53 protein-coding genes, 1 tRNA gene and 1 pseudogene (1 of these 55 only partly in view) are annotated in these 56,814 nt (G+C 69.8%); 28 read left to right on the forward strand and 27 right to left on the reverse strand.

Annotation, left to right across the window (positions count from 1 at the left end; all coding sequences use genetic code 11):
- The 4 genes from ASC99_RS33450 to ASC99_RS33465 form a co-directional block, all read right to left on the reverse strand.
- Positions 1-504 (reverse strand): RICIN domain-containing protein (locus ASC99_RS33450; protein ID WP_200948499.1); only part of this gene is annotated, 504 nt, incomplete at its 3' end.
- A gap of 1,633 nt (positions 505-2,137) precedes the next feature.
- Entirely contained in the window at positions 2,138-2,518 is a 381-nt protein-coding gene (locus ASC99_RS33455; RefSeq protein WP_200948500.1) for a spore-associated protein A, read from the reverse strand.
- A 175-nt stretch (positions 2,519-2,693) separates the two neighbouring features.
- The gene (locus ASC99_RS33460) at positions 2,694-3,086 is read right to left on the reverse strand and encodes a peptidase inhibitor family I36 protein (protein ID WP_057239243.1); all 393 of its coding nucleotides are present in this window, start codon (positions 3,084-3,086) and stop codon (positions 2,694-2,696) included.
- 106 nt (positions 3,087-3,192) lie between these two features.
- Positions 3,193-4,137, reverse strand: coding sequence for a hypothetical protein (locus ASC99_RS33465; protein WP_063857271.1), 945 nt, complete (start codon positions 4,135-4,137; stop codon positions 3,193-3,195).
- A gap of 562 nt (positions 4,138-4,699) precedes the next feature.
- Between ASC99_RS33465 and ASC99_RS33475 the strand changes: the two genes are divergently transcribed.
- The 4 genes from ASC99_RS33475 to ASC99_RS33490 all read left to right on the forward strand — a co-directional run bounded on the left by ASC99_RS33475 (position 4,700) and on the right by ASC99_RS33490 (position 7,380).
- Positions 4,700-4,885, forward strand: coding sequence for a hypothetical protein (locus ASC99_RS33475; protein ID WP_057239250.1), 186 nt, complete (start codon positions 4,700-4,702; stop codon positions 4,883-4,885).
- A gap of 219 nt (positions 4,886-5,104) precedes the next feature.
- Entirely contained in the window at positions 5,105-5,515 is a 411-nt protein-coding gene (locus tag ASC99_RS33480; protein WP_057239251.1) for a hypothetical protein, read from the forward strand.
- Between the two features lie 427 nt (positions 5,516-5,942).
- Entirely contained in the window at positions 5,943-6,386 is a 444-nt protein-coding gene (locus ASC99_RS33485; RefSeq protein ID WP_057239253.1) for a hypothetical protein, read from the forward strand.
- Between the two features lie 241 nt (positions 6,387-6,627).
- Entirely contained in the window at positions 6,628-7,380 is a 753-nt protein-coding gene (locus ASC99_RS33490; protein ID WP_157531918.1) for a hypothetical protein, read from the forward strand.
- A gap of 547 nt (positions 7,381-7,927) precedes the next feature.
- Here the strand turns inward: ASC99_RS33490 and ASC99_RS33495 are convergent.
- Entirely contained in the window at positions 7,928-9,013 is a 1,086-nt protein-coding gene (locus tag ASC99_RS33495) for a polyprenyl synthetase family protein (RefSeq protein WP_057239961.1), read from the reverse strand.
- Between the two features lie 325 nt (positions 9,014-9,338).
- On the opposite strand from ASC99_RS33495, the gene ASC99_RS33500 reads away from it, so the two are divergent.
- The 6 genes from ASC99_RS33500 (at position 9,339) to ASC99_RS33525 (ending at position 16,062) form a co-directional block, all read left to right on the forward strand.
- Positions 9,339-9,845 carry a hypothetical protein gene (locus ASC99_RS33500; protein ID WP_157531919.1) on the forward strand — a complete coding sequence of 169 codons (507 nt, stop codon included), beginning with the start codon at positions 9,339-9,341 and terminating at the stop codon, positions 9,843-9,845.
- Positions 9,846-10,121: 276 nt separating this feature from the next.
- A complete protein-coding gene (locus ASC99_RS33505) occupies positions 10,122-11,378 on the forward strand; it encodes a hypothetical protein (RefSeq protein WP_157531920.1) in 1,257 nt (418 codons plus the stop codon).
- Positions 11,379-11,690: 312 nt separating this feature from the next.
- Positions 11,691-12,149: a hypothetical protein gene (locus ASC99_RS33510; RefSeq protein ID WP_057239261.1), complete on the forward strand. Its 459-nt coding sequence runs from the start codon at positions 11,691-11,693 to the stop codon at positions 12,147-12,149.
- A 156-nt stretch (positions 12,150-12,305) separates the two neighbouring features.
- Entirely contained in the window at positions 12,306-12,722 is a 417-nt protein-coding gene (locus ASC99_RS33515; protein WP_057239263.1) for a hypothetical protein, read from the forward strand.
- 258 nt (positions 12,723-12,980) lie between these two features.
- The gene (locus ASC99_RS38105) at positions 12,981-13,913 is read left to right on the forward strand and encodes a CHAP domain-containing protein (RefSeq protein WP_162267702.1); all 933 of its coding nucleotides are present in this window, start codon (positions 12,981-12,983) and stop codon (positions 13,911-13,913) included.
- Between the two features lie 169 nt (positions 13,914-14,082).
- The gene (locus ASC99_RS33525; protein WP_057239265.1) at positions 14,083-16,062 is read left to right on the forward strand and encodes an AfsR/SARP family transcriptional regulator; all 1,980 of its coding nucleotides are present in this window, start codon (positions 14,083-14,085) and stop codon (positions 16,060-16,062) included.
- Positions 16,063-16,138: 76 nt separating this feature from the next.
- Here ASC99_RS33525 and ASC99_RS33530 read toward each other — a convergent pair whose 3' ends face one another.
- The 3 genes and pseudogenes from ASC99_RS33530 to ASC99_RS41545 form a co-directional block, all read right to left on the reverse strand.
- Complete coding sequence (locus tag ASC99_RS33530) at positions 16,139-16,507, reverse strand: hypothetical protein (RefSeq protein ID WP_157531921.1); 369 nt, start codon at positions 16,505-16,507, stop codon at positions 16,139-16,141.
- Positions 16,508-17,342: 835 nt separating this feature from the next.
- Positions 17,343-18,317, reverse strand: a complete 975-nt coding sequence (locus ASC99_RS33540; RefSeq protein WP_057239270.1) for a helix-turn-helix transcriptional regulator — start codon at positions 18,315-18,317, stop codon at positions 17,343-17,345.
- An 83-nt stretch (positions 18,318-18,400) separates the two neighbouring features.
- Positions 18,401-18,605, reverse strand: a pseudogene (locus tag ASC99_RS41545) (transposase); the annotation flags it as partial.
- A 603-nt stretch (positions 18,606-19,208) separates the two neighbouring features.
- Here ASC99_RS41545 and ASC99_RS39200 point away from each other — a divergent pair.
- The 5 genes from ASC99_RS39200 (at position 19,209) to ASC99_RS39580 (ending at position 22,609) form a co-directional block, all read left to right on the forward strand.
- Complete coding sequence (locus ASC99_RS39200) at positions 19,209-19,355, forward strand: hypothetical protein (protein WP_157531922.1); 147 nt, start codon at positions 19,209-19,211, stop codon at positions 19,353-19,355.
- Between the two features lie 24 nt (positions 19,356-19,379).
- Positions 19,380-19,634, forward strand: a complete 255-nt coding sequence (locus tag ASC99_RS33545) for a hypothetical protein (protein WP_157531923.1) — start codon at positions 19,380-19,382, stop codon at positions 19,632-19,634.
- Positions 19,635-20,048: 414 nt separating this feature from the next.
- The gene (locus ASC99_RS33550; RefSeq protein ID WP_057239274.1) at positions 20,049-20,480 is read left to right on the forward strand and encodes a hypothetical protein; all 432 of its coding nucleotides are present in this window, start codon (positions 20,049-20,051) and stop codon (positions 20,478-20,480) included.
- 348 nt (positions 20,481-20,828) lie between these two features.
- Positions 20,829-21,719, forward strand: a complete 891-nt coding sequence (locus ASC99_RS33555; RefSeq protein ID WP_057239276.1) for a peptidoglycan-binding protein — start codon at positions 20,829-20,831, stop codon at positions 21,717-21,719.
- Positions 21,720-21,787: 68 nt separating this feature from the next.
- Entirely contained in the window at positions 21,788-22,609 is an 822-nt protein-coding gene (locus tag ASC99_RS39580) for a CHAP domain-containing protein (protein ID WP_157543763.1), read from the forward strand.
- Between the two features lie 1,101 nt (positions 22,610-23,710).
- Here the strand turns inward: ASC99_RS39580 and ASC99_RS33565 are convergent.
- From ASC99_RS33565 to ASC99_RS33600, 8 genes are all read right to left on the reverse strand, one after another.
- Entirely contained in the window at positions 23,711-24,760 is a 1,050-nt protein-coding gene (locus ASC99_RS33565; RefSeq protein ID WP_057239278.1) for a hypothetical protein, read from the reverse strand.
- Positions 24,761-25,043: 283 nt separating this feature from the next.
- Positions 25,044-26,687: a hypothetical protein gene (locus ASC99_RS33570; RefSeq protein ID WP_157531924.1), complete on the reverse strand. Its 1,644-nt coding sequence runs from the start codon at positions 26,685-26,687 to the stop codon at positions 25,044-25,046.
- A gap of 209 nt (positions 26,688-26,896) precedes the next feature.
- A complete protein-coding gene (locus ASC99_RS33575) occupies positions 26,897-29,731 on the reverse strand; it encodes an AAA family ATPase (RefSeq protein WP_057239282.1) in 2,835 nt (944 codons plus the stop codon).
- Entirely contained in the window at positions 29,731-30,768 is a 1,038-nt protein-coding gene (locus ASC99_RS33580) for an effector-associated domain EAD1-containing protein (protein ID WP_057239285.1), read from the reverse strand. The genes ASC99_RS33575 and ASC99_RS33580 overlap by 1 nt, the downstream gene beginning before the upstream one ends.
- Positions 30,765-31,874, reverse strand: coding sequence for an effector-associated domain EAD1-containing protein (locus ASC99_RS33585; RefSeq protein WP_057239287.1), 1,110 nt, complete (start codon positions 31,872-31,874; stop codon positions 30,765-30,767). The genes ASC99_RS33580 and ASC99_RS33585 overlap by 4 nt, the downstream gene beginning before the upstream one ends.
- 27 nt (positions 31,875-31,901) lie before the next feature.
- On the reverse strand, positions 31,902-32,813 hold the full coding sequence (locus ASC99_RS33590; protein WP_157531925.1) for a hypothetical protein: 912 nt from the start codon (positions 32,811-32,813) through the stop codon (positions 31,902-31,904).
- 1,082 nt (positions 32,814-33,895) lie between these two features.
- Positions 33,896-34,639, reverse strand: a complete 744-nt coding sequence (locus ASC99_RS33595) for a hypothetical protein (RefSeq protein WP_057239291.1) — start codon at positions 34,637-34,639, stop codon at positions 33,896-33,898.
- 117 nt (positions 34,640-34,756) lie between these two features.
- On the reverse strand, positions 34,757-35,893 hold the full coding sequence (locus ASC99_RS33600; protein ID WP_057239294.1) for a hypothetical protein: 1,137 nt from the start codon (positions 35,891-35,893) through the stop codon (positions 34,757-34,759).
- A gap of 186 nt (positions 35,894-36,079) precedes the next feature.
- Between ASC99_RS33600 and ASC99_RS33605 the strand changes: the two genes are divergently transcribed.
- Complete coding sequence (locus ASC99_RS33605; protein WP_063978462.1) at positions 36,080-37,378, forward strand: tyrosine-type recombinase/integrase; 1,299 nt, start codon at positions 36,080-36,082, stop codon at positions 37,376-37,378.
- A gap of 117 nt (positions 37,379-37,495) precedes the next feature.
- Here ASC99_RS33605 and ASC99_RS33610 read toward each other — a convergent pair.
- From ASC99_RS33610 to ASC99_RS33635, 6 genes are all read right to left on the reverse strand, one after another.
- Positions 37,496-37,572 (reverse strand) — tRNA-Pro (locus ASC99_RS33610).
- 136 nt (positions 37,573-37,708) lie between these two features.
- Positions 37,709-38,941, reverse strand: coding sequence for an MFS transporter (locus ASC99_RS33615; protein ID WP_057239965.1), 1,233 nt, complete (start codon positions 38,939-38,941; stop codon positions 37,709-37,711).
- A 224-nt stretch (positions 38,942-39,165) separates the two neighbouring features.
- Entirely contained in the window at positions 39,166-39,951 is a 786-nt protein-coding gene (locus ASC99_RS33620; protein WP_057239966.1) for a DUF1684 domain-containing protein, read from the reverse strand.
- A 41-nt stretch (positions 39,952-39,992) separates the two neighbouring features.
- Positions 39,993-40,793: an acyl-CoA thioesterase II gene (locus ASC99_RS33625; protein ID WP_057239296.1), complete on the reverse strand. Its 801-nt coding sequence runs from the start codon at positions 40,791-40,793 to the stop codon at positions 39,993-39,995.
- A 243-nt stretch (positions 40,794-41,036) separates the two neighbouring features.
- Complete coding sequence (locus ASC99_RS33630; protein ID WP_057239299.1) at positions 41,037-41,657, reverse strand: alpha-ketoglutarate-dependent dioxygenase AlkB; 621 nt, start codon at positions 41,655-41,657, stop codon at positions 41,037-41,039.
- Positions 41,658-41,858: 201 nt separating this feature from the next.
- Positions 41,859-42,242: a hypothetical protein gene (locus ASC99_RS33635; RefSeq protein ID WP_057239300.1), complete on the reverse strand. Its 384-nt coding sequence runs from the start codon at positions 42,240-42,242 to the stop codon at positions 41,859-41,861.
- 147 nt (positions 42,243-42,389) lie between these two features.
- Between ASC99_RS33635 and ASC99_RS33640 the strand changes: the two genes are divergently transcribed.
- Together ASC99_RS33640 and ASC99_RS33645 are read left to right on the forward strand one after the other, a co-directional pair.
- Positions 42,390-42,980 (forward strand): DinB family protein, encoded by a 591-nt coding sequence (locus tag ASC99_RS33640; protein WP_057239302.1) that lies wholly within the window; start codon positions 42,390-42,392, stop codon positions 42,978-42,980.
- A 33-nt stretch (positions 42,981-43,013) separates the two neighbouring features.
- On the forward strand, positions 43,014-43,484 hold the full coding sequence (locus ASC99_RS33645) for a hypothetical protein (RefSeq protein WP_157531926.1): 471 nt from the start codon (positions 43,014-43,016) through the stop codon (positions 43,482-43,484).
- Between the two features lie 16 nt (positions 43,485-43,500).
- On the opposite strand, the gene ASC99_RS33650 is transcribed toward ASC99_RS33645, so the two are convergent.
- On the reverse strand, positions 43,501-45,018 hold the full coding sequence (locus ASC99_RS33650; RefSeq protein ID WP_057239306.1) for a hypothetical protein: 1,518 nt from the start codon (positions 45,016-45,018) through the stop codon (positions 43,501-43,503).
- A gap of 79 nt (positions 45,019-45,097) precedes the next feature.
- On the opposite strand from ASC99_RS33650, the gene ASC99_RS33655 reads away from it, so the two are divergent.
- Positions 45,098-45,661, forward strand: a complete 564-nt coding sequence (locus tag ASC99_RS33655; RefSeq protein ID WP_057239308.1) for a YbaK/EbsC family protein — start codon at positions 45,098-45,100, stop codon at positions 45,659-45,661.
- A 17-nt stretch (positions 45,662-45,678) separates the two neighbouring features.
- Entirely contained in the window at positions 45,679-46,212 is a 534-nt protein-coding gene (locus ASC99_RS33660) for a GNAT family N-acetyltransferase (protein WP_057239310.1), read from the forward strand.
- A 10-nt stretch (positions 46,213-46,222) separates the two neighbouring features.
- Here ASC99_RS33660 and merB read toward each other — a convergent pair whose 3' ends face one another.
- On the reverse strand, positions 46,223-46,843 hold the full coding sequence (merB, locus tag ASC99_RS33665; RefSeq protein WP_057239312.1) for an organomercurial lyase: 621 nt from the start codon (positions 46,841-46,843) through the stop codon (positions 46,223-46,225).
- A 180-nt stretch (positions 46,844-47,023) separates the two neighbouring features.
- Between merB and ASC99_RS33670 the strand changes: the two genes are divergently transcribed.
- From ASC99_RS33670 to ASC99_RS33680, 3 genes are read left to right on the forward strand one after another with little or no spacing between them, the layout of a single operon-like run.
- Complete coding sequence (locus ASC99_RS33670) at positions 47,024-47,581, forward strand: hypothetical protein (protein ID WP_057239314.1); 558 nt, start codon at positions 47,024-47,026, stop codon at positions 47,579-47,581.
- A 41-nt stretch (positions 47,582-47,622) separates the two neighbouring features.
- A complete protein-coding gene (locus tag ASC99_RS33675) occupies positions 47,623-48,186 on the forward strand; it encodes a sigma-70 family RNA polymerase sigma factor (protein ID WP_057239316.1) in 564 nt (187 codons plus the stop codon).
- Entirely contained in the window at positions 48,183-48,926 is a 744-nt protein-coding gene (locus ASC99_RS33680) for an anti-sigma factor (RefSeq protein ID WP_057239318.1), read from the forward strand. The genes ASC99_RS33675 and ASC99_RS33680 overlap by 4 nt, the downstream gene beginning before the upstream one ends.
- Before the next feature lie 26 nt (positions 48,927-48,952).
- On the opposite strand, the gene ASC99_RS33685 is transcribed toward ASC99_RS33680, so the two are convergent.
- The 3 genes from ASC99_RS33685 to ASC99_RS33695 form a co-directional block, all read right to left on the reverse strand.
- Complete coding sequence (locus tag ASC99_RS33685) at positions 48,953-49,750, reverse strand: TIGR03943 family protein (RefSeq protein ID WP_057239320.1); 798 nt, start codon at positions 49,748-49,750, stop codon at positions 48,953-48,955.
- A complete protein-coding gene (locus tag ASC99_RS33690) occupies positions 49,747-50,769 on the reverse strand; it encodes a permease (protein ID WP_082598853.1) in 1,023 nt (340 codons plus the stop codon). Before ASC99_RS33690 ends, ASC99_RS33685 begins: the two co-directional genes overlap by 4 nt.
- Before the next feature lie 109 nt (positions 50,770-50,878).
- The gene (locus tag ASC99_RS33695) at positions 50,879-51,430 is read right to left on the reverse strand and encodes a GNAT family N-acetyltransferase (protein ID WP_057239322.1); all 552 of its coding nucleotides are present in this window, start codon (positions 51,428-51,430) and stop codon (positions 50,879-50,881) included.
- A 146-nt stretch (positions 51,431-51,576) separates the two neighbouring features.
- Between ASC99_RS33695 and ASC99_RS33700 the strand changes: the two genes are divergently transcribed.
- The 5 genes in view from ASC99_RS33700 to ASC99_RS33720 are tightly spaced (each overlapping or abutting the next) and all read left to right on the forward strand, a layout consistent with a single transcriptional unit that may run on beyond the window.
- Positions 51,577-52,845, forward strand: a complete 1,269-nt coding sequence (locus ASC99_RS33700) for an ATP-grasp domain-containing protein (protein WP_057239324.1) — start codon at positions 51,577-51,579, stop codon at positions 52,843-52,845.
- Entirely contained in the window at positions 52,842-53,651 is an 810-nt protein-coding gene (locus ASC99_RS33705) for a Rossmann-like domain-containing protein (protein WP_057239326.1), read from the forward strand. The genes ASC99_RS33700 and ASC99_RS33705 overlap by 4 nt, the downstream gene beginning before the upstream one ends.
- The gene (locus ASC99_RS33710) at positions 53,648-54,727 is read left to right on the forward strand and encodes a PLP-dependent cysteine synthase family protein (protein WP_057239328.1); all 1,080 of its coding nucleotides are present in this window, start codon (positions 53,648-53,650) and stop codon (positions 54,725-54,727) included. Before ASC99_RS33705 ends, ASC99_RS33710 begins: the two co-directional genes overlap by 4 nt.
- The gene (locus ASC99_RS33715) at positions 54,724-55,776 is read left to right on the forward strand and encodes a mandelate racemase/muconate lactonizing enzyme family protein (protein ID WP_057239330.1); all 1,053 of its coding nucleotides are present in this window, start codon (positions 54,724-54,726) and stop codon (positions 55,774-55,776) included. Before ASC99_RS33710 ends, ASC99_RS33715 begins: the two co-directional genes overlap by 4 nt.
- On the forward strand, positions 55,773-56,814 hold the 5' portion of the coding sequence (locus tag ASC99_RS33720) for an MFS transporter (RefSeq protein WP_057239332.1). The gene runs 161 nt beyond the window's last position; only the first 1,042 of its 1,203 coding nucleotides appear in the window; it begins with the start codon at positions 55,773-55,775; its stop codon lies off the right edge, out of view. Before ASC99_RS33715 ends, ASC99_RS33720 begins: the two co-directional genes overlap by 4 nt.

A 56,814-nucleotide genomic window follows, 5' to 3' on the forward strand; every position in this document is an offset into this window, starting at 1 on the left:
GGTGCCGGTGCCCCCGTCCACCTTGACGAGTTGCCATTGCTGGTTGGTGCCGCCCCAGTCGCTGTACTGCACGACGTTGGCGCCGTCGTTGGTGGCCGCGTTCTGGACCTCGACGGCCTTGTTGCTGTTGCGGTTGATCAGTCGGACGTAGCCGCTGTCGGAGTCGGCCAACCGGAACTGCTGGTTGGCGCCGCCGTGGTCGGCCCACTGGTGGATGGCGGCACCGTCGGCTTTCGACCAGCTGGACACGTCGATCATCTTGCCCGAGTGCCGTGCCTTGATCCGGTAGTAGCCGTCGCCGGAGTTGACGAACTGGAACTGCTGGTTGTTGGCGTTGGTGCGGGTCCACTGGACGACGTTGGCGCCGTCGGCGGTGGAGGAGTTGTAGACGTCGAGGGCCTTGCCGCTGTTGTGGTTCACCAGTACGTACCAGGCGGTGGTGTCCACCGTGGCGGCCGCCGCCGGCGTCGTGGCCACCGTGAGCAACCCGCCCACAATCGCCATGGCTGCAGCGGCGGCCGCCCCGGACCGCCACCGACGACGCCACCTCGCGGCGCGCGCTGACCAAACCGACATAGCGTCTTCCTTCCATCCTTGGGATCGCCGACATGAGACGGGCCGCATCGGCGCGGACGCCGACGACACCCGCGCACGGACAACTGCCCGGGAGGTGTCCTGTTAGCGCTAACATTTCCGANATCGCCGACATGAGACGGGCCGCATCGGCGCGGACGCCGACGACACCCGCGCACGGACAACTGCCCGGGAGGTGTCCTGTTAGCGCTAACATTTCCGARGGCGAGCCGTGTCGAGTAGCCAACCGGCGGTGCGGCTGAACGCACCACGTGCGACCTGAGTGTCCCTCAGCACCTGCAGGAGCAGCCAGAGTTCTGTCTGGAAGAGGCCATCAAGGGGAAGCGGGTGCTCCGCATCGGGGTCAGTGGCGGCGACTGACAGGCAGAGGCAGCCTGCTCCGCCCCTCGGGCCCTGGTTGCTGCTCGGTCAGTGTTCGGTTGCCTGGGGTGCTCGCAAGCTTGGGGACATGGATCAGTGGTTGTGGTAGTGCGGTCAGCCGGGTGAACGCGTTGACCAGGTCGCCGGCCCAGGGCCGGCCCTCGGCAATGCGCAGCCGGGTGCGTCCGGCGGTGCGGGTGTGCGGGCCGCGACGTGCCTGTCGACCAGCGCGAACATCTACGCCGACCTCACCCGCTCGCCGCCCGCGCGGCCGTCGACGCCGTAGCCTGGACCCTCGACAACGCCGACCGCGCGATCCTCGGCGGACCCGTCTGCCACGCCCAGCGCCCCTGGCGCCAACATCCACGCCCGCACCGGCAACTGCCCGCATGCCAGCGCCCCGGAGTGGAAGAAACATCAACGCCATGGCCGATGCGGCCCGGTGGCCACAATGCGACCACCAGGCTGACGCAGCAACAGAAAGAGCCGGCACCTGATTTCCCAAGTACCGGCTCTCACAACCGACTTCACAGTCGGGACGACGGGATTTGAACCTGCGACCCCCTTGGCCCCAGAGTGCGCTACCAAGCAGCGCCGCTGGAGGGACCTCTTTTCCACGAGGCCGGAGAGGCCAAGTCGGCGTGATTGCACGAGAGTTGTCGCCGATTCAGGTCATGGGGGAGTGGCTCGGCGTAACGGAGGGTCAGGCGTTTACGATGTCCAGGATTGTCCACATCCGCCCACTGGCGCCCATCCGCGCTGGTGGCGGCTGATCCCAGAGCGGTCCCAGAGGATGCCCCGAAGGCATCGTTGCGCCAGGGCGGTGCGGGCCGACGACGACAAGCCGACCTATGGCGCACCGGACGACGGCCAGATGATCGAGGCCGCTCCGGCCCGTGGCACCCAGTACGAAAGCCACAGCTACGCCGTCCGCGTCCTCGGCTGGGCACTCGTCGGCCGACGCCTCGTCACTGCCGCGGGGCACGGGACACTCCCGTGCCCTGCGGCAGTCGACGGTCGTCCCACCCGCATGACCTCACCCGCCGTCCGCTCGTCCGAGCCGAAACCGCGGACGCCTGTGTCACCTGGCAGGACAGCTTTGACTCCGTTCAGCAGCAGGCAAGTTGGCCGACAGGCGCGGTCGCACCGTCAGAACGACCTATGCCGACGAACCTCCACGACCTCAGCCGCAGTGAGAATCGAGCTGCTGTGCCGAGTCGTCGTCGATCTGGGCAACCCAGTCGATGCACTGGCCCGGCGCGTACACGTAGACCGGTCCGGCGTAGGTGCTGTAGTAGTCGCCGTCCTTGTGCCAGGGGCTTCCCCCGGTGGCGACCCTGATGGACGCGAGCATGTACACCGGACTGCCGGGGCTGTTGCGAACAGTCACGGCACAGTTCTGCCCGGTCGAGCTGTTGTACGTCAGGAACGCGGTGCCACCGGCGAGCGACATCGAGTCGACGACGTGGTAGCCCGAACCGCAAACCCCGTTGTAGGAGGCGGCCTGCGCCACCGAGGGGACGGCGACCACGGCACCGGCGGTGGCGACCGCGGCGACGCTCACGCGGGCGAGAGTCTGCGTGATGCTTCGCTTCATGAGTGGTGGTGCTCCAAATCTGATGGTGAATCAGGCATGCGGCGGCCAGGCGCGATTTCGCGCTCTTGCCGCAGTCTTCGCCAGAGCCGGGCCCCAATACGCGAGAGCGCGTATTGGGGCCCGGTTGCCAGGTGGGTGAGGCTCAGCAGTCCTTGGCGAATATCACCGAGGCGTTCTCGTTGTACGTGTTGACCAGGTTGCTCGCGTTGCGGTAGTTGAACGCGTCGCGCGGGCCGCCGTAGTTGGAGTTGTAGAACACCGTGACCGTCATGCACACGTTGGACACAGCCGATGCGGCGTTGTTCTTGAGCCGCTGCCCCTGGCCGTTGCCGGGGCTGGTGAAGGTGTACCCGGCAAGGTCGGGCACGTCCCGCACTCGCAGTGCGGTGTGGGAGCCCTGCTCGTTCGAGTTGTAGAAGAAACAGAAGTAGCCTTCCTCGCAGTCGCTCGCGTCGGCGTGCGCGGCGGTGGCGAGGGTGGGGACGAGCAGGGCAGCGCCCAGGGCTGCTGCGGCGAGCTTGAGGGTACGCTTCATTTCTTTCGGTCCTCTCTTGATGGGCGTTCCAGGCGTAGGCAATCCCCCTGTTCTGCCTGGGGATTGGTGGGCGCGCCCGGACGTGAAAAGGTGTCGGCCCACTACTTCACTGATCGCGCAGCACGGTGTCGGCCTTGGCGAGTTGCTCGTTCTTCGCTGCGAGTGCCGCCGTGAAGTCGGCTTGTTGCCGTGCGATCAATTCCTTCTGCAAGGAAGTCTCGACTGCGAACCAGGTGTCGATCAGATTCACTTGCTGCTTGCAGGTCACATCGGCCGTCGCGACCTGGAGCTCCAGCGGCGTGGGCAGGTCCTCCAGGAAGCGGCGGTCGCTGATGGCATCCATCGGATTGGGGTAGGAGTAGCCCTTCTCCTTCATGCAGCCGGACCACGCTTCGAATGCCTGCGTGACCTGCGGCATTGACAGACTGGCCTTGAAGGTCTGGAAGTTGGCCTGCTGGGCCACGCCGCTCGGGCCGAGCTCCCCCGAGCCGGCCAGGCCCCGCTTCGCCTCCTCGTAACAGCCGCCGGGTGGTATCGGTACGCCGTTGATCTGGAGCTTCGTGTCGTCCGTGGCGGTCTTCTCCGGGAGGTGTCCGGTGAGCACCTGCTGCTGTTCGGCGGAGAGCTGCGGCGGGTGGACCGGGTGGGTGCGCGGGTCGCGGTCGCCGAGGTGGTAGCCGTTGGTCGCCGCCTCGGCCTGGTCCGTCACGCCGTACCGGCGGTCCATGAAGGTGCGCGGTCCGGTCGGCGGGTTGGCGGGGTTGATGGCGTAGTCGAGGCCGAACCGCTGCAGGCACGCCTTGCGGAGCACGGCTCCCGCCCTGGCCAGCTTCTCGGTTTCCGTCTCGGAGAAGAGATACGTCTCTATCGGAAGATGCGGTTCAGCACTCGCCGGGAGCGCGGACGGAGACTGCGCGGTCGGCACCGCCTCGGCGGCTGGATGCCCGGATGACGAACAACCTGCCAGGGCAAGGCACATGAGCCCGGCCAGGCCGGCCAGCCGTACTCCCACACCGCTGCCGGTCAATCGCTGATGCACGGCGAGACTCATATGCCGACGGCCTCGATCGCGGTCACCGTTGCGCTCATGGCCAGGTGCTTGCACATCTTCCGCATCTCGTCCTGCGTCCTCTTCCGGTCCGTTGGTAGTGGGCCGCGGGGTGAGCCCCCGCCCTGGGACGCCATCGTGGTGCGCGGAAGTATCGCGGTGGTCTCATCCCCGTGATACCCGGCGGCGCCGGCCGGGAGCCTCGGCACCCGAGTCAGTTGTCGGGACGACAGGATCTGAACCTGCGCGGCACATTCCGGAGCCGGGCACCCCTGTCCAAGTTGGCCGGCAGCCCTACCTGGTGTCGACGGTCAGTCAATTCCCCACCCTGAATGCCATGTGATGGGCCAGGGGGACGGCGGTGCCGCGACCGTTGTGGACATGGGGACGGTGGCCGCGCGTCGAGATTCCCATGACGCCAGAGGTCGCCGGCCGCCCGATTGCCAGGCCGCCGTTCATGCTGGTCAGGGCTGTCCGCCGCAGACATCCCCGACCACGCGACGTTCAGCGTTTGATTGGGGGTCGAGTCGGGCGTGCGACGGAAGGTAGGTGGGGAGGGCGCAAGATGCCGGTTCCGTGGTGGACCGGGACGGCTGAAGGCGGAGTCTTCCTGCTCCGAGCCCGGCGCTCCACCGTCTCCACGGCACTGATCGCCGCGGTGTTCGGGTTCCTGCTCGCCTCCACCGGCGTGGCCCCTGTGGTGGACAGCGTGCTGCGCGGGGTCGACCAGGCTGCACATACCCTCAAGTGACTTGGCGTCAGCCCGGGCGGCACGGTGTTCGGACCGGGTCGCGGTCCGGTGCTGAGTCAGGCTCAGGCCCGGGCCCGGGGCGGCCGGATTTCCGGTGCGTGTACGCGATACTCCCGCGATACCTGCACGCGACCATGGTCAACTAGCGTCGCGCTGCAGGTCGCGCCACCGCCCGAGCTCGGGCGCCGCACGGACGCGGCCCCGTGCGAGGGAGTTCTCATGCGCCAGCTCGTCCACCGTGCCACCACCGCCGTCGCGGTCGCGACCGCCGCCTTGGCCGGAGTGGTCCTCGTGCCCGGCTCGGCCGAGGCCGCCGTCTACAACGGCGCCTGCGGGAGCGGCTACACCGTCGTCGACGCCCTGGAGGTCGGCGACCACGGGACCGTCTACCTCACCTACAGCCGGACCACTGGCAAGAACTGCGTCGTGAACGTGCGCGACAACCCGGGCGCCCGGCTGTACATGAACGCACTGGTCCGGGTGTCCGGCTCGCCGGACTGGATCGGCGACTACGGCCAGTTCACCACCTACGCGGGCCCGGTGTACGTCTCCGCGGCCGGCACCTGCATCGACTGGGGCGGCGAGATAGAGACCGTTTACGTCTACCGCCTGAACGTCCACTGCGGCTGACCGCCGCGGCGCTGGGACTGCCCGACCGGTCGGCTGCAGATCAACGTTGATCAGATTGCAGCGCAGGAGACCGAGCTGTCCGACATCGCGGCGGTCACCGTGACCAGGTACCGCTTGCGAGGAACGCGGATCCCAGTCCGTGGACCGAGATCCAAAACCCCACGGCAGTTCCCGTGGAGAGCCGGATGCGGTGAGAGCCGCACGTCCGGTTCGGCAAGACGTCCGGGGAAACGGAGTGGGAGCAATCCCGGCACCGCCCCGGGCCTACTCGGAGAAGTTCTGTTCCGAACTGCGCCCAACGGCTGTGGCCGCCCCGGTGGGTGGCACACGTCGCCATTGGGTACGCTTCGGCCACCCAAAAATGATCAAGAACATGGGGGAGTCAATGCTTTTTTCTCGTAAGGCACTTGTCACTGCGTCAATAGCGATGTCAGCCGTTGTCGGCGCCCTTGCCGCAGCCTCTCCGGCGAGCGCAGAAATCTCGACCGGCTCGTACAGCGTCGGCGACTGTGACGCCCAGTGCCTGGTCCTCTACTTCAACACCGGCTACGGCGGCTCGCACACGGTGATTCACTCCAGCACCCCCAACGGCGGCGAGGGCATCTACGACCTGTCGGGGTACACCTTCCAGAGCGCCGGTGCCGGGCAGGGGCAGAGTCTGAAGAACAACGCAGCCTCGGCGAAGGCCCGGATCTGGGGTATCGACACCAGCGTGACGGTCTACTTCAACAGCGGCTACGCCGGCCCCTGCGACAAGTTCCACAAGACCGAGTACCCGGTCGCTTGGCAGCTCTCGAACACGTACAACGAGAACGCGTCGGTGTACTTCCGGAACGTTCCGGTCAACCAGGGCTGCGTCAACTTCGGTTGATCGGAGTCATGAATTCGTGGCGGCCGCGTACCCACGCGGCCGCCATATTCCTTGTGGAGAGAAGTGGATGACTGTGCGGAGACAGGGCTTGCCGACCGGGGCATCACGCGCTCTTGTGTTTGTCGCGGCCGCGCTCATGGCGACGGCCGCCTGTTCGGCAACCAAGGACCGAACCGGCGGTGAGCCCGGCGGTCGGAGCGTGGACGTTCGTCCCTCGGCCGTGCCCTCGGGCAGCGTTTCCATGCCTATCGAGAGGTTCGCTCTCACTGTCGAGGAGTCCAGCGCGGTCGACCGGGCCAAGGTCCTCCTGACCAACGAGTGCCTGGGAGGCTTCGGTCTGGACTACCGGATACCGGAGCACCCGCCGCTGGTTGCCGAATCCTCCAGGCGCTACGGGATAACGGACCGCGAGGTCGCCCACGACCACGGGTACCACATCCCTCCACCGGCCGGCGGGACAGGCGTCACCAAGCGGCCCACCGAAGCGCAGGGAGCGATCCTGTTCGGAGCGACTCGTGCGGGAGAGCCGCAGTCGACAAGTCCCGACGGCCGCCCGATTCCACCCGGCGGCTGCTACGGGGATGCCGAGGCCCGGCTGGACGGCGGACCGCGTCCTGAACCCGACATCGCCGCCGCGACGGCCATCGACAAGGAGAGCTTCAAGCAGTCCCGGGAGGACGCGACGGTCGTACCCGCCTTCCGGGCGTGGTCGACCTGCATGGAACGCCACGGCTACCGGTACCAGGACCCCATGGCATCCGTGGGGGACCGGGCGTTCGACACTGCGGAGCCGACGCAGCGGGAGAAGGACGTGGCTCTGGCGGACATGGACTGCAAGACCGAGACAGATCTGCTGAGGAGATGGAGTGCCGTCGAGGCGGAGATCCAGACGCGCATGATCGAGGAGAACTCCTCGGCCCTGAACAGGCTGAGCTCCTTTCAGAAGCGCAAGGTCGGCACTGCACGCGAGGTGATCGAACGCCTCGGCAACTGAGCAATGCCCCCGACACGGCGAAGCCTGGGTGTGGACTCCGGTCAGGGCACCTGCGACAGCGAGGGCCGAGGCCATGGACAGGCAGCAACGGGCCGCACCGAGGCGCCCACGCCGGGCTCTGGCGGGAGACGCTCGGTCGGTGTCCGCGGGGCGCCCGGGCCCTCGCCTGGTCAGTACCCGCGTCGCCGCGCCCAGCTGGGCCTTGATGCTCGCTCTGGCCTTCGCCATGGCCGCTGCGAGCGCCGCCAGCGACGACCATCTCCGGTGAGGTCGGCCGGCCGCAGGTGCACGGAGCCCACCCTCCGTAACGGCTGTCCGTCCGGGTAGTGGGGGCGGAGCCGTACAAGCAGTGGCGCACCGAGAGAGTGACGCTCCGTCAGCGCACTCCACCGCCTCAGGAACAGTGGGAGTTGTTCTCCTGCGCCCAGCCCGCACCGACCCTCCAAGGCGCGAGACCGGTCGTCGCCGGCCGACATCGCACCTGAAGTCCGCCTACCGGGGTTGGCCTGAGGGATGGTCAGGGGAATCGGAAGGGGTCCGGCGGGAGTCAGTGGTCGCGGTCTGCGGTCCAGGTCGGCATGTGCTCGAAGAAGGTCACGGCGTCCGCGCGCCAGCGGGTGCGCCAGGAGCCTGCGAGGGTGGATGCCTCACGCGCATAGCGGTAGGCGTCGGCCTGCACCGCGCGGTCGATGCCGTGCCGCCGTGCGATGGAGCGCACGCGGTCGAGCGTGTCGTCGTCGCCCTGCGGGTCGCCCAGGGCGGTGTCCACGATCTTGCGCTCGGACTCGTCGGTGTCGGCGGCCAGCAGGGCGCGGACGACGTAGCTGCGGCGGCCTGAGCGGAGGTCGGAACCGAGGGACTTGCCGACCACGGCAGGGTCGCCGAACAGGTCGAGCCAGTCGTCGCGAAGCATGTTGGCGATCCCCAACGCGGTGGCGTAGCAGCGCAGTTCGCGGTCGTACGGTGCCGGGTCGACACCGGCGGCGAGCAGCCCGAGGCGCAGCGGGGCCAGGATGGAGTAGCGGGCGGTCTTGAACTCGGTGACCGCGTGCAGGAAGTCGAGGTCGGGGACGGGGCCGAAGTCGCGTTCCAGATCGAGGAACTGGCCGATGACGGTGGTGGCGCCGACGTCGGCCAGCTCGGCGGCCATGGCTGCGGCGAGGTCGGGTGGCAGGTCGGAGGCGACCAGGACACGCAGCGACAGGAAGGCGGCCAGGTCGCCCGCGAGGACGGCCAGGCCCAGGGCGGTGTCGGGCCGGTCCGGGTACTCGTCGCGGTAGGCGTGCGGGACTGACGGTGCGCCACGGCGCACGGCCGAGCCGTCGATGATGTCGTCGTGGATCAAGCCGTGGGTCTGGAGCAGCTCGATGCTGATGGCGGCTTCCTCCAGGCCCGGCACCGGTTGGTCGGTGATCAGCGCGGCGGCCTCGTGGAGGACCGTTACGCGGAGGCGTTTGCCGCCGCGCAGTGACATGTCGCGCAGCAGGTCGAGTGCGCGCGCGGGAAACCTTCCGTGCTGTGGCCCGTCGAGGGCTCCGCCCGCGGGGTCGGTCAGGGTGTCGAAGTACGTCGCGAAGCGGGCGTCGAACCGGCGCTGGTGCTCGGCCGCGCGCCGCAGGGCGGCAGTGATCATGTGGTCCACCGGCCCAGACTTCCACCCACCCCGCCAGGAGCGCCAACTCGTGGGCCGCCGCCGGGGGACGAAGTCCAGCGTCCCGGTCGGGTTCGCCACCGGGCCCGTGGTGGTGTGACAGCGGGGTTATCCGGCTGATACGCGCCCTTCCTAGGTTGGTTCCGAAGTGGACCGGTGCCGCCGATTCCGGGCCGGAGCTCTGCCAACGCGAGGCTGACGTGCCAGCCCGACGGCAACCTGACCGACCCGAAGCATCGCGACATCGCGACACCCACAACCTCCGCCGCGCCACGCCGTTGCGCGGCGGCCTTTCGGAAGGACCCTCGTGACACCCAGCAAGTCCGGTCGCTCCACGGCCCGCAGGCGCATTGTGCGCGCCGCCTTCGTAGGCACGGCGATCGCCAGCGCGATCGGTCTGACCGCGACCACCGCGTCGGCCAACGCCTTCATCGCGAACTTCACCCTCTCCCAGTACGACTGGACCGCCGGTGCCAGCGTGGGGGCGGACAACGGCATGTCGCAGTTGGTCTTCCAGTCCGACGGCAACCTGGTGCTCTACAAGTTCACCGGAGCCGAGAGCTACCCGGTCTGGGCTTCGGGGACCAGGGGCGACGGCGTCGTGCGGGTCGACTGGTCGCGGTCCGGATACGTCAAGCTCCTCAACTCCTCCGGTGGCATCGTCTGCACCCTGGGCGCGCTCAACCCGGCGCCCGGCGGCCACGCCGAGCTCCGGAACGACGGCAACCTCGTCTTCCTCAACACCAGCGGCAATGCCACCTGGTCCACCGGTACCTCCCAGGGGACCGGCAACCTCAACTACTGCTGGACCTGATCGGCCGTATCCGCCGGACACCTCCGCGACACACAGGGCGCTGCCCCGGGACACCTCTGGTCCCGGGGCAGCGCCCCATGCGTTCCCGGTCTCGATCACATCCGCCCCCTGTGCAACAATCTGATGATCAGTCACCTGGTGCGCGTTACACATTGCTGCAGGTCAGCAGTGGGGCCGACGGGTTCGTGGCAGCGAGACCGGTTACGGCTGACGGCAACAGAGCTGAGGGGGTTCCGGGGGTGTCCGTACCGACGATGGGCGGCGAAGGGGAGTCCGATGCCCCCTAGGCCACGACCGCTCGACCCCGATGACGGGCCACTGCAGGCGTTCGCCTACGAGTTGAGGTGTCTGCGGCAAGCGGCCGGGAACCCGAGCTACCGGGCACTCGCAGGAACCGCGGGCTTCAGCGCCACGACGCTGAGCGACGCCGCCGGCGGCGTGCGCAGGCCCACACTGGACGTGACGCTGGCGTACGTCGGCGCCTGCAGTGGCGACGTCAAGCTCTGGGAGAAGCGCTGGTACGCACTCGACCGGCGGCTCGCCGGCAGCACCGGAGCCGACGCGCGGGTCCGGCAGTCGAGTGTCCAGGCCGCACTGACCGTCTCGGAGGTGATCGAGCCGACAGAGGCGGACGCCGAGAACCGCGCCCCGGTGGTGGACGCGTTCCAGAAACAGGACTTCGAGCCCGAGCCGGTCGACGGCGAGGAGCCGGGAGTACCGCATCGGCGCCTGTGGCGGTCGCGGGCGTGGCTGCCCGCCATGGCTGTCGCCCTGGTGCTGGTGCTGACCGGCCTGCTCGTGGGTCTCAAGCGCGGGTCCGGCGACACACAGACAGTCTCCGGAGCCGGCTGTCCGGTCGGCCCGGCCGGCGGAACGACGTTCCAGGGCCTGACCTACAGCGGGAGCACCCGGGTCCGCAGCAGCGCCAGCCGCAGCGCACCGGTGATCGACCAGATCCCGCCCGGGTGCACGGTCCAGTTCGTCGGCTTCTGCATCGGTGACGCCGAGCAGGACGTGACGGCCGGGACTCCCGATGTGCGCTGGTTCAAACTGGCCAGCGGCGGGATGGTCTCGTCGGCGGTGGTGCACGGCAATCCGCCGTGGGAGTTGAGGCCGGACCGCTGCCCGGGTGAGTTCCCGGCTCCCTCGTCGATCTCCCTGGTGGTCGCGCCACGGCCCTCCGATCCCGAGGCCGTGGAACTGCGCGCCAGCGGTTCCTACCTCGGCGTCGTGGGGTTCGCCGGGTACTTCTCCGACAGCGGCCAAGCCGTGCCCGTGCCGCGCTGGCACCAGCTCGGCCTGATCGGCGTCGGCGTCGACGGATTCGTGCTCCCCTGGCGGATCGCGAAGCCGACGGCCGATCAGGGCCCGATCCAGCTGGTCGCCGTCGCCTGCCTGGGCGGGGACGGCCCCACCGATGTGCTGGACGCGCTGACCGTCCCCCCTGCGACTCCCACCCAGGCGCGGCCGCTGTCGCTGGGCGAGGGCGACCGGAGCACGGCCGCACGGACCGCCTGCCGCTACCCCGCCTAGGCGGTGCGTCAAAGGGTCAGGCCCACATGAGGAGTGAGGCGAGCGTGGCTGCGGCTTGGTAGGACCGTATCCCGTGCCACGGCGATCACGTCCTCCTCACCGCGCGGGCGGGTGCCTCGGGCTCCGTCCGAGCCCTGCGCGGCCGCCCCCGTCGGGCAGGCCCACAGCAGACGGTCCCCGGGGACCGCGGCGAGGCCCCCCGGGTCGGCTGACGGTGCGGGGCCCTCGTGCGATACGGCGACGTTACGCGGCTGCGCCAGCATGGTCGACGTTCGATCGATCATCGATGATCCGCCTCAGACAGGGTTCCGTATGCACGTCCTCCGCCGAGTCCTCGCGGTGTTCGCCAGTGTGGCGCTGCTCGCCGGCGTCAGCCTGTCCGCGTCCTCCACCGCGCAGGCCGCCACCTCCTGCTCCGGCACCGTCACGTACGACCAGAGCGTCTCGCACAACGGCAGTGCCATCGGCGAGTTGGTCATCTACTACAACAGCAGCAACGGCGGCACCAACAGCGCCTGCTTCTACCACCGCGGGGCGTCCTACGGCGTCTCGGCGACGACCAGCGTCGAGATCTACCGGTGCCTGCAGACGTCCGGTACGGGCGGCGGCTGCACCGTCGACGCCTCGTCGCGCATCGACAAGGGATCGTACGCGTACAACGCCGGACCGGTCGGCGTGACCGGCACGGCGAACTACTGCGTCTACGCCTACGGCTACGTCAACTGGGCCGGCCACGAGTACTCCGTGTCGAGCGGAACCCGGGGCTGCTGAGCCCCGCGTCCCGCCCCCGACGGGCCGCGGGAACGTCCCCGAGGTCCCGTTCCCGGCTCCGGTGGGCCCGCCTCCCGGCGGACCGACCAGAGCCCGGCAGATCCGCATTTCCGACCGTGTCGAACCACTGGATGTTCGGCGCAAGAGAGGTTTTCCGTGCGCAAGAAGCTCGTCTCCGTCCTCGGTGCCCTCGCGATGGCCGGAGCCGCCACCGTGATGACCGCGCCTGAGGCCTCGGCTCTCGCCGCCTCGCCGGCGGAGGTCTGCGGCCCCGGCTACAAGGTCGTCGACTCCGAACAGCTCATCAACCGCGACGTGTGGGTCTACCTGACCTACAACAGCTCCAACGGCTACAACTGCGTGGTCACCGTCCGCGGGAACGCGGGCACCCCGGTGCACATGGCGGCCCGCCTCACCGTCGAGGGCAGCCCCGAGAAGAACGACACCGGCTACTACGGGTCCTACGCCGGCCCGGTCTACGGCTACGCCGCAGGCAAGTGCGTCCAGTGGGGCGGCTGGTTCAGCGACAACGACCAGAGCTCGTATATGAGCCCCTGGAGCCACTGCGGCTGACCCGCCGACGTTGGCCCCGCCACCGGACCCGGAGCCCGCCCCACAGCGGTCCGGCCCGGTGGCGGGGCTTCGGCGTTCCACTCCGCCCGATGCCGCTGCGGCCCGATGCCAGGGCCGAACGCAGCGGGCCTGATCCGGACGGCACCGTCGGCCGCGCCGCGCCGCGCCATGTCCTGTCCTTCCCTCACGAGGAGAATGGTGAATCACCGTCACCTTCCGGGCCTGGTCCGGCGGATAGCCGGCGCCACGGTCGCAACCGTGGTGTTCGCTCTGCTGAACCTCGCCAACGTCACCACTGCCTCCGCCGCCACGGGCACGGGCGCCGCTTCGCTCGCCGCCGCCAACATCGACAAGACGGCCGGCACCTGCGCGAACAGCCCGACCCACAACAGCCTCGGTGGCTCGCAGTTCGAAACCAGCTGCTCCGGCGGGGGGTCGGGAGGTCCCGAGTACTGGTGCGCCGACTTCGTGCAGTGGGTCTGGCGGAACTCCGGCTTCTCCACCGGTGGGTTGGATGCCGATGCTGCCAGCTTCTACGGCTATGGCCGGGACAACGGCACCCTGCACACCTCGGCCTCCTACCAGCCGCAGCCGGGTGACGCGGTCGTCTACGGCAGTGTGAACGACACCGAAATCCATCACGTCGCCATCGTGACCTCCGTCAACGCCGACGGTTCGATCACCACCGCCAACGGCGACTGGGGAGGCACCCCGGGCACCGGCTCGATGGCCGACTTCGCCGTCAGCTCCCGGGTGGCCGCCATCACCATCTCCGCCGGCCAGAAGAGCGTGGGCAGCGTACCCAGCAACGTGGACACCGCGGACGGCTACACCATCGTCGGCTACACCACCCCCACGACCACCGGCAGCACCAACCCGAACACCCCGACCGCGATCTGCGGCACCGGCTTCAAGGTGATCGACTCGCACGCCCTCGGCGGCGCGGTCGTCTACCTGCTGTACAACGGCTCCACCGCCCAGAACTGCGTCACCACCGTGGCCACCAACCCGGGCGGCAAGGTGGCAATGGACGCGACACTGGCCGCGCAGGGTGGCTCCTCGGCCGCCAATCCGGGCAACTTCACGTACTACGCCGGCCCGGTCACCCTCGGGGCGGCGAACGTCTGCGTGCAGTGGGGCGGCTCCTACGCGGGCACCTCGTGGACCAGCGGCTGGAGCCACTGCGGCTGACCCCTGCTCGACAGCGGAACACCGGGCGCTTGTCCGGGATTGACCGCCCATCACCGGCTCAACGCTCCCTGACAACCAGCCGTCGCCTTAGATCTTGTCCGTCAGCACGGTGCGCTCGGGAAACCCGCGCGCACCGTTCGGAACACCGACGGCGCAGGAGAACAGGCGAGTGGAATTCGGGATCCTGGGGCCCCTTGTGGTCAGTGACGGAGTGCAGGCCCGCACCGTCCCAGGCGGCAGGCAGCGGGCGCTGCTCGCGGCGCTCCTGGTCCGGCACGGGCAACCGACGTCGGCGCAGTTCCTGGCGGAGGCCATCTGGGACGGGCAACCGCCCAGGAGTTCCTCCACCGCCCTGCGCAACTACGTGATGCGGCTGCGCAAGGCGCTCGGCGCGGCGGGTGAGCGGATCGAGACCACCACCGGCGGCTACCGGATCAACGTCGACGCGCAGGAGCTCGACCTCCGGAGGTTCACCGTCCTGCGCGACGAGGGCGTCGCTGCGCTGCGCCGACAGGACTTCGAGTGCGCTGCCACCCGACTGGACACTGCCCTCCAGCTGTGGCGCGGGCCCGCGCTGGCCGACATCCCCTCGGACGCGCTGCTCCGCAAGGAAGCCGGGTGGCTGGCCGAAGCCCGCCTGGACGCCGTGGAGGCGAGGCTGGAGGCACAGCTGTGGCTGGGCGGCGACGTCCGGGCACTCACCGCCGAGCTGCAGGCACTCACCACCGAGCACCCGGAGCGGGAGCTGCTCTGGGCCCAGCTCATGACCGTGCTGTACCGCAGCGGGCGCCAGTGCGAGGCGCTGGCCGTCTACCAGCGGGTGCGGCAGACACTGATCGAGGAGATCGGCGTCGAGCCCGGCAGCGAACTGCGCGAGCTTCACCAGCGTGTGCTGCGCGGTGACCCTGCCCTCGACGGGCCGGCCCGGCCCCGCCCCGAGCCGATCAGCATCAACTCCGCGGGCGCGGGAGCAGGAGCCGACGCGGGGGCCGGAGCCGACGCGGGGGCCGGAGCAGGCCCGGCCGGGCAACCGGCACCCGACCGGACCGCGCAGGGGCGACCGGCGTTCGCCGTGACGCCCTGTCAGCTTCCCTCGGCCCTGCCCGACTTCACCGGGCGCGGGTGGGAGATGTCCCTGCTCGTCGGCCGCCTGACCGCCGTGGACCGCAAGGCACCGTTCACCGCCGTGATCTCGGGCCAGCCCGGCGTCGGCAAGAGCGCGCTGGCCGGCCAGGCTGCGCACGCCGCCCGGGCCGCGTTCCCGGACGGCACGCTGCACGCCGAGCTACGCGGGACGGACGGCAGCCCGACCCCGCCCGCCGCCGTGCTCCGGACCTTCCTGATCGCTCTCGGCGTTCCCGCCGACCTGGTGCCGGTCGGACCGGATGACCGGATCTCGCTCTACCGCTCGCTACTGACCGGCCGCCGAGTCCTGGTGGTGCTGGACGATGCCCGCGACAGCGCCCAGATCCGCTCGCTGCTGCCCACCGACTCCGGCTGCGCGGCGCTGGTCACCAGCCGCTACCGACTCGCCGACCTGGTCGGGGCGCTGCCGCTCGAACTGGACGTGCTGTCGGCAGCGGAGGCCGAGCTGCTCCTGCGGCAGCTGGTCGGAACCGCACGGGTGGCAGCCGATTCGGCAGCAGCGGCCCAGGTGGTCGCCACCTGCGGACGACTTCCGCTGGCGCTGCGGATCTGCGCCGCCCGGTTGGGCGCGCGGCCCGGCTGGAGCATGCGGCATCTTGCGGACCGGCTGGCCGACCAGCTGCTGCTGCTGAACGAACTGCGGGTGGGCAGCCTGGACGTCAGGGCCAGCATCGAGCCCAGCTACCGGGCACTCGACCCCGCCTCCGCCCGGGCCTTCCGACTGCTCGCCACGACTACGGACGGCCCCCTCTCGACCATGCAGGCCGCCCAAGCACTGAACCTTCCCCTGCCGGCCGCCGAGTACTTGCTCGAACGGCTCGTCGACACACACCTGCTGGTCACCGACGTGCCCGGCCAGTACCGCTACCCGGCCTTGCTGCGGGCCTTCGCCCGCGAGCAGGGCGGCCTGCGGCCCGGGACGGTGCCGGCGCAGAAGGACAGGCGCGCCGCCGCCGAGCGTCCGGTCGCGCTCGCCGGCCCCGCGTCTGCGATGGGCGACTGACGTCTGACACGGCGTCCGGCCGCCGCGGTGGCCAGGGCCCCGGCGGCGGCCGGATGATGCGTCAGGTCGGCTCGGCTCAGCAGTGGAACATCGGGCTGCGGTAGTCGGCCATGGTGCCGTGGGTGTCGTAGGTGATGCCGGTCGCCATGACGCAGTGCCCGTCGCCGTGCACGGTGACCGGCCCGGCGTAGGAGTTGTAGTAGATGTCGGAGCGGCCCGGATCCATCGGGTACTCGATGGCCGTGCACTGGCTGGCACTGCCGCCCTCCGGGCTGTCCTGGCGGCAGGCAATCAGCGCGACCTGGGTCAGGGTCGGCGTGCCGGAGAGGCTGCCGGTCTTGACGTTGACGGCACAGTTCTGCCCCGTGGAACTGTTCCAGTAGAGGTGCACGTAGCTGTACACGGCACCCGAGTCGGTGGTCACGGCGTACGGCGAATCGCTCACCTCGCTTCCCGAGCAGCCCCAGCCGGCCACCACGCGAGCATGACGACTCCGGATACCACCGCGTCTCGGACCGGTATCGCGCCGCTCGGACGCCACTCCGTGCTGACCTTGCGAGCCGCAGATCCCGTTGCCGCCGCGCTGTTCACCGCCAGGGCGGACCTCGACGGCCGTGACGGGACGTCACTCAACGCCGACATCGTCAGCGTGGACACGTACCTCCAGGGCACGACGGTGCCGGTCGACTGCCAGGCCAAGGGCGACGCGGCGTACGGCTCGAAGTCTGGGACAGGACCAACGACGGTCTCTCAGCTACTCCTGGGGTGCCGGCCCTGCGGTATCGCCTCGCTCTCCCCGGGCGGCTACAGCGACTACAACTCCCTCGGTGCACGTCACCAACGTGTACGGAAGCCACAGTTACGCCATCCGCGTCCTCGGCTGAGCACTCGTCAGCTCGTCACTGCCGCCGGGCCCGAGACACTCCCGGGCCCGGCGGCAGTCGACGGCAGCCCCACTCGCAGGACCTCAGCCACAGTGGAAATCGAGCTGTTGTACGTCAGGATCGCGGTGCCACCGGCGAGCGACATCGAGTCGACGACGGGGTAGCCCGAACCGCAAACCCCGTTGTCCACATTCGCCCAGTGGCGCCCATCCGCGCTCATGGCGCTTGGTCCCAAAGTGGTGGTCCCGGGGGGCACAGGCCGTCCGCGGTCACTGCCAGCAACAATGATCTGACGGGCCATCAGCAGAGGGGTTCGTGCTCCCAGGGGAGGCCCCGTCGTTGCATCAGACGACGACCCTTGGAGTGCCCCTGTAGTATCGGTCAGCTGCTTCGGGGTTACAGCCAGTCCTTCCGCGCGGCTTGGGCCCCCGCCTGGAATCGGCTTTCGGCGCCCAGACGATTCATCAGGTCTTGCATCATTCGACGCACTGTCCGCAAAGACAGGCCCAGCTTGCGGCTGGCGGACTCGTCCGTGTGGCCATGGCCCAGCAGCCGCAACAGAGCGCGCTCGGACCCGGTGAGGTCTTGATCGTCACGGGGGGTGGGCTGACCGAAGTCGGCTCCGCTGCGCCACAGTTCATCGAACAGTGCGTACAAGGGCTGGATGAGCGCCTCACCGTGCAGTTCCAGTGCGCCGCGGCGGCCGTCACTGGGGTCGGTCGGAATCAGAGCGATGCTGCGGTCGACGATCACCAGTCGTATCGGCAGGAGCGGCACAGTGCGCGTCAAACCGCCCAGATCGGCCAACCATCGGGCATAGCGCAGGGTGTCGGGGTCGTTGCGGAAGCTGTCCTGGAAGATGCTGCGGATGACTACCCCGCGCTCCAGCGCCATCTGATTGGGGTGTTTGCCGGCCTGGATGGAGTCGGGGCGAACAGCTCCCCCGCGCATCAAGGACAGGCATTCCTTGGTCGCGGTCGCTGCGAGTTCCTCAAGGCGGTCACGGACGGCTTCGAGGGAGTCCAGCCGCAGGACCATCTCGTCATCGGGTCGCCGGTCGATGTACTCGGCGGAAAGGGCTGCGATCGCGGTCCGGGTGCTCTCCAACTGCTGCTGGCGAAAGAGCAGTTGGTTCTGGTTACGGGCGAGCAGCCTGGTCAGTCCGACCTCCGGGCTGACGGCCCGCAGCGCACGGGAGTCGGCCGCGGGCCGCAGCAGCGTCAGTTCCAGCAGTTCGTCGAGCGCTTCACGTACCTCTGCCTCCGGCAGGTGCAGGTTGGCGGCGATCAGGTCGACCCCCCAGTCCGGCTCGGTCAGCAGGGTCCTGTAGATGCTCTCCGTCAGTGCGCTCAGTCCGAGTGCTTGCAGCACCGCTCCCCCTCTCGATGTTGATGATCATCATCGGTGCATGGCGCCCGGCGACGCAATGCCTTTCTGCGGACTGAGAAGTCATCTCATTTGGGGGTTTTGCGGGTACAGATGAGGATTGCGGCGATACTGGCGGGGCCGTGAAGTGGTCGGGCTTTCGTTCGTGGCGGCGGTGGAGCCGGCGGAAGCGCCCGGCCAGGCGACGGTGCGCTCGATCATCCAGCGGTGCCGGCCCAGGTGCCGGGAGGAGTCGATACCGCAGCGGGCGATGCGGGCCGGGATCTGGCGTCGTCGAGCTGTGTCAGGGCCTGGCTGTCATGGACGTCGGCCCCGAAAATCGCCAGGGACAAGAGCGCACTTTCAGGGCGCGCATGTTCACCGAGTCGACCGCGCGCCTCGACCAGTCGAGCTCGCCCCGCGAGCCGAGCTCGTCCAGGACCACCCGGACGTCGTGACGAGCACGATCGCCGCCGGCACCTCGCGGTCCCCGTACCGTCTGCGACCTGCGACCTGCGACCTGCGACCTGCGACCTGCGACCTGCGACCTGCGACCTGCGACCTGTGGACGGGACGGCGCGTCCGGCACGACCACCAGGAACAACTCCCACGGCTCGTCCGGCACCGGACGCTCTTCGATCGGCAGGCCCGGAGTCCACTCAGTACGTCAAACGAGATGACTTCTAAATGATCTTGCACCTAGGTGCCAAGCGACTTGGCGCCAGCTCTGTAGCCGTGACATCGCCTTGTGTGGACGGCAGGATCTTTCTCAGCAGCGGAAAGCACTACAAGGACCGGGACGAGTTCCGTGAACCATTCACGGGCACAGCATCGGTTACGAAACAGGAGAGAAAAGTCGTGGGTCACTCAATACGCATCGCATGCGCTGCCCTGGTCGTGGCATTCACCGCCGGCCTGGGCGCCACCGCCGCAAGCGCCACCGCCGCAGGCGGCGTCGCAGATCGCTCGGCCGTCCAACTCACCGTCACCGCCTCGGGTTTCGACTGGGACAGCCCTCGCCCCGCACCACCCGCACAGAGTTGACCGGATTCCGTGCATTTGGTCGCGGTGACTCTCATCTGTTCTGATCCGGCGCCATCGCAGCTGACGGCCGAAGTGGTCACCGATCTGATCTGGATGCACAGCCAATACGAAGACCGGGTGGAACACATCCGCGCCCGCGTCGAGCTCAACCGCTGTCGCATCGCTGCCGCGATCATCGCAGCCACTCCGGACGCGGCAACCGCGAAGCTGCGCCGCGTCTGCGAACGCGCTCTGCAGTACACGCCGGCCCTGCGCAACTGGTGCCTCGTCCTCACGTAAGACCTCCACGAACCAAGCCCACGGCTCTCCTGGCCACATGAGCGCAGTCGCTCCGGCAGCTTGAGAACCACCTGCCCGCCTCCGCCAGACCACCTCGGGTCGGCCGAGCACACGTGACGTCCGCTCGGAAGGAAACACGCCCGACCGCGACGGTCCTGATCACCGGCGCAGCGGTCGTTATCACGGGCTCTTCCGCCTCATCCGCCATGTCCGCGCGGCCTGCGGTCCCTGGCCGGCTGCGCCGGCAGGGCGGACCGGCGCCAGGTGACCTGACTCGAACCGCAGCGCCCCGTCAACCCGGCACCGGTGACTCGGCATTCCGGTCTGCCTGCGGAAGAGGCTCGCTCCAACGCCTTGGCGGCTGCCGAGGACATCTCCTCCAATTCCCCTTTCCTGAAAGAAAGTTGTTCCACCATGCGTATCCTGACCAAGATCGCTGCCGTCGCCGCCCTTGCCGTGCCGGCGCTCATCGCGCTTCCCGGGACCGCTCAGGCCTCCACGCCCTCCGGTTGTTCCAGCGTCACGCAGATCGGCAGCACCGCCTACCTCAACGTCGGCGGGGAGACGATGGCGTCGGTGAAGCAGTACAAGGGCTGCGGCAAGAACTACTCCTACCTGTACGTGTGGGAGGGCTACCGCTCCAACCACAGCAGTTGGGACGCCTGCGCGGCCATCGTCACCGGCGGCTCGCACGTCCAGGACCCCCGGTGCGGCCACAACTCCGTGGAGATCTGGTCCTTCGGCGCCGACACCCTGTCGGAGTGCACCCAGGCCCTGGGTTGGAACGGGACCGGCCCCATTCCGTACTCCGGCGAGGTCGCCGTCAAGACCGACGTCCGCTGCTGACCCTTCGCCCCACGTCGAACGCCGTAACGCCGGTTCCCACAACGGCAGTTGCCGACTGGCCAGCGGATTCCGCGAGCCCGGTCATGTCCATCGAGCAGTACCGGTCCCGTGTCGTCACCGGAACTCGTACCGCTCACCCAGCTTCGCCGGCCAGCGGCAAGCGCGCCTGCGCGGACGCCGCCCTTCTCCGCGGCAACCACGTCACCCACGGCCGCACCCACCAGCGGTGCCGCTGAGGGCTGCCCGCTGCCCCAGCCGGGTGTCCTCCATCAGCCCTCTCACCCGTCGGTGCCCGACACCGGGACGAGGGAAGGGCCGATCCTCCACCGAACCAGAAGGAACCACCACATGGCATCCGCCATCAAGACCCGCACCACCGCAACCCGCCTGCTCGGGGCCGTCGCAGTCCTGAGCGGCCTGGTGCTGAGCACTGCACAGGCCCAGGCGGCAACCCCGCCGTCCCCCACCGAGGCATCGGCGGCTGTCGCCACCGTGCTGCCCGTGGTGGACATGGAAGCCACCGTCCTGGCTGCCCAGATCGATCCCCGACGCGCCGACAGCACGCTCACCCCGGGGGCCAAGGACTCGGTCCTGGCCGTCGAGCGGGCCCTCCAGGCCCGTGGCCTCCTCGACGCCGTCAGGGTGGACGGGTACTTCGGCACCACCACCATCACCGCCTACGCCGCCTTCCAACGCTCCCTCGGCTACAGCGGCCTGGACGCCAACGGACTGCCCGGTGTCACCTCCCTCACCGCACTCGGGCAGGGCCGGTTCACCCTCACCCACCAGATCTCAGCCGGCGCGAAGGTGCAGCGCGACGGATACACCGTCGACACCCGCACCCAGAACATGCTCACCGAGGCCGAACGCCTCCTGGGCTTCCGCCTCACCCTCGACCAGGGTTCCTACAACCCTGGCGGCGACCCCACCTCCGCCGGCACCCACGACGGCGGTGGCGTCGTGGACATCAACGTCGACGGCATGACGAGCACCACCCGCACCGCCGTCGCCAAGGCACTGCGCCAGGTCGGCTTCGCCGCCTGGATCCGCAACCCCAACCAGGGCGACTGGCCGTGGCACATCCACGCCGCAGCGATCAGCGACACCGATCTGGCCACCCAGGCCCAGAACCAGACCGGTGACTACTACCTCGGCTTCAACGGCCTGGCCAACCACGGCGCCGACGACGGCCCCCGCATCCCCATCCAGACCTGGGAGGAGTACCAGCGCACCCACTGACCGCGCACGGTACCTCCCGAGCACGACCTGACAACCCGTCAACGACACCTCACGAAACGAGCCATACCTTGAAGAGCATACGCACCACCCTCACCATCGCCGGCACCGCACTGGCCATGGCCGTCCCGCTGATCGCCACCACCTCCGCCCCCGCCTTCGCCGCCTCCCGCGACGGCGTCTGCGACTCCGGAGAGTTCTGCCTCTACTACAACAGCGACCAGGCCGGCTCGGTCTCCGACTTCACCGGCTCGATCAGCGACTACGGGGCCACCCAGCCGAGCTGCTACGAATTCAAGAGCGCCGGCAGCGGCCAGGGCGTCTGCGTCAAGAACAACGCCGCATCGGTGTGGAACCGCACCGGGCAGACCGTCCGCGTCTACTTCAACAGCGGCTACGCCGGTGCCAGCCAGGACTTCGCCTCCGGCGCCAAGGGCAACCTCAACGCCACCCTGAAGAACAACGAGGCCTCCCACCAGCTCCTCAGCAGCGGCGGCGGCGGCAACGAGAGCGCCACCAACGACTTCGACTACGGCACCCGCGGCTTCGCCGCCAAGAACTGCACCGCCTTCGCGGCATTCCGCATCGCCGACCGCCTCGGCGTCCCGAACTTCAGCAACTCCTACGGCGGCACCACCTGGGGCAACGCCGGCACCTGGGACGACGCCGCCCGCCGCGTCGGCGTCACCGTCAACACCACTCCCACCGTCGGTGCCATCGCCGTCAACGACACCCACAATGTCGGCCACGTCGCCTACGTCAACGCCGTCTACTCCGACGGCTCCTTCGACGTCGAGGAGTACAACTGGAACAACCCCCTCGCCTACGGCACCCGCAGCCACCTCCGCGTCAGCAGCGCGGAGTCCTCCTTCCAGTACATGCTCCACTTCTGAGCAACCACCAGCAGGACACCGGCACACCCGGACCAAGGGCAGCTTCACCGCCGGGATGATCTTGTGAGTGTGCAGGCCACGGCGGTGTGACGATGCCCGCCGGAGCCGCAGCGGTACATAACGAAGCCCCGTCGAACGAAGGCGACCTGGAAAGGTCACCTATCCGACGGGGCTTCGACCTGCCGCCACTCTGCCAACGACCACCCCGTCAAGTCGAGCCGTGCCGGTACTGCAGAGGTGCTTCGGGAGCTTGCCATCTCCGTCTCGCGCAGAGGTAGTCGGTGTTGCCGCCGGAAGGGAGAGTCCGTTGGGCCATCCACCGGATCACCCTCACCAGCTGACCCCGAATCCGCCCGTGGCCCGCGGCAGTACCGCCACCGGCCACGGACGCTTTGGCTCCTGGCGGTGCGTCAGGCCCTCAGTCGTGTCGGTCGACTCGCCGTACCCGCAGACCAGCCAAGGGAGCGGAAGCCCGGCAGCCGACGCAGCATCAGACCCGCTTCGGGCGAGCGGCATGAACACCCATCAGTGAGAGGAACCTCCGGGAGTTCCCCGGCCTCGCCCAGGACGCTGGTGAAGGTCAGTGAGCGGGTGTCGTGGCGCTGCTTCCGCGATGGCTTCTCCTACTGCGGCTGGGTCACGTGTCCCTGGCGCGCTCCGACTGACGGGCGGCACAGGTGAGCAGGTCCGGCCAACGCCAGACCCCGGGATGGCCGTGTTCAGCGAGCGCCCTCACCGTGACCACGCGACGCGGCCGACCCAAGGGAACGGACCACCAATGAGAAAAGGTCGCCCTCGCATCTCTGCGAGAACGACCTCCGACCTGCGTAAACGCTGGTCGGGACGACAGGATTTGAACCTGCGACCCCTTGACCCCCAGTCGCCCTCCGGAGTAGATGACTGCACGTCAGACGGTAGACAGCGCGCGCTGTTCGTTCATGAAATGGCGCCTCGGAGATGGTGGCGCACAACGCGTGGTCCCCGGCGAGTCCCCGATTCCCAAGGGTGCCGCCCATGGTGGTGACGATGGGATGTGTTGGCTCCTCTCAGTCCGTGGTCTCGGGTCCTTGATCCGCGACGATCGGGGGCCGCGCAGCGTGCTCACCGCGCAGCGTCGGTGCCGCTCCGCCCGGGCGGAGCGGGCGGCGCATCCGTAACGGCCGGCTGTGGCACGATCCGGATCGCGAGTACGCTGCCGTCGCCGAACGAGACTGCCTGCCACTGTTCGCCGCAGCTGCGCTGCAGTTCCCCGCGCAGCCGGTACGCCTGTCGCCGGTACTCCTCGACCTGATGTGCCGTCAGCAGCTCGAACAGGTCGGCCTCCAGCCCGGAGAACGCCTCCACCCAGACTCCACCGAGTCGGAACACCTGATCGGTGCCGACGTACCGGGTGGCGCCGAAGTGATGCTCCGCATCGTGGACGCTGTCCGATCCCGCGAACGTGTCGATCTCGTAGTGCTTCCCGCCCTGATCCTCCGTCAGGTACCAGGCGATGTGTTTACCTCCGCCTGCCAGCGCGAGCTGACTCGCCGCCCCGACGTGCGCCATGACGTCCTGTACTCGGCCCACCCGGCCGTCGGCGGCCGGGACCCGGACGGCGTTGGCGTAGGGCGGGTTCGCCTTCCGGGGTCGCTCGTCGGCACTGCCCCGGCCCGTGGCGGGCCGGGGCGGCAGCGAGCCGGCGCCTCGGGCGCGCAGCGCGTGGACGGTGATGCCGTCGGGAGCGAGCAGTTCGGTCGACAGCATCAGGCACGGCACGTCGTTCCAGTCGGCGAGCTGGAAGTTCTCCGCCCGTTCGGAGCCCCGGGCCAGTTGGTTGTAGCTGGTGCGGTCGGTCGTACCTGTCCGCTTGCCGGCCACCTGGTGGTTGCCGTTCACGGTTACCGCGAACAGCCTGGACGGTGCTCCGGGCCGCCATGCCTCGATGAAGTAGTCCGGCCGGGGTCTGGCCCCCAGGTTGGGCAGGCCTTTCGAGCGGGCGAACCCAGCCAACAAGACGGGTTCGGCGTCGACCGTGGACAGTATCCGGTCGGGGAAGCGCTTCCGCACCGCCCGCTCCGCCACTGCGAGACCGAAGGCCCGGCCCAACTCCCGGGCCTGCATGCTGCGGTACGCCTGCTCCGGCAACAGTCCGCCCCGCGACAGTCGCATCGCCCCGGTCTCCGAACGCGGAGCAGTACTTGAGGATCTGCCAATGCTCGGCGAGCCCCCGGCCCCGCCCCTGCCTGGCCAGTGCGGTGGCCCGGGCCAGTACGCCGAGCAACTGCCAGGCGGTGATGGACATATCGGCGTCGTCGCGCAGCGGCACCAGACCCGGCTTGCGGTGCGCGGGTTCGTCGGTCGCGGTGCCACGTTTTCTGGCACGCTTGCGGTCGATCGCTGCAGCAGCCGTGCCGACCTTGGCTGCCAGCACAGGTCGTGGCCGGTCTTGCGCTCAGCGTGGCTCGTCGAAGCCTGGCAGTTGTAGGGGTGTGACGGTCAGGGGGGCCTGTTCGTCGAGCCATTGGTCGGGCATGTAGATGCGGAAGGCCTCACCGTTGCGAGGGATGAGCTGGAGTTGGCTGCCGTCGGCTCGTCCCACGGCGAGCGCCTGCAGCGCCACTTCGTAGCCGTGAACATCGACCTGGGTGTGGAATAGGCAGACTCGGCCGATGGGGAGGTCACGGCCTGCGAACTCCATTTTGAAGTCTTCGTGTTGAGCCCGCATTGCGTGTGGTCCGGGGGAGAGCACACCACGTAGCACCTCGTCGTCCGTGCCGTTCAGCGTCAGGGTGACGGTCTGCGCGCCGGCGTACACCACACATCGCCCCTCGATGAGCCTGCGGGCGACGCGGAGGTTGATCCGCTCCTGGGCGGTGGTGTGTTCGGGTACGGCGAAGATGTGACCGCTGTGCCGTTGGACAATGTCGAGGTCCTCCACGAGGGCCCGCAGACGCGCACGGAGGCTGGCCTCGTCCGGGGCGTGTGGTCCTAGTGTCCGACCGCTGCAGAACACCGAGCCCTGGAAGCTGAGTTCGAAGCGGCGGTAGGAGTGGACGTGCTCAAAGATGGCGAAGGCGAGCAGGGCGGTTGAAGGCAGGGCACCGGCGAGCTTGCTGCTGAGGTGGAGCGTGGGCGGGGAGTTATCGCTGGGGGAGGTGAAGGTCAGGGTGACCAGGTTGTGAAGGCTGACAATCAGTGACTGTCCTTGCTGTCCGCGGCCGTGGTGCTCCACTGTTCCTTCGAAGCAGGCTGTGGTGCGGCCCTGATCGTCGGTGAAGCGCAGGTCAACCGTTGTGCGGGGCAGAGAACTTGGGGCAGGTGCCCAGGTGACCTCGACGTTCTCGTGGGATTCCGCGAGCCACTGCGGCCCTGTGATGGACAGGCTCTCGACGACTTCTGGCGGCAGGGTCACGGTTTCGGGAAGGCCGTAGCCGATCGCTCGCTGGAATGCCTCGGTGAGGTCGGGAGCGGCACAGTCCCAGCGGCTGCGGAGGTGGATCGTCACCGGGCTGACTTCCGCCGCGCGGGGGTGCTTTGCACGCAGGTGCCGGATCACTTCTCCGCCCCGCTGCTCGAAGTCGAAGGTCCAGTCGGGGTCGGCCCGGTCGGCCAGCCTGCCGAATGCCTGGACCCGCTCGGTCAGTTCAGCGGCGGTCGCAGGCAGGACGCTTGACTGGATGAACGTCTTGACAGCGTCGTTGTGGTGGTGGTTCTGATCGAAGTAGCCGTCCAAGTCGGGGAAGGCGGCGAGGCTGCCGTCGAGTTCGGCGCGCCCCATCACCGATACCTTCACCCGGCGCTCGCCGGCCAGAGCATCGATGAAGTCCTGCTCGGAGGGGGTGAGATTGCGAGGCACGACGAGCGTCCACTGGAACGGCTCGTGTTCCATCGCGGTCTCGAAGGACGCCTGGATGGCCGCACGGCGCTTCTTGTAGCTGCTGCTCGGGAAGCCGTCCGGGTAGTACTTCAGCTGGAAGATCCTGCGCCTTCCACCCTGGACGACCTCGAAGTCCCTACCGCCGTCACCACCACGCCCATCCAGCGCACGCGCGCTGTCCGCCTCGGCGTAGGTGCGCAGCAGCAGCGCCTCCACCACCCGGTCGAACTTCGGCTGGCCGATGAACTCCCACTCGATCGTGACGTCACTCTCCCCAGGAAGAAGCTGCCCGGCAACTCTCCCACCACGCACCGACAGTTGTGCCGACGGTGCAGGGTTCAGCAGCCAGGGGTACTTACCTGGGACCCGAAAGCCGGACCTGTGGCGCTGTCGGCTGCATCGCGGGCGTCCCCGTGCGGACGAGAGCGTCAGCCTGGGCGGTTGGTCCGGTCGCGCGAGGCTCGTGCGTCCAGCCACTGCTGGTAGATCAGGCGAAGTACGGCAGCGATGGCAGCACTGCCGCCGGTGGCGCTCAGGGCCGTCAGCGAACTTGCCAGAAGGGCCGGGGAGGTGTCGGCCAGCCATCGTTTCCATGAGCCCGAGCGGGCGACCTCCTCGCCCATGCGGCGCGGCTCGATCCCTCGAGCCGGTGTGGTCCTCGGGCCTTCCCAGCGCTCCAGCGCTCCCCAGCGCTCCAGCGCTCCCGCCAGTCTGCTGCGTTGACCGGTCGAGAGCTCCTGCAGCCCGATCACTCGCAATGTCTGCCAGACCAGTTCGGGTCGTAGGTCGCCCACCGCAGCGGTGAGGCTGAGCAGCAGGGCCGGGTCTCGGGAGACTGCCTCCACTCTCCGGTCGTCGATCAACTCCGCCAGCATCTCCCTGGCTTCCCTGACTGCGCGGCGGGCTGAAGTGGACGAGTGTGTCTGCCGGGCCAGTTGGCAGCGGGCCAACTCGATCCGCAGCGGCATGAGCGGCTCGTCCTGTGGTGTTGCCAGCCGGGCCGCCTCCATGAGCAGCCGTCGGGCCTGCCTGGCCTCACCGAGTTCCATCGCCGAAACGGCCTGGGCGTAAGTCGCTTCGAGCAGAGTTTCACCGTCGCCCTCCTCCGCAGCTCGGTGCCGGGAGAGGGCCACCAGGGCGCGTGCCTTGCCGTCATCGCCGAGTTCGGCCCGTACGCGTGACTCGAGCAGTAGCAACCGACTGCTCGCGCTGCCGGAGGGGTGGGCAGTAAGCACGGTCGCCGCGCCGATGGCGTCACCCAGCGACAGCAGCTTGGCCACCTGGACCTCCGCATGCCGTCCCCACTCCGCCAGTGGGACCTGCCGTAGCTTCGCGGGCGCCAGGGTCACCCCCGAGCGCGCCGCAAGATAGGCCTGACCAGCCGGCGGCAACTCGTCCAGCGACCTGATCAGCAGGGCCTCGACACCGGGCACCCAACGGGCGTCCAGAGCGGCCATCGAGTCGCCGAGGCTCATCCGGTGGTAGAGCTCCTCGGCGCGGTCAACCAGACCAGCCTGCCCGCAGTAGTACTGGACGGCAGCGCGATGGATCGCCAAGACCTTCGGCAATTCGCTGTGACGCAGCAATGGAAGTAGCTGGCGGCGGACGTCGCTGCGGTGTTCGAGCGCGCCGTCAGGTGCACGGGCCAGCAGGGAGACCTCCTGGCCGCAGAGATCGAAGAGCTCATCAGCTCGTGAATCGTCCGGTACGTCGACACCGCAACATGCGGCGAGTACATGCCTGATCACGCCCGAGGTGATCCGCCGCATCACGAGTCCTGGGCTGGCGAGCTTCCGCACGTCGTGGTCCTCGATGTGGTCGAGCACCCGGCGGTAAAGCCAGCCCTGAACCTGGTCGCCGGCGACCCGGGCCTGGGTAGCTTCCACCCGGATGTCGGCCAGGTCGGCCCGCCCCCCGCTGCCCAGCAGGTCTGCGGCGAGGCGCAGGCTGAGCGGATTGCCGCCGACCAGGTCGATCAAGGCGTCGATGTCCGCTGGGTCTGGGGCGATGTCCGGTGTCAGAAGGGCAGTCAGGTAACCCCGAGCCGCCTCCCGGTCGAACGGCGGTACCTGAACGGAGCGGGTGAGCTGGTCGACCTCGGCACGGCCGGAGAGGACCACGCGGAGCAGCGGGCTCCGCCGGGCCAACTGCTCGAACATCCGCCATAGCTCGGCCAGAGCCTCGGGCCCCTGCCGCTGGGCGGTCTCGAAGGTATCGATCACCAGCAGGACCGGGCGATGCGGAAGGTTGTGTGCCAGGAATCTTGTGAAATCGCGGTAGAGCCTCGCCCTCTCGGCGGGGGCCGTCAGGAGCGTTGACGAGGCGGTGATGTTGTCGGGGGTAGTGCGGGAGCCTACGGAAGGCTCGAGGACTGCGTAGCCGAGCCGGTCAAAGTCGGGGGCCTGCACCCGTCTGATCCAGCCCGAACGGAAGCGCTCCTCGGCGGGCCCCAGCCCCGGGAATTCGATCCGCAGTTGACGTACGGCCTCCAGCAGCAGGCTGAGGGGCTCTTGCGCAAGCATCCCGGGGTGGTCAAGGTCGATGAAGATGAAAGGCAGTCGTTCGGTGGCATGTTCACCGGCGCAGTCCAGGATGAATTTCGCTAGCACCGTGGACTTGCCGACGCCACCCGGCCCCCAGAGCAGCAGCGGCACGGTCGCGGCCGTACCTCGGACATGGTCGGCAAGTTCGTTCAGTATGGCGTCACGGCCGCCAAAGTGTTCACCGACTAGCCGGGCTAGTGGGGCGAGGAGCTGCTTCCTCTCGATATGTCCCTTGACCTCCTCCTGCGAGGGTAGATCGGGTATCACTCCGTCAATCCAGTCCACCACGCGGGCGGTGGCGAGGAGCTCGGTAAGAGACTGCTGTGCAAGTGGCAGTGCGGAGCCAGTGAGGTAGCCGGTGAGGGCGTCTTGGACTGATCCCTGCGGGTGGTCGGGGTTGGCAGCCAGGGCCTTGCGGACAGCGGCGGGCCCACCCAGGCTGGCGATCGCCTCGCGGCGGTCCGAGTCCCGTAGGCGCAGCTCGGGGCGGCCTCCCTCGCCGATGGCTGGCTCACTGATGTCCGCCAGTGAATCCCTAACCGCCGGGTCGGGGTCGAGGTCGACCGGGCGGATCGCCGTGGGATCGAAGCCTGCCAGGACAGCCGCCGCCGCCCGGTAAGCGTGTTCGGCAGTAGTGAGCGCCCTCGCTTCCTCGGGCAAGAGCTGGGACAGTCGCTCGTCCACCATGTCAGCGGTGATCCGCGGGCGTGACCCGGTCATCACAGCACCTCCCGCCCGAAAAGCCTCACTTCGACGGTCCTGATGACCTCGGACATCCTGCCAATCCGTTGCCTAGGGTCCTTCGGCAGGAGGCGGAAGACGTGCTTCGCCGCAAGCTCGGCTCCCTCCCGGTCGAGGTCCACTTCGGCGAGATCGGCCAATCTCAGGAACAGGTCGCAGATCACCGGCTCGTCGATGGGACGCACGTCCTCGGTGAGGACCGAGTCCAGTGGGCTTAGGTCGAAGCGACTGTAACCGAGCAGTACCACCCGCAGGCCCGGAATCTTCTCCCGCAGGGCTGCGCCCGCAAGAAGAGCGAGGAGATTCCCAGTCTCCTCGAGCACGAGCACGCGGTCCAGACCGTCGATTACGAAGACGTACTGGCATTTCGGCGACGGATGGTTGAGCTCGCCAACGAGCCAGTCGACAAGGCCGACTGCCTGAGCAGCGCCCGGGGCGTATTGATCCATCGTCGGAGCGCCGAGGCGGAGCTGCTTGGCTATCGACGCCATCAGGCCGTATGGAGTGCACGGTTCGCTGTTCCAGTCGGCGAGGTCGAGCAGGACAGGCCGGAAGGTCCCCAGTCGGGCTGCGATATGGGTGACGAAGAAGTATGTGAAGGACTTCCCGCAGGGGCGCTGCCCAGTGACCACCAGGACCCGGCTCTTACTGGCGGACACTAGGTCCTTGAAATGGCTTCGGAGCAGTGTGCGGTCCACATAGAGTCGTTGACCTACGAGGTCCGTGAGGAATGGATCGGGCTGCATCGCCGGGGAGCCCTGTCCCCTGAGCAGTTCATCGGCGACCTCGCGGACATCCGGGTAGCGGCAAGCCGCGAACATAGTCAGCAGGTCGGCAAGCCGTCCGGTTCTTTCTGCGTCCAATACGACGTCGTACACGACGGCGTCCAGGGTTCCGCCGCCAACAATCCGCACCGGATGGTTGATTCCGCGCAGGTCGATCCGCAGGTTGTCGATATCGTAAAAATCGGCGACCACCGTCACAAGGCGCTTGAAGTCGACCCCGGGCAATTTCACTGGGCTATCCCCTGGCTGTTCGGGGAGAAGACATAGTCCGTCAGACCGCGACGCGCTAGCCGCTCGTGGATAGCGCGCATCGGGACGGCCTCGTTGTATTCGGGGCGGTGCGCGGGATCAAAATTGGGGTCGCCGGAGTGGTGCAGGGCCACGAGCTCGAGATTTCTGTTGAAGCACGGCGCACCGGAGGAGCCACCCTCGGTGTCGACGGCGTGGCGAACCCGGGTGCCGTTGTCGTTGATCGCAAGGAGCCGGCCGAAAGCCAGGGTCAGCGGGCTCTTGTTGGGGTGCTGGAGCAGAAATATTGTGCTGTCGCGCGACGGAAGTACAGCGATGCCGGTGATCCAGCCGCGTGGTGGTGCCATGGGGGCGGACCGGTCAGGTGCGACCGGATCTGATCCAGGGGTGGCATCCAGGCGGAAGACGGCGTAGTCCAGTTCGTCCTCGGCCGGAAGGCGATCACCCGGGTTCTCCATGACATCGACCACGCTCGACGGGCTGTAGTCCAGGAGCCAGTCCCCAATGTGAAGGTGGTACTCGGTACCCGGATGGAGCACCGTTCCATCGGTCGACCTCCGGTAGTCGAGACGGAAGGTAACGGCTGTCGACGGTACTTCCCCGAGGATAACCGGTGCCAAGACGTGGTGGTTGGTCATGGCCACATCCGGTCCGACGAGTATCGCGGTGCCGGTCGCGAGAGAGCCATTTAGTTCGTATTCGACTCGGCCCACCAGGCCTTCCAGGACCCCGAGTCGGGAGCGCCATGCCGCGGGGTTGAGATATCCGGGCTCGGTACCGAGCACCCTCTCCAGAGCCTCCCGCTGCGCTGGCCGTAACGGGGTCAGTTGGAGATGCTCGGCCAGCGCGGCGAGACGTGGGCTGCCTGGATTGAACTCGCGTGCACCTACGATCAGTTGCGGAATCCACCCTTCGCGGTCCGCCGCGTCCAAGACGTCGAAGACGATCACTGCGAAGTCCGAGCCGAGCGAGATGTGCTCTCTCCTGCGGTCGAGGTGGTAGCGCAGCATCTGGTCGAACGTGTTTGAGTTGAAGGCATCCTGCAGTGCCGCGCTGGCTTTCTTTAGCTCTTCGCCAGACATGGCCATGGTCGGACTCCCTTGGACTTCGGCCGCTCATGCGACCAGGGCGCGGATCGGATCGCGGACCGCCCGACTGCTCAGGTACTCCTGGGCGCCGTGGTGGTTGGCGCTGTCGTTGACGACCAGCACGTCCTCGGTTAGGTCGCTTGGCCGGAACTCCGGCCGCACTGTGCTGTCGAGCGCTACCAGGTCACGGGCGTCGCAGGCGTTGCGCCAGGCGGCTACGCCAGCTGGTACCTCCAGGGGGTGGGCAAGCCGGTCCTGGATCTCGGTCACTCCCAATGGAGATCCGATAGTCACGAACAATGGCACATTGCGGTCGCTCTCGCGCAGCACGTCGTAGGCGATCACGGAGCCGAGACTGTGACCCACCACAACGACGGGGCCGTCCGCGCCAGCCAGCGCCTTGCGTGTGACCTCCCTGATCGGCTCTCCGAACCCTCCGAAGAAGTACGCGTAGACGTCCTTGAACGCCCGTTTGATCAGCACTCGGAAGACGGCGGTCCGCCCGCGGCGAGGTAATGGCAGCACCTCTAGGGCCTGGTTGGTCTCGCTGGCTCCCAGCGCCTCACCTGTGTACGTCATCTCCCGGAGCCATTTCTCCAGCGCAGCCTCATCCGGCCCGGTAGCGGGCTGCCGGGCGCTCTCCAGTGGGGACGGCGAGGCGCTCTCAGCGTGCGCCTCAGCGAGCACTGAGATCACGAAGTCCTCGGGCGGGACGGGCGTCGCGTGGACGGCAACCTCAAGTGGCGAAGCCGCTAGGTGCCCCGCGCCGCCATCCGTGGACCCCGGAAGCGGCCGTGGGTACCGTAACGGCGCCCAGTAAGCCAGCCGTGAGCAGGCACCCATCGGCCGTCCGAAGACAGCGTTGTCCCACTGGGCTCTTAGCTCCGTCGCTGGCGGTTTGTTACCGATCCCGTGCACGTACACGACTGTCAGTTCCATAGCGCACCTCGCGTGAAAGAACACCTCACCCCTCAGTCTGGATCGCACTGCCCTAACCCTCAACGGCACCGCCTCACTCACCGCCGTCTCGACCCCACGGCAGAACCGCTGGTCAGCGCGGGTGGAGTCGCGCGAGGCCGTATCGCCCAATGCCGCCCCAGTTCCTCCCTCCGCGAGCGGCACCCAGAACCGCCGTGGGATTCCTCGACGAAGACGATTGTGCTGTCATGAATTCGAACAGGTGCTCCACTTGTGGCGAAGTGGGGCTGGACCGAACCGCGTTGCCTGATGCCGCACGCGCTCGTTGTGGGCTACAGGACAGAGGCTGACCGACCAGCCTTCGGGCCCGACCGGCTCTCCCCCGACGAAGACACCTGACCAGTGATGTGTCATGAGGTTCGAACTGGCCCTGGCGACCACCGCCGTCGTAACCGTCGTCTACATCGTCTTCGCCGGTCTGCTCTGGGGGCACGCGGGCTCCATTCGACCCCAGGACCCATCGCCTACTGGTTTTCTCCGGCGTCGAGGCAATCACCTTCGCGGTCCTTGGTGGCTGTGCGGTCGCGAGATCAACCGCCATGCGGTCGACCAGGTCGACGACGCTAGCAAGAAGGCCCGGGGAGCCACCAAGGAGCGCGGTGAAGTAGCTGGAAAGGCACAAGCGTTGGCCGACACAGCGGAGGGGGCGCGGAATGGGGGGAGGTAGGCCAGGTTCGGCTGGCCAGGACTGCGCCGGACACCCTCAGGGCGCTCGCCCACCGCCTCTTACCGCCCGCCTAAGCTGTGGCGGGCCGCCTCTCGGGGGACCGACGTGGTCAGAGCCTATCGTCCTGGATGGCGGTGACCGGGGCGTGGTCGGACCATCGATCGTCGCGGGGGTGGCACTCTCCTGGACCCGCCACGATGGAGCCTACGCGGCCTTCGCGGTGCCGCCACGACATACAAGGTGTTCCCTTGCTGCACTGTGGGTTCGGGTCTGTCGATGCGTCCTCGAGGGAGCGCGCGTCCTCGAGTGGGTGGTTCGAGAGGCAACTCGCGAAGTGCTCCACGACCGACCCGAGTGCTGAAGTCAGGCGCGGTTGCTAGTGATCCGGCCCAGCCCAGACCGCCACCATGGGCACCGGCGTGTCAGCTGCCGCACCAGGACCCCAGCCCCCGACCACGATGATTCCAGGCGGCACCGGCCCGCCCCCACGGGGGTCGACCCTTGCGCGTGCTCCGAAGAAAAGCGGCTTGGACATTCCGGTCCGATCGAAGCGAAGCATCGGAGACTCCGCCAGAAACGGGAACTTGGCGCGCATCTGCTGCTCGTCGGTCCCGGTGTACAGCGCGAGGTTGAGCTGCGCATCGCTGGGCCACGTGCCGTCGACCACGTACTCGACGTCCGGCGGAACGCTCGACGGTGACCGGCCGAGCAGCGGCAGGCCGGCGACGTCGAAGCAGACGACGGTCGCGACGTGGCCGCCGGCATCGAGGTCCAGTCGCTCTCCGCGCACGTCGGGGAGGCGGTTCGCCCGTGCTCCAGACCCGGTGCTCTTGCCGACATAGACGTGCGTCTGTCCCGAATGGTGCAGCGAGAGCTTGGCGTCACCGAACACAGCGTTCGGATGAATCCGGTCGGCATGGACTTCGCCGGAGAAGTCCGCAGCCACGCTCGCGGCGACCGCGCCCTTGACGCTCCAGCTGTCGCCGATGAACGGGCGGATGTACAGGCTTGCGTCGCCCGGATTGTTCGGCTTCGCCCACGACAGGTGCGCGATCTGCGCGAACCCGGATCCGCATGGCGCGACGATCCGGATGCTCTCGATCCCGTACTCAGCGGTCATACCGGGGACGCTACGCCCCGCAGCGCCAAGGGCACCAGTGCTTTCACGGCCACCTCGCGGTTCCCAGGGTGCCGCCGCAGCCACCGCGAGGCCGACCAGCGCAACGGACGCCGGCCCCTACTCCTCGTCAGTGGCGGATCCAGTCACGTACGGGTGGACCGGACGCCCGGCGTTGAAGGGTGTGAACCAGTCGTCCACGCCCCTGGATGAGATGCCGAGCAAGGCGGCGGCGGGATCCTGGTCGATCCCGTCCATCGCAGACTGGTAGAGCCATTCGTGGTCCAGGTCCTCGTACACGCTCTCGCGGAAGGAGTTCAGGGCCTCCTGAGCGCCGTCGTCCAGCAGGCCGTGGATGTCCAGGGTCGCCTCGGTGGTCTCCAGGAGCAGCCGCAGCAGCAACTCCTCCGCGACGCTGCTCAGTTGAACGAAGCCCAGCCGGCACAGCCGCGCGGTCAGGTCCACTGCGGTGACCACCAGCTGGCGTGCGAACAGCGGTGTGTACAGGTGGGCGAACTGTGCAGGCAGTCCTTCGAGTTGGAGTAGCCCGCCATCGCACTGGGCGGCGTTGGGGGAGTCGCGGAGGGTATCGATGTCCTCGAAGAGTTCGTCGAGCAGGATGTCGACGGAGTAGAAGAGTGCGCCGGCCGCGAGCTCCGCGTCCTCGACGGCCACGTTGAACTCCTCGCCCCACTCTTCGTCGTTCTCGACGTCCTCCGGGGTGAGATGCCCCAGCGATGCGAGGCCGATGCCGGCGAGCTGCGGGGCGAGGGCTCGCAGGGTCGCCCTCATGGCTGCCCGGTCCTCGTCACTCGGTCCGGGCCGCTCGGCAGCGACTGTCCGGTGCATATGGTGCGTGGCGGCCCGGACGCCGAGGTCGGACGGGGGAACACCCGGGCCGTCGGCCGCGTCCAGGCTCTCCTTGGCCGAGTCGAGGTGCAGCTCCACCTCGCACTTGTCGATGGACCACCCGGCCAGCGGTTCGCAGTGCTCCAGGATGTCGCCGATCAGCGCCTCGACGGCCGCCTCCGCGTCCTCCAGGGTGGGGGCATCGATGAAGACCTTCAAGAGTGCACCCTCGGGGTGGACGCCGATGAAGTGGTCGGTGACGTCGACAATCTCGCCCGCCTCACCCTCGAGGACGTCGACCGCATCCAGCCTCTCGCCGAGGAGGTGAATGACGCCCGCCCGCTGCAGCTCGTCGAGTTCAGGAGTGCCTTCGGGACGGCTGGTGTCCACGGTGACCGCGTAGCTCATGGCACCAGACTGCCCCACTCCACCGACACCGCGGGGGACGAAACCCCCAGGAGGACCAGCGCACTTGGGCACAAGTCAAGGGATCGCCGCTGGTCACGCCGGAGATTGGGGGAGTGGTGGTCGGGTTGTGGTCGTCGGTTGCTGTTCCGGTTCGGCCGCGCGGATCACTATGGAGGCGGCCGCTCCATGCACCGTCAGAAGGTGATCACCATGCGCGCCCACAACAGCGTGGGACGCGTTTACCGCCGCTGCGGCTGCCGCGACGAACAACGCCACCAACTCGGCACCCAATGCCCACGCCTGACCACTGAACCCGCCCACGGGACCTGGACCTTCGCCGTCGACCTGCCCGCCACCGAACCCGGCGGGCACAACCACACCGTGCGCCGCGGTGGCTTCCCCACCCAGGACGAGGCCCGCTCCGCTCTCCACCGCTACCTCACCGGACGGCGCGTCGGCATCAGCGCCGACCCCAACCAGACCGTGGCCGACTACCTGGCCGAATGGCTCAAGGCCAAGCAGCTGCGGCTCAAGCCCACCACCTGGGTCCGCTACCGCGACTACGTGGAGAAGGACCTCATCCCCGCCCTCGGCACCGTCCGCCTGGACGATCTCGCCTACGAGCACCTGCTCCACTTCGTCCAGTCCCAGCTCGCCGCCGGCCGCGGGCGCCCCACCGTCTGGCACATCCTCGCCACCCTCTCCAGTGCGCTCGGTGAGGCTGTCCGCACCCACCGGCTGCCCGCGAACGTCGCCCGGCCGACCATCATCCCGCGGCCCCGGGCCGACGAGCGAGCCATCTGGACCCCCGCCCAGGCGGTGCGCTTCCTGCGCTACTGCCGCACACACGACCCGGACTTCGCCGACCTCATCGAGCTGATCATCTGCACCGGCCTGCGCAAGGGCGAGGCCCTCGCCCTGCACTGGGACGACATCCACCTCGACCAAGGTCTCCTCTACGTCCGATGGACGCTCTCCGCGATCGACAACAACAAGCTCGTCATGACCGCCCCGAAGACCGCCAAGAGCCGCGAATGGGTCGCGCTGTCACGCCGAACCCACAAGATGCTCGCCCGCCGCAAGGCCGAGAACAACAGAGCAGGGAAGAACGGAAACGGACTGGTCTTCCAAAAGGACGACGGCCGCCCGCTCCACCCCCAGTACGTCCTCAACCACTTCCACTACCTCGCCCGCAAGGCGCGTCTCCCACGTTGCAACGTCCACGACCTGCGCCACCTTGCCATCACGATCGCCATCAGCGAAGGCGTCGACATGGTCATCGTCTCGAAGACCGCACGCCACTCCACCCTGTCCACCACCGCGAACATCTACGCCCATCTGACCCGAAAGGCCGCCCGGAGAGCTGTGGACGCCATCGCCAGAGCACTCGACCGCGAAGAAAAGCAGTACGACCACACCACGACCACCAGACCGGCGGCCAGCAAACCGGCAGCCCGCAAGAGCCGCTACGGGAAGGCGGCATGAAAGTGCGTCAGAACCGGCTGGCTGGGACGAGGGTCGGGCTACGACCACTCAACGACCACCAACGAAAAAGGCCGCCTTCGCATCTCTGCGAAAACGGCCTCCGACCTGCGTAAACGCTGGTCGGGACGACAGGATTTGAACCTGCGACCCCTTGACCCCCAGTCAAGTGCGCTACCAAGCTGCGCCACGTCCCGTGGTCTGTCTGCCTCGCCCGTCGGCTTCGGCTTTCTGACCTTGTCTCCGATCTCCCGGTGACGTGGAAAACAATACAGCACCGGGAGGGGTGCTCGTTGCCAGTTTCCCGAGGTGGGGCGGGCGGTGCCGTGCAGGTCAGGGGGCGGGGTGGTGGGCGTCGTAGTGGCGGAAGGCGGGGCGGCGGGCGGCGAGGAGGAGGACGGCGGTCACGCAGGTCAGGCCGCCGGCGAGGAGGGCGGTGGTGGAGGAGGTGAGGGAGGCGACGGTGCCGGCGAAGAAGTCGCCGAGGCGGGGGCCGCCGGCCACGACCACGATGAAGATGCCCTGGAGGCGGCCGCGCATGTCGTCGGGGGCACCGACCTGGAGCATGGTGTTGCGGAAGATCATGCTGATGCTGTCCGCGCAGCCGGCGGCGGCGAGCATCAGCAGGCCGAGCCAGAGCTGCGAGGAGAGGCCGAACGCGGCGATGGCCAGGCCCCAGGCGGCGACGCCGGTGACGATGGCGAGGCCGTGCCGCCGGACCCCGGAGATCCAGCCGGAGAAGAGGGCCCCGGCCAGCGAGCCGACGGCGGGGGCGGCGACCAGCAGGCCGACCGTGCCGGGGCCGCCGCCGTAGACGGTGACGGCGATGGCGGGGAAGAGCGCGCGGGGGGAGGCGAAGACCATCGCGATCAGGTCGGCGACGAAGCTGGTGCGCAGGTTGGGGCGGCTGCGCAGGAAGCGTAGGCCGTCCAGGACGGAGGCGCGTTTGCGGGCGGCACCGTCGCCGGGGCGCATGGCCGGGAGCCGCCACATCGCGTAGAGGGTGCCGCTGAACGCGAGGGTGTCGACCAGGTACGCGGACTGGACCCCGAAGGCGGCGATCAGCACGCCGCCGATCATCGGACCGACGGTGGTGCCCAGGCTCATGCTCATACTGCCCAGCGCGTTGGCGGCGGGGAGCTGATGGGCCGGCACCAGCCGGGGGATCATCGCCGACCGGGCGGGCGAACTGAGCGCGAAGAAGCCGGACTGCAGGGCGACCGCCGCGTACAGCAGGCCCACCGAGCCGAGGCCGAGCAGGGCCTGGACGGCCAGTACGGCGGAGGTGAGGGCGAGTCCGGAGGAGCCGACCAGGCCGAGCAGGCGGCGGTCCACGGTGTCGGCGATCGCGCCGCCGTAGAGGCCGAGGCCGACCAGCGGGACGAGCGAGAAGAGGCCGACCAGGCCGGTGGCGAAGTTGGAGCCGGTGAGGGCGTACACCTGGACGGCGACCGCCACCGCCGTCATCTGCTGGCCGACGGCGGAGACCACCTGGCCGGTCCAGAGCCGCCGGTAGTCGGGGTGCTCGCGGAGCGGGCTGAGGTCGGCCAGTGCACCTCGGCCCAGCCGACGCCACCGTCCGCCCCCTCCCGATCCGGGACCGGACGACTCGGTACCGGACGGATCGGGATCGGACGGCTTGGCATCGGACGGTTCGGGACCGCGCGGTATGGGTTCGGAGGTGGGCGGGTTGGCAGGGGCGGGCGGAAGGGTCGACACGGGCCTCATCCTCACCCACCACCCTGCCGCAGCCGAAACGGTTTCCGCCCGCCCCCGACGACCCCGCCCCGCTACCTGCTGAGGACCTGCTTCTCGCCCGCCTCGACCGCCACCGACAGCCGGTTGCCCGGCGGCGGGAAGGGGCAGACGAAGTGGTCGGCGAACGCGCACGGCGGCAGGTACGCCCGGTTCAGGTCGAGCACCGTCCGGCCCGCGGCGTCCGGCGCGGGCAGCGTGACGAAGCGGAACCGGTACGTCTCCCGCCCGCTGCTCCCGTCGGCAATCACTCCGCTCAGCCGGTCGCCCGCCCGGCTGACGGTGAGGGTGTGCGGCTCGCCGGCCAGGTGGAAGGCGATCCGGCCGGTGACCGGGAGCGGCCGGTCCCGGCCGTCGGCGTTCGGCACCAGCACGTCGTGGTCGTTCTCGAAGGGGGTGAAGACCGCGGGGACCGCCCACTCCGGCGAGTACGGGTAGGTCGAGATCCCGGCGAACGCCGCGCGCCCCGGGGAGGCGGGGTCGAAGACCCGCAGAGCGGGCTCGCCCTCGCGTTCGATCGGCACCAGCAGGATCTCACCGAGCGTCAGCAGGTCGGCGGCCGGATCGGTGTCGGGGCGCAGCTCGACGGTGCCGTCCACCGCGCCCTCCGCACCCTTCACCCGCAAGCCGTCGGCAGCTGCGGCCTGCACCAGCACCGCACCGTCGGCGGCCCACCAGCGGCCGGGCAGGCCGGGGATCTCGGCCGGCTCCGGCTCCAGCCAGTGCGTGCCGGTGAGTGCGAGTGCGCCGTGCGGGGCGCCGACGGACGCCGTGCGGCGCTCCGTCCAGTGCTGCCACTCCTCGGCGGCGGTCTCGGTCATGACTGCTTCCTCCCTGTGCGCGTACGAGTTGCTGTACGAGTTCACGCCCGCCGGTCACCGAGCGGCCGGAACAGTCCCTCCTGCATCACCGAGACGACCAACCGGCCGTTCCGGTCGAAGATCTGACCCCGCGCCAGCCCGCGCGCGCCGTGCGCGATCGGCGACTCCTGCTGGTACAGCAGCCACTCGTCGGCCCGGAACGGACGGTGGAACCACATCGCGTGGTCGAGCGAGGCCATGTCGAAGTTCCGGGTGCCCCAGAGCGGCTCGACCGGGGCCCGGACGGAGTCCAGCAGCGTCATGTCGCTGGCGTAGGTGAGAGCGCAGACGTGGATCAGCGGGTTGTCGGGGAGCGCGCCGTTGGTCTTCAGCCAGACGCCGCTGCGCGGCTCGACCCCGACCAGCTCCTCCTGGGTCCACCGCAGCCGCTCCACGTACCGGATGTCGAAGGGCTGCCGGCGGCTGATGAACGCCGGCATCGCCTCCTGGTGCTCGATGCCGCCCGCCTCGGGGACGTGGAAGTCGGCGGTCAGCGCGAAGATGCTGCGCCCCTGCTGGATGCCGAGCACCCGGCGGGTGGTGAACGACCGGCCGTCCCTGATCCGGTCCACCTGGTACACGATCGGCACCCCGGGCACGCCCGGCCGGAGGAAGTACGCGTGCAGCGAGTGCACCGGCCGGTCGTCGTCCACCGTCCGCCCCGCCGCCACCAGCGCCTGCCCGGCCACCTGCCCGCCGAAGGTCCGCTGGAGCGACTCCTCGGGGCTGCGCCCGCGGAAGATGTTGAGCTCGATCTGCTCCAGGTCGAGCAGGTCCACCAGCTGGTCGACGGGGGTGCCCATAGTCGTGTCGTCCTCTCTCGGCCGGGCCGTGTGCCGGGCCCGACGCTACGTTCGTCTACCCAGAAGTCTGCACACCCGGCCCGCATTCCCGCCCGGCGCGCCCCCACCTGGGCCGTCCTGACCCGGGCCGGTCCGTGTCGGCCGGCCGACGCGGGGCGCGGCCACTTCGCCCAACCGGGTGTGCGCGCGTGCGTGCCTCCGCCGAGGGCGGGGCCGGAGGGTGGGGGCAGAGCCCCCGAGCGTTCAGTTCACGCCGCGCGGGCGGAACTGGATGCTGATCCGCGGCCCGACCGGGCGGGCCGTCTTCGGCACGGCGTGCTCCCAGGTGCGCTGACAGGAGCCGCCCATCACCAGCAGGTCCCCGTGCCCGAGCGCGTACCGGACCGACTCCCCGCCCCCGCCGGCGGGCCGCAGCGCCAACGCACGCGGTTCGCCGACCGAGACGATCGCCACCATGGTGTCCTCCGAGCGCCCCCGCCCGATCCGGTCCCCGTGCCAGGCCACGCTGTCGTTCCCGTCCCGGTACAGACAGAGCCCGGCCGTCAGGAACGGCTCGCCCAACTCGCCCCCGTAGTAAGCACTCAGCTCCGTCCGCATCTCCGCCAGCACCGGATCGGGCAGCTCGTCGCCGTCCCCGAAGTACGCCAGCAGCCGGGGCACCGACACCACCCGCTCGTACATCTCCCGCTGCTCGGCCCGCCACTCGACCCCGCAGGCCAGCTGCTCGAACAACGCGTCCGCCCCACGCACCCACCCGGGCAGCACATCCACCCAGGCCCCGTGCCCGAGCTCGGTCCGGCGTATCCCGGTGAGGGGCCCGAGCTCGGGGCGGTCGGCGCTCAGCAGTGATCCCTGGAAGTGCATGGTTCCAGCGTAACGCCCTGAATCGAAAAGCTGTTCTAATCCTTACTCCGGGATCCGCTACACCCTGCGCGTGGCTCCTGCGCGATGCCTGGTTATCGAGGACAGTCCCAACGGCGTGCTGGCCGCACGGCCGCCGGCGCCACTGGGTTGATCGCCGAACTGCCCGAAGTACTGGCGCTGTTGTGAGAGTGCTGGTCACAGTCACCCGTTCCGGCTGAAGCCCGCCTGGAGGGTGTGGAGGGTGACGACGCCTCCGCCGAGCATCTCGGCCTTCCGGCGGAGCTGGTCCACGACCGCCGGGCTCGGCCGCCCGTACACGTCGATGGATCTCATCCGGATGAGCGCACCGAACGCGCGGAACTTCGGTCCGCCGAGCTCCAGATGGAACTCCATCGACGCCGAATCAGGATGGACGGCCACCAGGGTCATCGTGGACTCGGACTCATCGATGTAGAAGTTGTAGGCCATCAGCTGCGGCTCGCGCGCCTCGACGAAGGTGGCCAGGTCGCGCATTCCGTTCTGGACCTCCGCGAGCTTTCCCTCGCGGATGTCCGAGCGGTCGACGTAGTAAATGAGTTCCACCATGCCGCCCGAACCTACCGCCGGAGGCCCGCCCGTTCCGCTCGGCGCGCGGGTCCCGTCCTGGACTCGATCGTGCCGTTCTTCGAGTCTGCCGAACGGTTCCCGGAAGTCGGTGGAGGTGGTCCGACGGTCGGTGGCAGACTGGCGCGCATGACCGAGACGGGGCCCAAGGCAGACCTTCAGCTGTACCTGCAGGACGCGCGCGACGTGCTGCTGCTGAAACTTGACGGACTGTCGGAGTACGACCTCCGTCGGCCGATGACGCCGACCGGTACCAACCTGCTGGGGCTGGTCAAGCACCTGACCAGCGCCGAGGCGGCGTATTTCGGTGAGACCTTCGGGCGGCCGTTCGAGACGCCGCAGCTCTGGATCGCGACCGACGCCGAGCCGAACTCGGACCTGTGGGCGACCGCCGACGAGAGTCGCGAGCAGATCGTCGGGCTGTACCGGGAGGCGTGGGCCCACTCGGACGCGACGATCGCGGCGCTGCCGCTCGACGCGCTCGGCCGGGTGCCCTGGGGCAGGCGGGGCGAGCTGACGTTGCACCGGATTCTGGTCCACATGATCGGTGAGACCCACCGGCACGCAGGTCACGCCGACATCGTCCGGGAGCTGATCGACGGATCGGTCGGCCAGCGCGGCGAGAACGACAACCTGCCGCCCGGCGATCCCAGTTGGTGGGCGGGGCACCGTGACCGGCTGGAGCAGGCGGCGCGGGAGGCTGATCGGCGCGGGGCCTGACGGCGGACTGTCCGGCGTGGTCAACTCATCGACATGGAAACTGTGTTGGCTGCCACGGTGGCCGTACTCGGCACCCTGATCGGCACGTTCGGGACGCTGGTGCTCCAGCGTCGCGCCGCCGACCGCACCGCGTCTCACGCCCGGGAGGACCGCCTGCGGCAGGAGCGGGCGAGCGCCTGCCTGGCGTTCGCGGAGGTGCTCTCGGAGCTGAAGCGCGCGTCCGTCGACGTCTGGCTCCGCCGTCACGACCAGCCGCGCGACGAGGAGGCCGTCCGAGCCGCCCGGCAGGAGGCCGACCGTTGTGGCGCACAGGCTCAGTCCGCGATGTTCCGGATGCAGCTCATGACCCACGATCGGCAGCTCGGCGCGCTCGCCCACGCCGCCTTCGAGCTGGTCGGAAGCGTCCAGCCCGCAGGCAGCCGTACGGAGTTGAAGCGTGTGGAGCGGGCCTTCGAGGTGGCGGTGGAAGCGTTCATCGCGGACGCCCATCGACTGGTGATCTGACCGGGAGAGTTTCAGGTCACCGAGAGGTGATCAACTGCTCGGCGAGGGCGCGCGGCAGCGCGGGGTTGGCGGCTGCCGCCTCCACCACCTGCCAGTCGTCGTCACCGAGCAACTCGGCCACCACCGAAGGCGGGAGGGCGGGATGCCCGGCCGCCGTCCGCCGGGCCCGGGGGTCCGTCAGGCAGACCTGCAACGCCGGTGCCGTCGCATGCCGGTGCAGGGCGATCTCCCGGAGCGCCTTCCGGGCCGGTGGGCTGCGGTGGGCGAGGTCGGCCAGCAGGGCTGACGGAGCATCGGGGTTGGCGGCCACCGCAGCGGCCACCCGGTCGCCGTGGCGGTCGAGCGCGGTCCGGAGCTGCGCCTCGGACAGGCCGGGGTGCGGTGCGACCGAGGCGACCACCTTCGCATCAGGGTCGGCGGCCAGGGCGTCCCGGAGCTCGGCGGGCAGGTCCCGGCGCTGCGCCACCAGCATCCGTACCGCCGAACTCGGCGACTGTGCAAGCTCGTTGACCTCGCCCGGGGAGGCGGCCGCCACCCGTGGCAGCAGGACCGGGCCGGTCCGGACGGTGTCGGCGAGGGAGGTCAGCAGGTCGAGCGGAAGATGCGGGTGGTGCGCGAGGCTGCGCCGGACGTTGTGCCCGTCGTCCACGGCAAGCCGGCGCTGCAGGGCCTCGTCGATCGCCGGGTTCGCCGCCAGGGCGGCCCGCGTCCAGGGCACGGCATCCTCGGCGAGCCGGGCATACGTCGACGCCGACAGATCGGTCCGGCAGGCGAGTTCGTGGCGCAGCAGAGCCGACGGATGGTCGGCGAAGGCGGCGCAGGCCGCCGGGGGAGTGGCCGGGTTGCCCAGCGCCGCCTGCTGGATCGCGTGCACCGTGGACTGGTGGCCGCCGTCGCAGGCGGCGTCCGGCGGCAGAGCGCAGTCGCGGCGCGGGCAGTGCGGGTCGTGTTCGAACGGGACGGGCTCGTGGTCGCAGACCAGGCACCACCGGGCCGGCGGCAGGCCGTCGCCGGTGAGCAGCATCGCCAGTACGGCCGGAGGTGCTGCCTGGTTGGCGGCCACCGAGCGGCGTACCTCGGCGTGTGGGTGTTCCGCGAGCCGGGTGGCTGCCTCGGACGTCGTCCACAGCGCGAGCTCCGCGACCACCCGGATCTCGGGATCGGCGGCGAGCAGCGCCACCACGTCGGACGGCAGGTCGGGGCAGGCGGCCAGCTTCTCGCGGCGTTCCATGGCCGGGTGCGTCGCCAGCAGCCGCGCCCAGGCGGGGGGCCCGGCGCGCTCGTCGAGCAGGGCCAGTGCGGCCGAGGGCTGGGCAACGGGATCGACGTCGGCGGCGGTGAGCAGGCCGGCGTAGGCGAGCCGGATCGCCGCGTACTCGTCGCGGGCCGCCAGCGCGACCGCCTCGGCGTGGCTCAGGTCCGGACGATCAGCGAGCTCCACGAGCGTGTCGGTGTCGGCGGTGGCGATCAGCCGGTCGAGGAGCGTGCGGGGCAGGGCCGGGTTGGCGGCGAGGCCGCGCAGGGGGTGGGGCACGGCAGAATCCTGTCAGGAGGGTGCTCCTGCGGCCCGTGGTTTTTCCCCGGGCGTCCCGACCTCGAAAGGCCTCACCGTCATGAACGACCGTCAGCCCGCACCGTTCGGGAACTTCGAGACCGCCTTCGCCGCGCTCACGCTGGAGGAGCCGCTCGTCGGGCCGGTGGCGGACGCGTTGACGAACTGGGACGTGCCCGGCGCCGCCCAGTCGGTGCTGTACGTCGACACCGATCCGTCGAAGGCCGACACCGCCGTGTTCTGCGAGGCGTACGACGTCGCCCCCGAGGTGTCCGCGAACTGTGTGGTGATCGGGGCCAAGCGCGGCGGGGAGACCACCCTGGCCGCCTGCCTGGCGCTGGCCGGTACCCGGGTGGACGTGAACACGGCCGTCCGCAAGCACCTCGGTGCCCGCAAGGCGTCCTTCGCGCCGATGGAGACGGCGGTCGCGGAGACCGGCATGGAGTACGGCGGCATCACGCCCGTCGGCCTCCCGGCCGGCTGGCCGCTGCTGATCGACGCGGCCGTGGTGGCGGCGCCGTACGTGCTGGTCGGCAGCGGGCGCAGGCGGGGCAAGCTGATCCTGCCGGGCCGGGTGCTGGCCCAACTGCCGGGTGCGCAGGTACTGGAGGGGCTGGCCGGGTAGCGGTCTAGGGTGGCCGGATGAGCGAAGACACCGTCGTCACACTGCGGCCCGTACGGGAGGACGACCTCCGGGTCCTCGAGGCGTTCCTCACCGATCCCGAGGCGGCCGGGGAGTTCCAGTGGCAGGGCTGGTCGGACCCGGGGCGCTGGCGTCGGCAGTGGCTGGAGAACGGGATGCTGGGCGAGGAGGGCGGCACGCTGATGGTGGCCGCCGCCGCCGGCGGGGAACCGGCCGGGTTCGTCTCCTGGCGGAAGGTGATGTGCTGGCGCGGCTCGTCCTGCTGGAACGCCGGGATCTCGCTGCTGCCGGCGGTCCGCGGGCGCGGCCTCGGCGCTCCGGCGATGCGCGAGCTGGTCCGCTACCTGTTCGCGCACACCCAGCTGGTCCGGATCGAGGCGGCCACCGAGGTGGCGAACGTCGCCGCCCAACGGGTGCTGGAGCGGGCCGGGTTCAGCCGGGAGGGAGTGCTGCGCAGCGTCGCGTACCGGAACGGGCAGTGGCACGACGGGGTGGGGTACAGCGTGCTGCGCTCCGACCCCACCTGGCAGTAGCGGCGGCGACTCAGAACAGGTCGGCCAACCGCTTCCCGACCGCCCATGCCTCCGCGGCGTCGCAGGCGGCCAGTTCGAGATCGGCGGCCACGGCACGGTCGGCCAGTTCACGGGTGGCGTAGAAACGGACCCGGTCGCAGAACACCTCGCGGATGTCGGCACCGGCAGCGGGCGCCAGCGTGACGGTGGTGGTGGCGGGGGTGAGGTCCCGGATGCCGTCGGGTGTGACGGTCAGTGAGATCGGTACGCCCGTGGCGGTGCACCGCGCGGTGACCCGGCTGGCCGCCTCGCCGAACACCACGGGGAACATCAGCGCGTCCATCGCGCACCAGCCGGACCGGAACTGCCCCAGCAGCTCCATCCGGTAAGGGAGTTCGGGGTTGAGCGACACTCCGGCGCCGATGATCAGGCCCTCCGGGTCGGTCTCCAGCGCGAAGTCCATCGCCCGGAACCGCGCCAGCACCTCGTCGCCGGGCCAGCCCAGCAGTTCCCCGGCTGCCGCCGGGGTGAGCGGGCCCTGCTTCAGCAGCCCGTCCACCACGGTGGCCCCGGCGGCCATCAGCACCATGCCCCGGGGTGAGCTCCACTTGGCCACCAGCCGGTCGGACAACTGCTGGGCAACGCGGTCCACACTAACTCCTACCTGGACGAACGACCCCCGTCCCCGGCCATGCTGGGTCACTGCAAGGCCCACGGCAGCCCGCCCCGCCGAAAATCTCCGAGAAAATCTTCCACGCCGTTGAGTGCTCCGGCGACCGGCTCCGTACTGATGGATGCGAACGTCCATCAGATCTCGTGGGGGAGACCACTCATGCGCAACCTTCGTCGCACCGCCCTGCTGACCGCTCCGGCTGTGGCCGGTCTGCTGCTGCTCACGGCCTGCGGCTCGGACAGCAAGCCCGTCGCCGCCTCCCCGTCCGCGCCCGTCGCAGCCACCCCGTCCGCGCCGGCGGCGTCCGCTCCCGCCGCCGACAAGGCCGTGCTGAAGGGCTCGCTGGCCGCCGGGAACACCGCGAAGTTCGGCGCGATCGTGCTCGACGGCCTCGACTACACGCTCTACCGCTTCGACAAGGACACCGCCAACCCGTCGGCCTCCAACTGCAACGCCGACTGCGCCGCCAAGTGGCCGCCGGTGCCGGTGAACGCCCAGAGCACGATCAAGGGCATCGACGGCAAGCTGGTCGGCAGCGTCACCCGGGCCGACGGCACCAAGCAGCTCACCCTGGGCGGCTGGCCGCTCTACCGCTTCGCGGGCGACAAGGCCCCGGGCGAGACCAACGGTCAGGGCGTGGGCGGCACTTGGTTCATCGCCGCCCCGGACGGCAAGAAGGCCGCGGCCGCCGCCGGCACGGGCGGCAACGGCTACTGATGGGAACCGTGACCCCGCTGCTGCTCGACGAGGAGAGGCGCATGCGGCACGATTCGGCGGTGACCGGAGCACGGAACGAGGCGGTGCGGAGCGAGGCGGTGCAGGGCGAGGAGCTGATCCGCGCCCTGCACGACCAGCATGCCGCCGCCCTGCTCAGCTTCGTGCTCCGGCTGGTCGGCGGCGACCGGCACCAGGCCGAGGACGTGGTGCAGGAGACGCTGGTCCGGGCCTGGCGGAACATCCACCGCCTGGAGCCGACCGCCGCCTCGCTCCGTCCCTGGCTGGTGACCGTCGCCCGGCGGATCGTCATCGACGGTCACCGGAGCCGGCAGTCGCGCCCGCCCGAGGTGGGTGATGCCATGCTCGAAGTCATGCCCGCAGAGGACGAATTGGAGAAGGCGCTGCGTCTGATGACCATCTCCGACGCCCTGGACGCCCTCACCGAGCCGCACCGGCAGGTGATCGTCGAGACCTACCTCAAGGGGCGTACGGTCAACGAGGCCGCCGCCGTGCTCGGTGTGCCCGCCGGTACCGTACGGTCCAGGGTCTTCTACGCGCTCCGCTCGCTCAAGATCGCACTCGAAGAACGAGGAGTGACATCGTGACGTCCCCGCAGGAGCAGCACCTCGACGTGGGTGCCTACGTCCTCGGGCTGCTCGAACCGGAGGAGATGGCGGAGTTCGCGGTGCATCTGGCGGACTGCGCCCAGTGCACGGCCGAGGCCGCGGAACTCTCCGGGCTGGAAACGCTGCTCTCGGAGTACGCGGACGCGGTGCGTCCGGTAGCCGGCGCCGCCCCAGGTGCCGCCCCCGGCGCCTCCCCTGGCGCCGAGCTGCTGGAGCGGATGGTCGCCGAGGTGACCACCGTCCGGCGCACCTCCCGGACGCGTCGGCTCTTCCTGGTCGCCGCCGCCGTCGCGGTCCTGATCGCGGGGCCGCTGCTCGGGGCGACGCTCGGCGACAGCGACGGCGACGGCCCGGCCCCGGTGGCCCACTCCACCAGTCCCGCACAGGACTTGATGGACCACGGCACCCTCCGGACGGCCACCGACCGGACCACCGGAGCGGTCGCCACGGTCGCCCTGGAGGACAAGAAGTGGGGCACCCACGTCGCCCTCCGGCTGGGGGGCGTCAAGGGTCCGCTGTCCTGCTCCCTGATCGCGGTGGCCCGGGACGGACAGCGCCAGACCGTCACCAGCTGGGCCGTCCCGGAGACCGGCTACGGCACTCCGGGCCAGCAGGACGCCCTCGTCACGCACGGCGGCGTCGGCTTCCCGGCCACCCGGATCGACCACTTCGAGGTCCGCACCACCGAGGGCAACGAACTGGTCGCCATCCCGGTCTGACGCCTGGCCCGGCCCCGCGCAGCCGGTCAGGGCAGGGCCACCACCGGCGCCCGGTCCGCGTACGGGTTGCGCGGGGCCGGGACGGTGCGCACCTCGAGGACGTCCAGATGCGGGACGGGCGAGCGGTTGTCGAGCTGGGCGAACCGCCAGCGGCCGGTGACCTCGACCCAACTGTTCAGCGTGGGGGCCTCCTTGCCGTGGATTGCCACCCGGAGCGGGCGGGCGTCGGCGGCGCAGCAGCTGACGGTCAGTCGGTTCAGGTGCCAGTCAGTCCCGGCGCCGCCCTTGGTGACGAAGCCGGTGAGCAACACCTGACGATCCGTCAGGCTGCCGCTGTCGTGCAGGCTGCGTCCGATGAACTCGGACATCGACATCGGGGTGACCGGCCCGGTGGCCAGCTCCCGGTAGTCGGCCAGTTCGACGGTGGCGGCGGCCCCGTCCCGGTTCGCGGTGTAGGCGCCGAGCGCGGGCGGCGCGAAGAGCAGCAGTGCCAGCGCGGGCGCCCCGAGCAACCAGGCGATCCGCGGCCCGGCGCCATGGCTGTGCCCGTGTTCGTCCTCGTCGTCGTGCTCGGCCGCGTGCGCCTCGACCTGGTACGCCCCGTGCTCGTCCCGCCGGTAGTGGTGAACCGGCTGCCGCAGCAGCGCGCGCAACTCCCGTGCCAGGCCCGTCAGTCCGAGCCCGAGCAGTACGGCCCCGGAGAGCATCACCAACGGATGCAGGCTCTCCTTGACGTACCGCAGGTAGATCTCGCTCCCGACCGTGATGCGCAGCAGAGCTGCGCCGAGCAGCGCCAGCAGGGCCGGATACGTCAGCTTCCTCATAGCAACACAGCTCCGATCAGCACGCTGACCAGTATCGCGACCACGAAGGTGGTGCTGGCGAAGCGTGCGGGGAAGGCGCGGCCGAACGCGCCGGACTGAAGGGCGATCAGCTTCATGTCGACCATCGGGCCGACCACCATGAAGGCGAGTCGGGCGGTGGGGGAGAAGCCGGTGAGCGAGGCGGCGACGAAGGCGTCGGCCTCGGAGCAGACCGAGAGCAGCACGGCGAGCAGTGCCAGCAGCGGCACGGAGAGCCAGGGCGAGTCGGTGAACATGGCCAACACGCCGGGCGGGACAAGGACGTTGAAGGTCGCCGCCGCCATCGCACCGACCACCAGGAAGCCGCCCGCGTGCAGGAAGTCGTGCTGCATGCCGCGCCGGAACTCCTCCCAGCGCGAGCCTCCGGTGCCGTGCGATTCAGGGCGCTTCGGCAGCCGCAGCCACTCCTCCTTGCCGAACCTGATCCAGAGCCAGCCCATGGTGATCGCGGTGATCAGCGAGGCGGCCAGCCGGGCGGCCACCATCTCGGGCTTTCCGGGGAAGGCGATCGCGGTGGAGACCAGCACCACCGGGTTGACGGCGGGGGCCGAGAGCAGGAAGGCGAGCGCGGCGGCCGGGGTGACCCCGCGCCGCATCAGGCTGCCCGCGACCGGCACCGAGGCGCACTCGCAGCCTGGCAGCACCACACCCGCCACCCCGGCCACCGGCACGGCCAGCGCCGGGTTCTTCGGCAGTATCCGGGCGAACAGGCTGGGCGGGACGAAGGCACCGATCGCGGCCGAGACCACCGTGCCGAGCAGCAGGAACGGCACGCCCTGCACCACGATCGAGACCAGCAGGGTCCGCCAGGCGCCCACCACGGCGGCGTCGGACCAGCCGAAAAGTCCGGTGCCCGCCAGGACGATCACCGCGCAGCCGAGCCCGAAGAGCCACCCGGACGACGACTGGGTCTGCTCGGTCAGCGGCTCCGCCGCCGGCCTGGTCCGACTTCTCGGTGGCGATGCCTGTTTCGTCCCCATGCCAAGATCCGCCCCTGCTCTGCGAGCTGCTCGTGGCAGCACTCGATGACCGGACCGGTCGATCTGCCCGGTCGGCGGAGGCAAGACTAGCGACGATAACCATATTCATCTACGTCTGAGCGCCTGCCAGTTCTCCGGGCAGCCGGAGGTTCGGGCGGCCCGGCCCGAGCGGGATCTCGAAGTGCACGGTGGCCACGCCGGGCCCGTGCTCGCCGGTGGTGCGCGCGTCGCAGACCTCGACCGCCAGGCTGCGCCAGAAGGGTTCGGCGCCGGCGATGTCCACGTTGGTGTGCAGGTAAAGGTGCTGGTAGCCGCCCTCCCGGCCGGCGAACTCCGTTGCCAGTGCGACCATCCGCCGGGCCAGCCCGTGCCGACGGTGGCCGGCCCGGACGTACACCCGGACGAGTTGTGCGGTGAGCCCCGAGGGATAGCGCTCGGCCAGCCACTGCGGGTGCGGCGGGTGGGCCGGGCCGCGCGAGTGCAGGGCGGTGTGCCGGGGGTGGTCGAGGTAGGTCGCCTCCAGGGCGACCACGTCCTCGTGCCAGGCGGGGACGTAGCCGTAGCCGAACTCGCGGTAGAAGGTGTCGAGCATCAGGGCGCGGGCGCCGGGCAGGTCGTCCCGGCGGGCGTGGCGTACCTGGTAAGGCTGGTGACTGGTCATCAGTTCGTCCTGGGTGGCGTCGGCCGGTGGGCGGAGTCACAGTCTACATGGAAACGGTTTCCATGTAGACGTATTGAAAATGAAAACGCGTGTCGGCTAGGTTCTGCTTCTACACCGTCCTGCCGGGTGGAGCGAGAGGGAGATCCGTGGCGCATCTGTTGGTGATCGAAAGCTGGGTCGGGTCCATGAGCAGACTGCTGCCCAGGGCCATCGGGGAGGGCGGGCACCGGTTCACCTTCCTGACCCGGGACCTGCACCACTACCTCCGGGCGGCGCCGGCCGACACCGCCCACCCGTTGCTGGCGGCCGCCAACGTGCTGACCGCCGACACCAACGACCCGGACCGGCTGCTCCCGTACGTCGAGCGATTGCACCAGGTGCTCGGCTTCGACGGGGTGATCTCGTCCTGTGACTACTACCTGCCCACCGTGGCGCTGGTGGCCGAGCGGCTCGGGCTGCCGGGGCCCTCGGTGGCGGCGGTCACGGCCGCCTGCCGGAAGGATCTGACCCGGCAGCGGCTGGCCGAGGAAGGCGTGCCGGGGCCTCGGTTCGCGCTCTGCCGGGACCGGGACGAGGCGGTCGAGGCGGCGGCCGGGATCGGCTACCCGCTGGTGGTCAAGCCGGTCGACCTATGCGCCGGGATGCTGGTCCGCAAGGTCGCGAACGAGGCCGAACTGTACGCGGCTTACCGGGATTTGGACGAGTTCCCGGTGAACGCCCGGGGGCAGCGGCGGCAGCCCGTGGTGCTGCTGGAGGAGCTGCTCGGCGGGCCCGAGGTAAGCGTCGAGACCGTGTCGTACGGCGGCCGGACCGAGGTGGTCGGGGTCACCAGCAAGAGCGTCGGTGGTGCGCCCGCCTTCATCGAGACCGGGCACATGTTCCCGGCCGCGCTGAGCCCGGCGGACGCGGCGGCCGCAGCCGAGACCGCCGTCCGGGCGCTGGCCGCGCTCGGGCTCGACCAGCTGGTCGCGCACACCGAGATCAAGCTGACCCCGCGCGGCCCCCGGGTGGTCGAGGTCAACCCCCGCCCGGCCGGGAACCGGATCACCGAGCTGATCCGCCGGGTCGCCGGGATCGACCTGGCGGCGGCGGCCGTGGACGTCGCGCTCGGCGTCACCCCGGACCTGACGGTCCGTCCGACCGGCGTGGCCAGTGCAGCGATCGCCTTCCTGCTGCCGGAGCGGGACGGTCTGCTGACCGGGATCGACGGTGCGGAGCAGGTCGGCCAGGAGTCGGCGGTGGTCGAGCTCACCCTCGCCGAGCCGGGCCGCCAGGTCCGCCGCGCGGTCAGCAACAACGAGTACCTCGGCCACCTGCTGGCCACCGACACCGAGGGCGCCGCCGCGCTCGACACCGCCGAGCGGCTGCTCGCCCGGCTGGTGCCCTGTTACGCGGAGGAGGCGGTGCCGGTATGACCAGCACGAAGACCAGCTCGGTCGACCGACTGGTCGAGCAGGTCAACTCCGGTGCGTACGGGCTCGATCCGGCGGCCGAGCGGATCGCGCTGGCCTTCACCACCAGCCAGGCCGTCCGGCACTCCGGCCGGGCGAGCGGGTACCGCAACGAGGTGCTCAGCCTGCGGCTCGGCCCGGCCGTCGGCTCCTGCGCGGTCGAACCCGGCGCGCTGCCGCCCGGGGCGCTGGACGACTGCGTGGGCGCGAGCGTCGCCGAGCTGCTGGCACATCCGCTGCTGCCGGTGCGGATCGCCGCTCTGGACGCCTTCCTGCTGCTGGCTCGCCCGCACACCCCCGAGTGCGGCGCCCGCCCGGTGCCGATCCCGGCCGGGAGTTCGCTGGTCCGCTCGCGGGCCCGAGCCCGTGCGGTGGTCGGCCTGGTCCCGGCCGAGGCCCGGCGGGTGCTGGTGGTCGGCGTGGTCAACTCGCTGCTGGAGCAGCTCCGCGAGCGCGGCACGGCGTATGTCCCGTGCGACCTTAAGGGCGGGCGGACGGAGTGGGGCGATCCGATCCGGACCGAGGCCGAACTCGACGACTGCGACGCCCTGTTGGTCTCCGGGATGACGCTCGGCAACGGCAGTTTCGAGACCTTCGCCGAGCATGCCCGGCAGACCGGCAAGCCGCTGGTGATGTTCGCTCAGACCGGCAGCGCGGTGCTGCCCCGGCTGCTGGGGGACGGGGTCACGGCGGTCAGTGCCGAGCCCTATCCGTTCTTCTGGCTGGACGGCGGCCCGAGCAGCATCCACCTGTATGGGGGGCTGCGGTGACCACCGCCCTGCTGCGGCCCGTCGCCGCCAACCCGGAGCTGCTCTCGCTGCTCGGCCACACCCCGCTGGCCAGGATCAGCGCACCGCTGCCGCAGGCGCACCCCGGCTTCTGGGCGAAGCTGGAGTACCTCGGCGCTGGCGGCATGAAGGCCAGGTCGGCCGTCGCGATGCTGCGCGGCGCCCACGCCAGGGGTGAACTCCGCAGCGGTGCACCGGTGGTGGAGTCGACCTCGGGCACCCTGGGGATCGGCCTGGCCTTCGCCGGGCAGGCCCTCGGGCACCCGGTGGTGCTGGTCGGCGACGCCGAACTCGAGCCGTCCATGCGTCAGTTGCTCCGCTCGTACGGAGCCCGTCTGGAGCTGGTCGAACGACCGGCCGAGCGCGGCGGCTGGCAGGCGGCCCGGCTGGCCCGGCTGCGGGAGGTGCTCGACCGGCTGCCCGGTGCGTACTGGCCGGACCAGTACAACAACCCGGACAACGCCGCCGGTTACCTCTCGATGGCCCGTGAGCTGACGGACCGCCTGGACCATCTGGACGTGCTGGTGTGCAGCGTCGGCACCGGCGGCCACAGCGCCGGCCTGGTCGAGCCGCTGCGCCGCCGCTGGCCCCGCCTCCAGGTGATCGGGGTCGACTCGGTCGGCTCGGCGATCTTCGGGCAGCCCGCCAGGCCCCGGCTGATGCGCGGGCTCGGCAGCAGCATCCACCCGCGCAACGTGGGCTACCGGCACTTCGACGAGGTGCACTGGGTCGGCCCGGCCGAGGCGGTGGACGCCTGCCGTCGGCTGGCCAGGGGCAGCTTCGTGAGCGGCGGTTGGAGCACCGGCGCGGTCGCCCTGGTCTCCGCCTGGGCCGCCAGGGTGCAGCCCGGCGCGGTGGTCGCCACCGTCTTCCCGGACGGCCCGCACCGCTACCTGGGCACGGTCTACGACGACGACTGGTGCCACGCCCACCAACTGCCCGCACCGGTCTCCCGGCCGGTGGAGATCCCGCACCCCGGCGCCGTCGAAGTGACCGGCTGGGCGCGCTGCCGCACTGTCATCGACCCCCTGACGACCGCGTTGGAGACCCGACCGTGAAACTCGACCTACGCGTGGTGGAGCTCCATCTCACCGAACCGCTGCGCATCTCCCGCTCCACCATGGCCTCGCGCGACGCGGTCGAACTCGCCGTCCGGCACGGCGGGTTGAGCGGCTACGGCGAGGTGGTCGCCAGTACGTACCTGGGCCTGCCCACCGAGCGGATCCTCCGGCACAGTCGGGCCCTCGACCTGGCCCGCTACCCCGACCCGGAGACCGCGCTGATCGAACTCCAGCGCCTGGAGGCCCCGTTCAAGGAGCTGCCGCCCGGAGTGCTGGCCGGGGTGGAGGCCGCCCTGCTCGACCTGGTCGGCAAGCGGGCCGGTGCCCCCGTGCACCAACTCCTCGGACTGCTCGGTACCCCGGCCGCCGCCACCGCCCGCACCATCGCCATCGTCGACCCCGTCCGGGCCGCCGCCCAGGCCGCCCGGCTGGCGGTCAGCGGCTTCCGGGTGCTCAAGGTCAAGGCGGGCTCGCCCGATCCCGAGGACGACCTGGCCCGGGTCAGGGCCGTGCAGATAGGAGCCCCCGAGGCCGAGTTGCTGCTCGACCCGAACGGTGCCTGGACGGTGGCCCAGTCGCTGGCCCTGATACCGAGGTTCGCCGAGCTCGGGGTGACCGCCGTCGAGCAGCCCACCGCCCCCGGGCACCCGGAGTGGCTGGCCGAGGTGGCCGAACGCTCCGAACTGCCGGTGATCGCCGACGAGGACGCCGTCTCACTGGACGACGCCGAGCGGCTGGCCGGGCGGGTGCAGGGCATCAACATCAAGCTCGCCAAGTGCGGCGGCGTCTCGGCCGCGCTGCGGATCTGCGCCGCCCTGCACGGCAGCGGCACCGAGGTGATGCTCGGCTGTCTGACGGCGAGTTCGCTCGGCATCGCCCCCGCCGTGCACCTGGTGGACCGGGCGCGCTGGGTCGACCTGGACGGCCACCTGCTGCTCCGGCACGACCCCTGGCGCGGCATCGGCGGCACCGACGGCGTGGTCCGGGCCGCCGACCGGGCCGGGCTCGGCGTCCGGCCGGCCGAGACGCCCGGGACGACCGCGTGAGGACGGTCCGCGCGGTCCGGAGCTTCCCGCTGCCCGTACGGCTGCTGCTGGTCAACCAACTCGGCGTCAACACCGGCTTCTACCTGCTGATCCCGTACCTGGCCACCCACCTCGGGCAGGACCTGGGCCTGTCGGCGGTGGCGGTCGGGCTGGTGCTCGGCGTGCGCAACCTCAGCCAGCAGGGCCTGTTCATCCTGGGCGGCTCGGCCGCCGACCGGCTCGGCGCGCGGGGCGTGATCATCGCGGGGTGCGCGCTGCGCACCGTCGGCTTCGGTCTGTTCGCGCTCGGCGACGGGATGACCGTCCTGCTGGCCGCCTCGGCACTCAGCGGACTGGCCGGAGCGCTGTTCAACCCGGCCGTGCGGACCTACCTGGCGCACGAGTCGGCGGAGCGGAAGGCGGAGGCGTTCGCCCTGTTCAGCGTCTTCGCCACCACGGGTGCGCTGCTCGGCCCGCTGCTCGGCACGGCGCTGCTGCTGGTCGACTTCCGGGCAGCCGCGCTCACCGCCGCCGGGATCTTCGCCCTGCTGACGGTGGCCCAGGCCTGCGTCCTGCCACCCCGGCCGGTGCCGGCGCCGAGCACCGGCGTGCTCGGGGACTGGCGCGAAGTCCTCGGCGACCGCCGGTTTCTGGCCTTCGCGCTGGCCCTGGTCGGCCTGTACGCGCTGGAGAGCCAGCTCTACTTGCTGCTGCCCGACCGGGCGCGCCAGGTCACCGGCTGGGACGGCGCGGTCAGCCTGCTCTTCCTGACCAGCACGGTCGCCAACCTCACCCTGCAACTGCGAATAACCCGCTCGCTCCAGCAGCGCGGCACCCGGGGCCGGTGGATCGCCCTGGGACTGCTGGTCGCCGGGCTCGCCTTCCTGCTGCCCCTGCTGGCAGGCGGGTTGGTGCCGCTGCTGCTGACCGCGCTGCTGCTGCACGTCGGTGTGATGATCGCTCAGCCCTTCGTCCAGGAGCTGATACCCGCCTTCGGCCGGGCCAGCCTGACCGGCACCTACTACGGCGTCTTCTACCTGGTCTCCGGACTCGCCGCCG

The sequence above is a fragment of the Kitasatospora sp. Root107 genome, assembly GCF_001424875.1.
Classification (GTDB): Bacteria; Actinomycetota; Actinomycetes; order Streptomycetales; family Streptomycetaceae; genus Kitasatospora.

What these genes read in the sequence shown, in the direction of transcription:
- ASC99_RS33565 (WP_057239278.1), bottom strand. Translation starts at nt 24,760, where the DNA reads ATGCGACTGTCGCGGGGCGGACTGTTGCCGGAGCAGGCGTACCGCAGC.
- ASC99_RS33495 (WP_057239961.1), bottom strand. Translation starts at nt 9,013, where the DNA reads ATGATCACTGCCGCCCTGCGGCGCGCGGCCGAGCACCAGCGCCGGTTC.
- ASC99_RS33630 (WP_057239299.1), bottom strand. Translation starts at nt 41,657, where the DNA reads ATGCACTTCCAGGGATCACTGCTGAGCGCCGACCGCCCCGAGCTCGGG.
- ASC99_RS33465 (WP_063857271.1), bottom strand. Translation starts at nt 4,137, where the DNA reads ATGAGTCTCGCCGTGCATCAGCGATTGACCGGCAGCGGTGTGGGAGTA.
- ASC99_RS33480 (WP_057239251.1), top strand. Translation starts at nt 5,105, where the DNA reads ATGCGCCAGCTCGTCCACCGTGCCACCACCGCCGTCGCGGTCGCGACC.
- ASC99_RS33690 (WP_082598853.1), bottom strand. Translation starts at nt 50,769, where the DNA reads ATGGGGACGAAACAGGCATCGCCACCGAGAAGTCGGACCAGGCCGGCG.
- ASC99_RS33505 (WP_157531920.1), top strand. Translation starts at nt 10,122, where the DNA reads ATGCCCCCTAGGCCACGACCGCTCGACCCCGATGACGGGCCACTGCAG.
- ASC99_RS33575 (WP_057239282.1), bottom strand. Translation starts at nt 29,731, where the DNA reads ATGACCGGGTCACGCCCGCGGATCACCGCTGACATGGTGGACGAGCGA.
- ASC99_RS33600 (WP_057239294.1), bottom strand. Translation starts at nt 35,893, where the DNA reads ATGAGCTACGCGGTCACCGTGGACACCAGCCGTCCCGAAGGCACTCCT.
- ASC99_RS33490 (WP_157531918.1), top strand. Translation starts at nt 6,628, where the DNA reads ATGCCTATCGAGAGGTTCGCTCTCACTGTCGAGGAGTCCAGCGCGGTC.
- ASC99_RS33625 (WP_057239296.1), bottom strand. Translation starts at nt 40,793, where the DNA reads ATGGGCACCCCCGTCGACCAGCTGGTGGACCTGCTCGACCTGGAGCAG.
- ASC99_RS33550 (WP_057239274.1), top strand. Translation starts at nt 20,049, where the DNA reads ATGCGTATCCTGACCAAGATCGCTGCCGTCGCCGCCCTTGCCGTGCCG.
- ASC99_RS33510 (WP_057239261.1), top strand. Translation starts at nt 11,691, where the DNA reads ATGCACGTCCTCCGCCGAGTCCTCGCGGTGTTCGCCAGTGTGGCGCTG.
- ASC99_RS33585 (WP_057239287.1), bottom strand. Translation starts at nt 31,874, where the DNA reads ATGGCCATGTCTGGCGAAGAGCTAAAGAAAGCCAGCGCGGCACTGCAG.
- ASC99_RS33635 (WP_057239300.1), bottom strand. Translation starts at nt 42,242, where the DNA reads ATGGTGGAACTCATTTACTACGTCGACCGCTCGGACATCCGCGAGGGA.
- ASC99_RS33590 (WP_157531925.1), bottom strand. Translation starts at nt 32,813, where the DNA reads ATGGAACTGACAGTCGTGTACGTGCACGGGATCGGTAACAAACCGCCA.
- ASC99_RS33595 (WP_057239291.1), bottom strand. Translation starts at nt 34,639, where the DNA reads ATGACCGCTGAGTACGGGATCGAGAGCATCCGGATCGTCGCGCCATGC.
- ASC99_RS33640 (WP_057239302.1), top strand. Translation starts at nt 42,390, where the DNA reads ATGACCGAGACGGGGCCCAAGGCAGACCTTCAGCTGTACCTGCAGGAC.
- ASC99_RS33620 (WP_057239966.1), bottom strand. Translation starts at nt 39,951, where the DNA reads ATGACCGAGACCGCCGCCGAGGAGTGGCAGCACTGGACGGAGCGCCGC.
- ASC99_RS33695 (WP_057239322.1), bottom strand. Translation starts at nt 51,430, where the DNA reads ATGACCAGTCACCAGCCTTACCAGGTACGCCACGCCCGCCGGGACGAC.
- ASC99_RS33705 (WP_057239326.1), top strand. Translation starts at nt 52,842, where the DNA reads ATGACCAGCACGAAGACCAGCTCGGTCGACCGACTGGTCGAGCAGGTC.
- ASC99_RS33660 (WP_057239310.1), top strand. Translation starts at nt 45,679, where the DNA reads ATGAGCGAAGACACCGTCGTCACACTGCGGCCCGTACGGGAGGACGAC.
- ASC99_RS33645 (WP_157531926.1), top strand. Translation starts at nt 43,014, where the DNA reads ATGGAAACTGTGTTGGCTGCCACGGTGGCCGTACTCGGCACCCTGATC.
- ASC99_RS33605 (WP_063978462.1), top strand. Translation starts at nt 36,080, where the DNA reads ATGCACCGTCAGAAGGTGATCACCATGCGCGCCCACAACAGCGTGGGA.
- ASC99_RS33685 (WP_057239320.1), bottom strand. Translation starts at nt 49,750, where the DNA reads ATGAGGAAGCTGACGTATCCGGCCCTGCTGGCGCTGCTCGGCGCAGCT.
- ASC99_RS33655 (WP_057239308.1), top strand. Translation starts at nt 45,098, where the DNA reads ATGAACGACCGTCAGCCCGCACCGTTCGGGAACTTCGAGACCGCCTTC.
- ASC99_RS33485 (WP_057239253.1), top strand. Translation starts at nt 5,943, where the DNA reads ATGTCAGCCGTTGTCGGCGCCCTTGCCGCAGCCTCTCCGGCGAGCGCA.
- ASC99_RS33555 (WP_057239276.1), top strand. Translation starts at nt 20,829, where the DNA reads ATGGCATCCGCCATCAAGACCCGCACCACCGCAACCCGCCTGCTCGGG.
- ASC99_RS33460 (WP_057239243.1), bottom strand. Translation starts at nt 3,086, where the DNA reads ATGAAGCGTACCCTCAAGCTCGCCGCAGCAGCCCTGGGCGCTGCCCTG.
- ASC99_RS33670 (WP_057239314.1), top strand. Translation starts at nt 47,024, where the DNA reads ATGCGCAACCTTCGTCGCACCGCCCTGCTGACCGCTCCGGCTGTGGCC.
- ASC99_RS33675 (WP_057239316.1), top strand. Translation starts at nt 47,623, where the DNA reads ATGCGGCACGATTCGGCGGTGACCGGAGCACGGAACGAGGCGGTGCGG.
- ASC99_RS33475 (WP_057239250.1), top strand. Translation starts at nt 4,700, where the DNA reads ATGCCGGTTCCGTGGTGGACCGGGACGGCTGAAGGCGGAGTCTTCCTG.